The following is a 49,378-nucleotide window of genomic DNA, read 5'->3' as shown; positions in this document are numbered from 1 at the left end:
CCGGCATCACCCCGCACACCACCCACGTCCGCTCCGGCGAAGCCGAACTCAGCCGCATCACCGGCGCCCAGCCCCCCTCCGGTGTACCTGTCACCGTCAGCGCACCGGTCACGGAGCGCCCCAAGCGCGGCGGCGCCCCGTTCCGCGGCCGGGGCACCCGCCCGGGTCGGCCCGGCCGCGCCGGTAGCGAGTCCCGCCGGTCCGCCGAGGCCCGCCAGACCGCCGAGGCCCGGAAGGCCGCACGGGTCCGTCGCGCCGCTTAGGACTCGACTGAGGGACCCCGGGCGGGGTCCCTCACCGGGTACTGGTCAGGGCAGATCACGACCTGCGCGGTCCATCTCCTCGCCGAGGGCCGGGCGCACGGGCCCCAGGCCTGTGCGGCTTGTGACAGCTCGTTGTAGCGGCTGGCCGGCTCCTGACCGGAGAGAGCCTGGATCGCACTCATGGCCGTGTCCCTAGCCGCCCGCCGGGCCTGCGCGCCGAGCTCGTGCAGCCCTTCGTTCTCCACCGCGAACTTCACGTAGGCGACGGTGCTCGCTGGCGGCATCGCCTTCGCCTCCCCGGCGGCGGCGGCGGCGGTCGGCTCGTGCTCGGACCTGAGCATCAACAGCCGGAACATCGAAGGCGATGGCAAGGGCCCGGTCACGTGGGACCTGACCGGTTCCCTGTCAGGGGGCGGCGGTCAGCGCCGTGGCCGCTCTTGTGCCGCTCCTCGTTGAAACCTGGTGGTCGGCCTCCTGGGCTGCCGCGCTTGGCGCGGTTGGCGGCCTGCTCGCAGGCTCCGTCATCCGCCGGGCCTGGCGCACGGCCCGACAGAAAGTCCTCACCTCGCCGGCAGCTGAAGCCCCGCGAAACTTCGACACGTATTCGACAGGGCCACCCGCAGAAACCCGGTGACAGCCGGACAGCGCTGGACCACCCTCATGATCATCGGAGGGCGGTCCGGCGCTTACGTGTCTGCTACCCCTCGCTCGCTATGGTCCCTTTGATCAGCAAAAAGACCCTCCGGGGTGGAGGGTCTGTCGGTCGTGCGGGCTGTGCGCCCCCGGCAGGACTCGAACCTGCGGCCAAGCGCTTAGAAGAGAGTGAGCCTGTTCAGGGTGCTCGTGGCCCTGGCCTGCTGCTTGGGGCCTGGCAGGGACGTTGTAGAAACTTCGTCACCGTCCACCCACCGGAAAGCCTGGCTCCGCTTCTCTCGCCGTCATGGCGACCCGCTTCGCACCCTTGCCCCCTGCCCCACCAGTGGATCCCGGTGCCGAGCGTCAGTTCGATAAAGCGCATTTCTGCAGAGCAGGGTGCAGATCATATGAAATCCACTAGAGTGGGCGGATCCTGTGCGTTGCAAGCTGGCTTTGGGGGATTCCTTGACTTCTAGCGCCACGCGGCTTACCTGTTTTGCGCTTCTTTCGGCACTGGAGGAAGATCTGCGCGCTTCCATCGTGGGCGCATGTGAAGAAAAGGATAACGCGAAGGCGATATTGGGCGAAGAACGCTTCGATCGCGTTCAAATCCGACTCGTTAGGGATCTGGGGACGCAAAATCCACCCAGTATGACGGCCGTAGTGCCGTACCTCGACTTTGCTGATGCCTATGAGGTCCTGTCGGGAATAAAGGGGCGCTTGCCTGAGGGGATGCAAGATTCTCTCCGGCTATTCGCTCCTAACGTAGGAAAACTTACGCAAGTAAGGAACCGGGTGGCGCACACCCGGCCTATGGAAGTTGATGATCTTGCCGTCGTTCACGACGTGTCCAGGAGCATCCATGCGTCTGCTGCCACACATTGGACGAGGGTAGGCGAGACTCTCGGGAAACTAGAAGAGGATCCGGCATATGTCCTCGGTCTCACTATCAACCTCGTTTCCGACCCAGACAATGCGCCTCAACATAACCTGCCGGCTCCTGAGTTCGATGAGACTGGATTCTTCGGTCGTCGAGGAGAATTGGATCGAATTAAGAAAGCCATCAAGGGGGCGTACCCTGTGGTTTCGATCCTTGGTGACGGTGGGATTGGGAAGACGTCAATCGCACTGAAGGCTGCGTACGAACTGCTAGACGACCCGAACAACCCCTTTGATGCGTTCGTGTGGGTTACCGCGAAGGCCACCATTCTGACCGTCAACGAAATCCAGCGGATCAGTGGGGCGATCGAAAATTCCCTCGGACTATTCGCCTCGGCGGCTGAACAATTGGGCGGCGTGAGTGCTAAGAAGTCTGCGGATCCGGTATCGGAGGTCCTATCGTACCTTGAGCATTTCAAGGTCCTGTTGATCCTTGACAATATGGAGACTGTCCTAGATCAGCGACTTCGTGATTTCCTGCTCGACCTGCCCATGGGGAGTAAGGTAATAATCACAAGTCGTATTGGTTTGGGGATCGAAAACCCGGTATCCCTGGCACCACTTTCTAACGAGGACTCGACCCGGCTTCTTCGGAAACTCGCACGCGTAAGGAATGTCGAAGCCTTGCAGGGGCTGCAGCCGCCAGTTGTTTCCAAGATGGTGCAGGCGATGAAGGGGCACCCGGCATACATTCGCTGGTTTGTAGCTGGAGTGCAGGCCGGGAAGCGCCCGGAGGAACTTCTGCACGAGAATGACCTGCTTCTCGACTTCTGTATGTCCAACGTTTATGGGCACCTCACGGAGCACGGCCGGGCGGTTCTTCGGTCGATGCAAGTGCTTCCTGGTCGGCGAAGTCAAGCAGAGTTGGCGTTCCTTAATGGGTATACGGCAGGCGAAATTCAGTCGAGCCTGCTGGAATTGATCACAACAAACTTCGTTCAGATGCAAGGCGCCTCCATGGATCAGGCATCCGAAACGACGTATCAACTAACGGATTTTGGAAAGCAGTATCTGGATAAACGGCATGCCGTCAAGTCTATAGAAAGGGAAATGTTCGAGGGGCGAAGTCGTGAACTTACGGAATTGGGTGTGAGGCTGCAGGCGGAAAGTACGGCCTCCCCGTATGACCCCAAGACGCTAGACATTCATGGACCTGGAGATTTCAGTACAGCTAGACTTCTCCGAGACGCCCTGAGGAGCTATGAACGTGGAGAATTTGACTCTGCGCTCGTCACGTGCCGTGAGGCTCAGAGACTGTCACCCGGATATCATGAATCGTGGAGGGTTGAGGCGTACATTCAAACTGCTCGACGCGACACGACGGCTGCCCGCGCAGCATACGAGCGGGCCCATGAATTGGCTCCTGATTCGGCAACCCTGAACTATCTCTACGGGACTTTCCTGGTTGATGAGGCTGTGGACCTTTCATTGGGGCTTCAGCTGCTCCAAAGGGCTGCTGTGCTTGCGGAAGTTCCACCCGTGGTGGTTAATCAGATCACTTGGGCTCATATTCAATTGGGGGATTATGAGTCGGCGATGTCGAGTGTTTCACATGCGATCACTCTGAGGCCTGATTCTTACGACGGGTCTGTGGCTCTGACGATGGGCTCTCGGGCGGCTGTCTACGCTACTCGGAACAGAATCGATTGTCTGCAGTTTGAGGCGGCTGTTGAGCTCATTGAAGCAGCTGTAGAATTGGTTGAGTCTGCACGTGTGGAAATGCTTGCGGAGGAGACGGGTGATAGGATTATTCAATTGCTCGACATTGGTGAAGGGTTGATCCGGAAGCTGGACGAGGAGTTTCTCTTGACGAGTCTTGAGAATCTCTGCGCGCGCCTGAAGGATCGCCTTCGCTCGATATCTCCACATCTGATTAATCGGCGAATTGGGACCGTTGCCAACATGCGTCAAGACAAACTCTTCGGTTTCATTCGTTCATGGGGGCAGGATTATTTCTTTCATCTGAGCGACCTGCTCCTTGACGTTGAATGGCCGAACCTTGGGGCTGGAGCATGCGTGGCTTTCGCTCCCGATGAGCAAGATTTGCGAGGGCCGCGTGCTGCCAATCTCCGGTGGTTGGGGTAGGGCGCCATACCTACTCGGCGTGTGCAGGCCGGAAGGTCAGCTGAGGGAAGTCTGAGCCTCGGGCCTTTGCGCGCCCTCACGCGCGGGGACTGGATGACAGAATGTGATCCGCGGCACTTCATGAAGGCTTGTGGGTGCCTGCCGCGTTGGGCGATGGTTCCCCATAACCGGCGCGGGGCCTAGGGAGACAGCCGTGTTCAGGATGCCCGATAGAACGGCGGACCTCTTCGGCGACCAAGCCATCCGCGAAGAGTTCGAGCAAGCGCTGAGGGCCGCTGGTCGGTTTCACCAGCATCAGCTCATGTACATCAGCGACGGACCATTCTCAGGTGCTGTGCAGGTGACGGTTGACGCGCTCGAGGTCCTCGACCTCGATGCTGTTCCCCACGGCGTCCGCCGGACGGTGGCCGGCGTAAGGACCCTTGCACAGCAACTCCAACTCACCGGCTATGCCATGGGACACGCGCGTGACGTCGGAGACCAGGCCAACGACGACTGGCCCGATCTGCTGGGATTCGTGACGCAGCAGTGTGCCGGTTGGTCGGAGCAGGTGGACCACGACGGTCCGAAGAAGTGCCTGACACGGATCGTGGAACGATGCGGACCGCTTGTGGATCCGAACCAGTCGCAGGAGAACCGACGCGACGCGTATGCCGCTCTTCGGCATTTCGCGTCGCTGTTCTCGGGAGCGGCCGGATTTCGGCGTGAGTGGCTGCTCCGTGCGAAGGGCGTCTTCTGAAGGCGCTGTAACGGGCGGGCGCGCAAGGCTTGTGCGACGTCGGGGGCACCAGGCTGCTGCTGCCCGCCTTGCGTCATGCCGGCCTCCCCACTGTCCGCATCGGGGGAAGGTGGCAGTCGGTGCGGCAATTCGGTGGTTGCGCGTCAAGTGGGTCAATATCCTCCCCACATGACTGGTACGGATGTAGAAGACGGCTACCTTCGCGCGACCCTCAGGCTCCTCGAGCTGGCAAGGCAGTACGAGGAGCCCACCCAGTCCCGATCCGACGCCTGGCTCGTCCAACCTGGCAGCGCCCTGGCTGGCGACGACGCGAGAACCGACCCGTACCACGTGTCCCACAGCGCCTGGCAGGCGCTGACCGTCGCGGTTGATCACCTTCACTGCTTGCGTCGCTCGCTGGTGGAGAAGGTGGGTAAACGGGAGATAGCCCTCACCTTGCACACGCACGGCCAGGCATCGCTGCTTCGAGGTGCCTTCGAGAACAGCGCGCGCACTGTGTGGATATTGAGCCCTTCCAGCCGCCTGGAGCGGGTAGAACGCAGGCTCGCCTTGCAGGCCGCGGACCACAAGGCATCGGACCGCACAATGCAGCTCCTGGGGCAGACGCCAGCCAGGTCTTTCGATGCCCGGATGCAGCAGCTGGCGCTGCTCGCCCAAGGGGCGGGCCTGAACCTTAGCGAGGGCGAGATCCGCAAGCGACTTATCCGCGGTGCGCTTCCGACCCACATGGTTCGGGCAGCGGGGGCCAGTACGCCACTGGGCTCAGATCAGGCGCAGGTCGTCTGGAGTGCATGCAGCTCACTCGCACACGGGGACCTCCACGGCTCGTTAAGCATGCTCGAACGAGAAGAAGTCAGCGATGACGGCAAAACGAAGCTGCTACGGCTCTCCACCAACGCGAAGGTCACGTACTGGGTGACCGACCGTTCCGTGACGATGCTGCACGAGGCGTTTCGCTACTTCGATCTGCGTCGCAGAAGCCACCTGGGGCCGTGATTGGCGGCTGGACAACTTCGGCAGATACTTGCTGGCATCGCAGAGTTCTCCGGGATTCCCCGCCCGGGAAGTCCCTACCCAGGGAGGAAGCCGGGCTTGGCTCGCCCGAGCTCCTGCAGCTTGTTCAGGTAGTCGAGGGCAGCGGGCTCTTGGCTGTATCGATCGCGCATGACTGCGGCCAGTTCGCGACTGGTCATGATGAGCGACGGGACCGATTGGCGGTCGCCTTGGAGGGCCCGTTCCCCGTGAATGAGGGCCTGTTCGAGGTCGCCCTCGCGGGCCGCGGTGACGCCGAGAGTGACCCGGGCCTCCGCGTTTCGCATGGGGGAGCGCTCCGTGCCGTCGAAGTCAGTGCCAGCGCGCAGGACTTCGTCCGCCAGGGTGCGGGCGAGCTTGTCCTCTCCGACCAGGCGGTAGCAATCCATCGCGTAGAAGTCGAACTTTGCCGGGTCGACGACGAAGTGGTTGTCGAGATTCTCCGGGTGGGGGAGGCCTTCAAGGAGGCGCCGGCCTCTGTCGAGAGCGACCTCGACCTGGCGGCGGTCGCCCAGTCGCGCCCAAGCCTTTGCTTCCTGGGCAGCGAGCTGCACGGCGACGCTGTGGTTGGCTGCCGTCTCGGCACCGGCTTGTGCAGCAGCGACCACGCCGCGGTAGTCGCCGGTCGTCAGTGCGAACCAAGCCCGCATCTCGTGCGCCCAACCCGCGATCTCTGCATGGTCCGACTCTGTGGCTAAAGAGAGTGCAGCCCGCCGGGTGGACTCTGCCGCGTGGCGGTCGCCGGAGTCGTACTCGACGCAGCCGACCAGGAGGGCGAGCCAGCCGGAGAGGGCGAGCACCTCACGGTGCTGGGCGAGGGTGAGGCTCTTCGAATGGAGGTCGACGACACGGCGCAGCCACTGCCGGCCCTCGATGAGCAGCTGCTCGCTCGGCATGAACGGGTACTCGGAGCAGAGCCGGTCCGTCGTGATCCGCAGCGCATCGAGGGTGGCGCCGTCGACGTCGGAGCGGTTCAGGCGACTGACGATCTCTAGCGTCTCCATGCCACTTGCGGCGAGAATTTCGCGTTCACCGTCTCGCCGACCGGGAGCGGGGAAGAGTGCGTGCGTGACCGTGCCGAATGTTGCCGCGATGATCGGTCGGTAGAACTCGCTGGGGAGAGAGCCGGACTCCCAGCGCTTCCACTGACGGATCATGCTCTCGTCCGCAGGCAGCTCAGTCGGAGCGTGGGCCCGCAGCGCTCGGACAGCGTCACGCTGTGACCAGTCGCGTGCAGCTCGCTCGGCTGTGATGCGCCGTGCCCATGCGGGCCTGTCGTCGCTCATTCGCCCTCCTTCGGGTGCCGTGCTGCGAGTCTGCTCCGTGAGGCGGGGGGACAGGCAAGAGGACAGTTCGGGGACAGCTCGGTGTCCCCTTGCCTCGGCCGGTGCCCCCTCCTCTGTCACTTATCTCAGTGTGGCCCGTCCGTGCATGGTGTCCCCAGTTCAAGCACCACCGGAAGCGGCTCGCTCTTCGAGCTCCGCCACTCGCTCGGTCAACGCCTGAATCTGGGAGCGGATTTCCTTGATGTCGTCGACAACATCCGGCTTAGCGCCGGCGCCGTCGTCCTCGTTCGCGGCGACGAAGTACCCGCGGTTGCCCGCGGAAAAGATGCGCCCCTCGGCCACGAGGACGCGTAGAGCCTTGTTGAGGGTCTCCCCGGCGATACCGAACTCTTCCGCGAGTCGTCGGCTGGGCGGCAGTTTGCCGTCCCGGTACCGGCCGTCGTCGATGCGTCTGCGCAGCTCATCGGCGGCCTGCACTGACTTGGGCCTGGGGTCGTTCGCGGCGAGGCTCATGCCTCCGAGCGTATCGACCTAGGGCGCTCTGCAACGCACTGCCGCAAAACTCTTGTGATCTAGAGCGCACTAGTGCAACCTAGTTCTAGCGCGGTCGTCTCCGGCCAAAGAGAACCCGGCCGCGGCATCGAGTCCTGTCCCGATCAAGCGCAGGAGCACTGATGAAGTCATTCATTGCTGGTCATGTGGCCTTATCGGCCCATGACTTCGCCGAGTTGTCGCTCGGCTTAGACGTTGAGCTGTTCGCAGGCTCACCCGGTGAAACGCGCCCGGAACGGCGCGTTCGGCTGGCGGTCGCTCGGGAAGCTCTCGCCGAACTTGTCGAAGCGGGGGAGTCGGACGAGCTCACGGCGGGCGTTGCCGCGCTGGCGCAGTCGCTGCTGCGCGGCCGTCAGGCGCGGTGTGTGAAGGCGGTGGCCTGATGAGTGGACTGATCGCCGGTACGCGCAATGGGCATCTGACGGGCCGGACGCCTGGCGCCTGGGAGCTTGGATTCGAGCTGGCTCCGGATCCGGGGCTCGCGGCCGCGCTGTGCAAGGGCATCGAGCCTGAGCTGTTCTTCCCCGAGCGTGGCGACCGGCCTACGGCGGCCCTGGCGCGGGAGATCTGCGCACAGTGCCCGGTGGTGGAAGCCTGCCTGACCGATGCCCTCGCGAGCGAGGGCAGTGCCGGTCACGCCAACCGCTTCGGGATCCGCGGCGGCAAGAGCCCGGAGGAGCGACACGCGATCTACCTGGGCACTCGATGGCCGGCTCTGGTCGATGACGCGAGCGAGTCGGCCCCGGCCCTACGGCAGATCAAGCCGAAGCGGGAGCCCGCCAAGTGCGGTACTCGAGGCGGCTATCAGCGACACCTGCGACAGAACGAGGAGCCGTGCGACCCGTGCCGGTTCGCCAACACTGAAGCTGATCGTCGTCTGCGCTCCACTGGTTCGACCAAGGGGGCGGCGGCATGACGCGCCACGAGGTGCCGGCACTGGCAGAGCTGGAGAAAGGTTCTGCTCGGCGCGGTCGCCGCGACGGCGGCCGCAGTCGGTGTACTGGGACTGGCATCGTCGTTCGAGGCGGTATCGGCGGCAGGCGCGCGCTGGGGCTTCGCCACACCGTGGATGCTGCCGGTCGGCATCGACATCGCTATCCCGGTGTTCACCGCGGCCAACCTGTTGCTGATCCGGGTCAACATGCCCTTGGTGTGGGTGCGGTTCGTTCCGTGGGTGCTGACGCTGGTGACGTGCTGGCTGAACGTCGCGGCCGGGCACTCACTGTCCGCGAAGGTCGCGCACGGCACGATGCCGCTGCTGTGGGTCACGCTCTCCGAGATCGCAGCGCATGTGTATGCGGTCCGGATCGGTGCGGCGACCGGTCGTCGGATGGAGAAGATCCGGCGCTCGCGCTGGCTGCTCGCCTTCCCCTCCACCTTCGCGCTGTGGCGCCGGATGACGCTGTGGGAGATCACCTCGTACACGGACGCGCTGACCCGCGAGCGTGAACGTCAACTCGCCCGCGCGGACCTGCGCGACCGACATGGCCGACGGTGGCGCTCCGAGACGTCGCGACGCACCCGCGTCTTGCTCAAGCTCGGTGAGCTCGCCCCCGCCGACGCCCCGGCCGAGGAGCTTGCGGCAGAGCCGGTGAGCCTGGAGAAGCCGCAGGCCGCACCGAACAACCCCCCGGCCGCGCCCAAGCCGGTCAAGTCCGAGTCCAAGTCGCGCGTGAAGCACGTCGCGGCGGCCCGCACGGCGGCTGCGCACACCGCGCGCGGCAGCGATCCCGAAGAGCAGGGCGAGGCCCGCGCGTGGGTCTCGGAACGGCTGCGCGCGGGTCATGAGGTCGCGTGGCGCGAGCTGGCCAAGGAGTCGGGGCGCGGGGAGACCTGGTGCCGGGCGCGGATCCGCGAGGCCAAGGACTTGCTCACTGCCGGAGCAGCGCACGCCGCGCCTGCGGATCGGCAGGGCCTGCACCTGGTGCCCGTCGGGAGCGAGTGAGCCTCACTGGCACCCGTTGCCGCATCCCGACCTCGCTCGGCATGTGCGTGATCCGCGCCGACCCCGAAGAACAGCGCGCCGCTTGCCCCGTGCAGCCTCCGCTCAGTGGGGCCCGGACGGTCGGCCGTCCAAAGCGCCGTCCGGGCCCCTTCCAACTCCACACGAGGAGCAGACCTACCGTGTCTGACATTCACGTCAATGACCAGTCGGGAGAGCCTGAGCGCGAGGGCGCTGAGGTCTTCGACATCACCACCAAACGCGCCGCCGTCCCGGCACCCGCGCCGCCCGTCGAGGCGGAGCCCGCGCCGCCTGCCTCGCCTGTCGAGGGTGAGGAGTTGGAGGAGGGTGAGGCTCCGGTCGTGCGGCTGGTGGACTCACCCACGCTGCCCTCGCCGGGGGTGACGACCTACAAGCGCCGGCCGATCGTGCCGAGTTGGCTGACGTCGAAGCCGGGGTTCGTTGCCACGGTGCAGCGGGCGACGGGCAATGCCCTGTACGCCACCGCCTATCACGGCATTCGCACCCCCTGGTACGCGTTGCAGCTCGGGATGCTCGCGCCGCGCGGCACGGCCCGCCTGGTGCGCGAGACGAGCCAGTGGGTGTGGGACGCCGAAGGAGCCCCGCTGCGCGCGTACGAGGTGCGGCAGGAGAACACGGCCGAATACCTCAAGCTGTCCCGCCAGCGTGACGGACGCGTGCGGCTGCGGGTCCTGATGGCCACGGTCGGCATCGTCTTCGGCGCAGCGGTCGCGCTGACCCTCTATGTGATGGCGCCGGGCTGGCTGGCGGTGTTCGCGTCGGCCGCCGTGCTCGTGGCAGGGTTCCGGGGTGCTCCGCAGGATCAGCCGGTGATCGGCCCGGCGGTGCTCAAGACCGAGCTGCAAAAGCTCACCGGCCCGATCGTGCTCCGCGCCTTGGACAACATCGGCAACGCGAAGTTGTCGGCCGCCATTAAGAAGGGCGGCGACATGAACGGCATGCGGTTTACCAGCGAGATCACCCGCGACGGCCCCGGATACCGCGCCGATGTGGACCTTCCCTGGGGTGTCACCCCGGAAGACATCATGGAAGAGCGCAAGCCGCTCGCCTCCGGCCTGCGCCGCAAGGTCGGCTGCGTGTGGCCCGCGCCGGACCCGACCGAACACGAGGGCAGGCTGATCCTTTGGGTGGGCGACAAGCCCATGAACGAGACCACCAAGCCCGCATGGCCGCTGCTCAAGAGCGGCATCGTGGACCTTTTCAAGCCCGTGGTGTTCGGCAATGACCAGCGCATGGGCGACGTGTCCGTGACGCTCATGTTCGCCTCTGTGGTGGTCGGCTCGATCCCACGGATGGGCAAGACGTTCCTGATGCGGCTGTTTCTGCTCATCGCCGCCCTGGACCCGCGCGCTGCGCTGTACGCGTTCGACTTCAAGGGCACCGGAGACTTCGGCTCCTTGCAGCCGGTCTGCCACCGCTACCGGTCCGGGGATGACGACGACGACATCCTCTACGTCCTCGAATCGCTGCGTGAGCTGCGCGAAGAGATGAGGCGGCGGGCGAAGGTCATCCGGTCCCTGCCGACCTCGCGCTGCCCGGAGTCGAAGGTCACCCCGGAGCTGTCCAGTGACAAGAGCCTGGGGCTGCATCCGATCGTGGCGGGGTTCGACGAGTGCCAGATCCCGTTCGAGCACGAGAAGTACGGGGCGGAAATCGAAGACATTTGCACTGACCTGGGCAAGCGTGGTCCGGCGCTTGGGATCGTGACCCTGTTCGGCACGCAGCGCCCGGACGCGAAGTCGCTGCCCACCGGCATCTCTTCGAACGCCATCCTGCGGTTCTGCCTGAAGGTCATGGGCCAGCCCGCCAACGACATGGTGCTGGGCACCTCGATGTACAAGGCCGGATTCCGGGCCACGATGTTCTCCCGCTCCGACAAGGGCATCTGCTGGATGTCCGGCGAGGGCGACGACCCGCGCATCGTCGCTTCCGCGTTCGTGGACGCGGTCGGCTCCGAGCAGGTGGTGGCCAGGGCCCGGGTGATGCGCGAGGAGTACGGCAACGTCACCGGCCACGCCATCGGCCAGCAGCCCGAGAGCGGTGAAGCGACGTTCGACCTGCTCGCCGACATCCTGCGCGTCGTGCCCGCCGATGAGGACAAGGTGTGGAACGAGAAGGTCGCCGCCCGCCTTGCCACCCTGCGGCCGGACATCTACGGCGGCTGGAAGGCCGAGACTGTCGCGAAGAACCTGCGGCCGCACGGCGTCACCGTCCAGGACGTGTGGGGCAGCACGAGTGCCGGCAAGGGCACCACGCGGCGCGGTATCGCCCGCGCCGACATCACCAAAGCTCTCACTGAGCGTGATGGCAAGCGGCCCGGGAGCTGACTCGGAGCGGTGCTAGACCTAGCAGTCGCCGCTGCTAGGTCTAGCACCCCCGCTAGCACCCAAAACTGGCTCTGATCAGCAGCCTCGCATCTAGCGCCCCACCTGCGAGAACACCGGAAATCCCGCCTGGAAGGCACCCCATGACCCTTCTCCTCCTTGCTGGAGCCTGCCTACTCATCGTCACTCTGTGTTATGTGAGTCTGTGTGCGGCCAGCCCGTTCGGCAACTGCCGCAAGTGCCGCGGCTTCGGCTACCAGCTCACCACCGACCGCAAGGGACGACCCAAGCGCGGCAAGCACTGCCGACGCTGCGACGGCATCGGCAAGCGCATACGCGTGGGCCGGCACCTGTTCAACCTCTCGTCCGAGATCTACCGCAAAGGCACTGCCAACCACCCCACCGCGAAGGGATAACCGCCGTGGCCATCACCGTCTCGCTCGTGGCCCTGTTCGGGCTGGTCCTGTTCTTCCTGCTCCGCTCCAAGACTCTCGGTTTCGGCTCCGCCTTCATCGCCATGATGTTCGGCTTCTATCTCGCCTCCACCGGCGCCTCTGAGCCCATGAACGAACTCACCACCGCTGTCGTCAACGCCATCGGCAAGCTCTAGGAGGCTGGTCGTGAACGAACCGATCGTCGCCCGCCACTGGCTCGCCATCGCCACCCCGAAGGCAGCGCCCGCCATCGCCACCTCGACTGTGCTCACCCTCGGCAGGATTTGGAACGCGAATGGCGCCGAACACTCCGTCGGCAACGCCGGCTTGATGGTCGTCCTCGCTACCGGAGCCGCAGTGGCCGGCGGCTTTGCTGCCGCCGGACGGGCCGGAGACTGCGTCATCGCGGGAACCGCATTTGCCGCCTCCGGTGGCCTCGCCCTCGCAGGTGTCGCCGGATACGCCGACGGGGTGTCCCTGCCGCTACTGCTGTGGGCGCTCGCGACCGCGGTCGCGTACGGGCTCGCCGCCCGCTACTGGCGCACCGACCGCCGCGACACCCTCACCTACGAACGCCGCACCATCGAGCGGCGCGAGGAGCACAGCCACATCGAGCGCGTGGAGACGATCCGCGGCCGGACTCAGATCGAGGTAGCCCGCGAAGGCACGGCCTACGCCGAAGCCCTCGCACAGGCCCTCATCCACCGCGAAGCCCTCCGCGGATTCGACCCCACCGGGCTCACCCGTGCCGGATTGCCCGAACTCCCTGCCATCGAGACCCCCAAGGAGCACTGAGCCATGTTCGAGATCCGAATCATCTGCGCCGAACCCGAAGCCGACCAGATCACCAAAGCCCTGTCCCAGACGTTCACCACGGGCAGCCCGCGGCAGCACCCCACCCGCGACGGCCACAAGGTCCGCCTCTACATCACCGCGCAGCACCGAACTGAGGCCAGGCCGTGGCCCACACCGGAAGTCGCCTACGCCACGGCGCCGAGCATCATCAGCGAGATCGGCTGGACCGCCGAGCGCGCCCGGGAGGCCCTCTGGCCGATCGGCCCGGCGGAGGTCAAGGAGTTCTGGCTCCGCAAGGCTGCAGTCCTGGACCGCATCGCCCTGGCCGACGAAGCCGAAGGCGTTGGCTCCGAGGCATCCGACGTCGCGACCGAGGCCGCGCTCCGTCTGCTGGACGTCGACCGCGCTGTCAACGACGCGTGGGGCGGCTACAGCGACGGTGCGTATCCGCCGGACAACCCGGAGAGCAGCCGCGAGCCCCGCGGCTACGTCCGCCGGGAGTACGCCCTCTGGGCCAAGCACCAGTAGGCACGCCCGTGGGCGGGTGTCTCCGGCCAAGGAAACCCACCCGCCCACGGTCTCCGTGTCCCGATCAAAGAAACAGGAGACCATCAGAATGCCCCAGTACGAACCGGGCGGACAGCTCAGGGCTGCGCTTGACGCCGCGGCCCGCGGCTGGCACGTCTTCCCGCTCATCCCTGGAAGCAAGCGCCCTGCCGTCCGCGCTTGGCAGGACCGCGCCACCACCGACGCCGAACGCATCGCCCGATGCTGGCATGCCGGACCGTTCAACGTCGGTCTGGCCACCGGTCCTTCCCGGCTTGTCGTAGTCGACCTCGACACCCCCAAAGGTCCGGACGACGTCCCGCCGGCGGACTGGGCACTGCCGGGCATCGCGGAGGGAACCGACGTGCTCGCGGTCGTGTCCGAGCGCCTTGAGCAGCCGTATCCCGACGGAACCTTCACCGTCCGCACCGGACGGGGCGGCACCCATCTGTACTTCCGCGCGCCCATCGGCCGGGAGCTGCGAAACACGGGCGGCAAGCTGGGATGGAAGGTCGATACCCGCGCGTCCGGCGGATACGTCGTTGCCGCCGGCAGCGTCGTCGACGGCCGCTCCTATGCCACCCTCCGCGACACTGACCCCGTAGCTCTGCCCAGCTGGCTCGCCGACGCCCTGACCACCAGGCCCGCTCCGCCACCGGTCCGCATCCCCTCATCGGTCCCCAGCCGCCGTGCCGTCGGACTGGTGAAGACCGTGCTGGACGCAGGCGAGGGCGAACGGAACAACCGCCTCTACTGGGCTGCCCTTCGTGCATACGAGACCGGAGCGGAAGCCGCTGACGGGATTGCCGCAGCGCTCGTCGACGCCGCGGTCAGCGTCGGCCTCGCGGAAAGCGAAGCCCGCGCCACCGTGGCCTCTGCCGAGCGCCGGATTCGGGGCGGCGGCCGATGACCAGCAGCGACAAGGCGAAAGAGCTGCTGGCACAGAACGGCGTCGACCCGGATTCGCGGGACGGCGGCAAGGGGCCGTCGCAGGCGTCCCAATTGGTCGCCCTCGCCCGGCAGCGCTTCGACGTCTTCATGTCCGACGACGGCCGCCCCTATGCCGTCACGAAAGGTGGGCCGAACATTGCCCTTCCGCTGCGGGGGAAGGCCGGACTGCGCTCTCAGCTTGCCCGGATCTACACCGACGCCACTGGCGGCAACGTCCCTTCACAATCGGCCCTCGCTGACGCCATGACTGTGCTCGAAGGCGTTGCCGCAGTCGCCGACCCGTGCACCCCGCAACTGCGCACCGCCCGCCACGAGGACCACATCGTCGTCGACCTCGCCACCCCCGACGGCCGCTGCGTCCTCATCGGCCCGGACGGCTGGGAGCGAAGCCCTCGCTCCCCGGTCCTCTTCCGCCGCTCCGGAGCTATGAAGGCACTGCCGGCCCCAGTACGGGACGGCGACGGACTGGCCAAGCTGCGCGCTCTGATGAACACCAGTGACGAGGGATTCCATCTCCTCGCTGCATGGCTGGTCGCTTCCTTCATTCCGGATCTGCCGCACCCGATCCTGACCTTCCGCGGAGAGCAGGGAACCGGCAAGTCCAAGGGTGCCGCCATGGTCATCGGCATCGTCGACCCTTCCGGGGCGCCGAAACGCACCGCACCGCGAGACGTGAAGTCGTGGGCGACGCAGGCATTCAACTCATGGGCGCTCTGCATCGACAACGTTTCGTACATCCCGGACTGGTTCTCCGACGCGCTGTGCCGCGCGGTCACCGGTGACGGCATCGTCGACCGCGCCCTCTACACAGACGATGACGTCGTCGTGCTCGAATTCCGGCGGGTGCTGGCCATGACCACCATCGATGCCGGCGCCCTCGCGGGCGACCTCGCGGAACGACTACTCACCATCGAGCTGCACACTATCCCCGACCGGAACCGCCGCGAGGAAGCCGAACTGGACCGCTCCTATCGCGACGCCCACGCCGGAATCCTCGCCTCGCTCTTCGACCTGCTCGCGAAGGTTCTGCAGGTACTTCCCCAAGTCCAGCTCACCCACCGCCCGCGCATGGCCGACTTCGCCCGCGTCCTGGCTGCAGTCGACCACGTCACCGGCTGGGACACCCAAGGCAGCTACCGGGCCACCGCCGCCGACGCAGTCGCCGACGTCCTCGAAGGCGAGCCGTTCGCGCGAGCCGTCGTCGACCTCGTCCGCGCCGCAGGCCCCGCCGGGGTCTGCATGACCGCAGCCGACATCCTCGGAAAGATCGCCACCCCGGAGAAACTGCCGCGGAAATGGCCCAAGGACGCCACCCGCGCAGGCGGACAACTCAAGCGCCTCGCACCGGCGTTACGCGCGATCGGCTTCGACGTAGACGACACCCAGAGGGAAGCGGAGGGTAACCGTTCGCGGCTCTACCGCATCACGTCAGTAGAGAGTCATCGCATTTCAGCACCCGGAGCGCCCGCAGCACCCGGGACCATTGCTGACCTGTATGAACGCTCGGGTGCTGGAGCGGGCGCCAGCGCCCGGACCGTGTCCGACAGCACCCGCGAGCACACCAATCCGGGTGCTGCGGGCGCTGCACCGGGTGCTGTGAAGCTGCCAGCACCCGGAAACCGCACGCACTCTGAGCAGGCCGAACTTGCCATTCCGGGTGCTGCGGGTGCTCCGGGCGCTGGAATGCAGCTTCTCTCCAGTGAGGCCCAGTCGGTGACGAACTGTGTCATCTGCCAGACCCCGCTCGATGCAGTTGATGCCGCCGCGGGCGCGACCACGCATCCCTGCTGCGACCCGATGGAGGGGGACCACAAGTGAAGACTTCCGCCATCGGCACACGGGCGATGCTGACCCTCCTCGAGGTGTGTGAAGAGCTCCAGGTCTCCCGTTCGACCTTCTATGACTGGCGCCAGAAAGGCCGCGCGCCGCGCTGCATCAAGCTCCCGAACGGAGACCTCCGTGTTCGTCGCAGCGATCTGAACCACTGGCTCGACGACCGAGAGGACCGCGGCTGATGGACAGCACGTACAGCGTCAAGATCTGGAAGATCGGAACACGCAAGCAAGCCCGCGGCACCACCTACACGGTCCGCTGGACGCTGGACGGCAGAGAATGGCGAGCGCCGTTCACAACGCACGCTCTCGCTGATGCCTTCCGTTCGGAACTGGTGAGCGCCACGCGACGTGGCGAGGCATTCAGCCTGGCGACCGGGCGCCCCGTCTCGCACCAGACGGGCGCGAGCGGCGTGAACTGGTATGACTTCGCGGTCCGGTTCGTCGACGCCAAATGGCTTCGCACCTCGGGCAACAACAGAAAGAACGTAGCGAAGGCGTTCATGACGATGACCATCACGCTGCTTCGCACGCAGCCGAGCGGCTTCAAGGCCATCGAGGTTCGTACGGCTCTGCGTGAATGGGCCTTCAACACCCGGCGGAGGGGCGAAGCTCCTGCCGAAGTGACAGCCATCCTGGCTTGGGTTGAGCGCAACACGTTGACGATGGCGGCCTGGGAGGACCCTCAGAAGGTTGACGAGGTCCTGAACGCGATCGGGACGAAGCTGGACGGTAAGCCGGCGGCGGCATCCTCGGTCAAGCGCAACCGCCGGATACTGAACGTCGCTATGGAGTACGCGGTGCATCACAAGATCCTGCGCGCCAATCCGCTGCCGAAGGGGAGGGGTACAGCCCCCAAGACATCGTCGGCGGTGGACAAGCGCAGCCTGCTCAATCCGTCCCAGGCTGCAGGATTGCTTGGTTGGATCCGGCGGCGCCCACGCGGTGGCCCTCGCCTGCACGCGTTCTTCGCGACCCTCTACTACGCAGGGTCGCGGCCGGAAGAAGTGGTGGCGATGTACGTGCGAGACGTGACCCTGCCGGACGAGGGGGACGAGGACCAGTGGGGAGAATTGGCGTTCCACACAGCACGCCCCGAGGTGGGTAAGCAATGGACCGACACCGGCGAGATCCATGAGAAGCGCGGGCTCAAAGGCCGCGCCGAAGACGACACCCGCAACGTGCCATGCCGTCCTGCGCTGACCCTAATTCTTCGTGAGCACATCAAGGCCGAGGAGCTGAAGCCCAGCGATCTGCTCTTCCCGGGGGAGGGGGGCGACATGCTTGCCGGCTCCGTCTTCCGCCGTGCCTGGCGTACGGCCCGCGAGAAGGTCCTCAGCGACGATGAGGCCGCCTCGCCCCTCGGCAAGCGGGTGTACGACCTGCGGCACACCTGCCTGACAACCTGGCTCAACAACGGAGTCCCGCCGGCGCAGGTCGCTGAATGGGCAGGCAACAGCGTGCCCGTCCTGCTGGCCACGTACGCACGCTGCATCTCGGGACAGCTCAAGGATCTCCAAAAGCGCATCGAGGCGACCGAGCTCCCCGTGGTGGACGACGACGCGTGATCGGCGACCCGGAAAACGCCACCGCGTATCCACCGTGGCCACCCGCAGAAACCCGGTGACAGCCGGACAGCGCCGGACCGATCCCGACCGCCTCGGGGGAGGTCCGGCGCTTACGCGTCCGCTACCCTCCGCCCGCTATGGTGCCTCTGACCAGCAAAAAGACCCTCCGGGGTGGAGGGTCTGTCGGTCGTGCGGGCTGTGCGCCCCCGGCAGGACTCGAACCTGCGGCCAAGCGCTTAGAAGGCGCCTGCTCTATCCACTGAGCTACGGGGGCCGAATGGTGGCCTCGGTGGCCTGGAGCCCCGGGTCGGGTGGTTCCGTGACCTTGCCGGACACAAGGATAGGGCTCCGATCGCCTTGACCCGGTTGCTTCACCTGCGTGGCACGATGTGGAGGTTCGGTGAAGCGAACCGATAATCGCAGGCAGGTGCGATTCCCGCACCGCTTTTAACGTCTCACGTCACGGGTGTTGTGCACTCGTTATGCCTGCGCCCCACTCATCCCGTCTGTCCCGTCTGTCCGATCGGCGCGCAGAGAGCCCCATACGCTTCAAAAAACCGCCAAAGTTGGGCATTCTTCGCATGTGGTGACCTTGGATGTACGGCCTCAGCTGATCGACGCACTCTCCGCCCTCCGCGACCGTGTCGCCGCCGTGCGTCTCCCCCTCCCTCTCCCCGGCGCTCCGCGTGCCCGGCAGACGCGCACCGAGCTGCTCGCACAGCTCGACGACTATCTCGTGCCCCGGCTCAAGGAGCCCGAAGCGCCGCTCCTCGCGGTCGTCGGCGGGTCCACCGGGGCCGGGAAGTCGACCCTCGTCAACTCCCTTGTGGGGCGGCGGGTCAGCGAGGCGGGCGTGCTGCGGCCCACCACGCGTACGCCCGTGCTCGTATGCCACCCCGACGATCACCACTGGTTCGCCGGGATGCGCGTGCTGCCCCAGCTCACCCGCGTATGGCTGCCGCCGCAGGACGAGACCGAAGGACCCGACGACGGCGCGCGCGAGGCCCAGGAGGAGAACTCGCTGCGGATCGAGACCGCCGCGACGCTGCCCCGGGGGCTCGCGCTGCTCGACGCCCCCGACATCGACTCGCTCGTCGTGGAGAACCGGCTGCTGGCCGCCGAGTTGATCTGCGCTGCCGATGTCTGGGTGATGGTCACCACCGCCTCGCGGTACGCCGACGCCGTGCCGTGGCATCTGCTGCGTACCGCGAAGGAGTACAACGCCACGCTGGTGACGGTGCTCGACCGGGTGCCGCACCAGGTCATCACGGACGTGTCGCGGCAGTACGCGGCGCTGCTTACGAAGGCCGGCCTCGGCGAGGTGCCGCGGTTCACCATCCCGGAGCTGCCCGAGTCGGCGGGCGGCGGCAACGGACTGCTGCCCACCACCGCCGTCAGCCCGCTCTTCAGCTGGCTCGCCCACCGGGCGCAGGACCCCGCGGCCAGACAGCAGACCGTGGGGCGTACCGCGGCGGGCGTGATCGACTCGCTCAATGCGCGGATGCCCGCGCTCGCGGGCGCGGTGGCCGCCCAGTACACGGCGGCCGTACGGCTCACCGGCGCGGTCGAGGAGGCGTACGAGAAAGAGGGCGAACGGGTGCGCCAGCGGCTCCGGGCCGGTGCCGTGCTCGCCGGGGACGCGCGGACTCGCTGGCGCAGCTTTCCGCGCGACAGTTCCGCGGGCGAACTGCTGGACTCCCTGGTCGCCAGTCTCTCGGCGCTGCTCCAGTGCGCCGTCGCCGCCGCCGAAGAGCATGTCCAGGAGGCTTGGCGGCGCGAGCCGGCCGCGGGAGCGCTCACTGTCCAGGGGCGCCGGGACCTGGAGTCGGGAGAGCGGATCGGCATCGCCGTACGCCGCTGGCGGCGGGTCCTGGAGGAGCTGGCCGAGGAAGAGGTACGCAGGCTGGAGCGGACCGCCGTGTCCGACCCCGAGACGGTGGCCGCGCTCCTCGCGGCCACACTGCTCGGCGGGCGCCGGGCCCGCAGCGCGGGGGAGCGGCTCGCCGAGCGGATCGGGGCCCAGGGCGCGCTGCGGCTGCGCGACAAGGGCGGCGAGCTGGTGAAGACGTACATCGACGACGTACTGCACAGCGAACGAGACCGCCGCCTCGCGCCCCTCGACGCACTCGATTTGACCCCTGAACCGCAGGCCGAGCTGATCGCCGCGCTGTCCGTACTGCAGAAGGAGAGGTGACCGCGGTGACCGCCATCACTGACGACGAGAACGAGGCCGCCGACCGCTGGGACGACGGGCTGATCGCCCGGCGGGCCGGCGGCCGGGACGAGGAGCCCGAGAGCGAACCGGACGAGGACCTCCTGGCCGAGACGCATGTGCCGATCGGTGGTGCCTATACCGGGCCGTTGCGGGTCCGGCTGGATGCGCTGCGCGAACTGATCGGCCTGTCGCGGACCCGACTGGACGGCAGGACCCTCGCGGAGGCGGGACGGGTCCTGGACGAGGCGGCCGCCCGGCAGCGACTCTCCTCGCGGCACACCGTCGTCGCCATCGCGGGCGCTACGGGGAGCGGGAAATCGACGCTGTTCAACGCGCTCGCCGAGGTGCCGATCTCGGAGACGGGGCTGCGCAGGCCCACCACATCCGCGCCCATCGCCTGCACCTGGTCGGAGGGCTCGGCCGGTCTCCTCGACCGGCTCGCCATCCCGCCGCGGTTGCGGCGCAGACCGCTCGCCGGCGGCGACGAGGAGCTGTACGGGCTCGTCCTCGTCGATCTGCCCGACCACGACTCGGCCATGGTCAGACACCGGGAGCAGGTGGACCGGGTGCTGGCACTGGTGGACGCGGTGATCTGGGTCGTCGACCCGGAGAAGTACGCGGACGCCGCGCTGCACGAGCGGTATCTGCGGCCGCTAGCCGGGCACGCGGAGATCACCTTCGTGGTGCTCAACCAGGTGGACCGGCTGCCGGGCGAGGCCGCCGACCAGGTGCTCGACGATCTGCGTCGGCTCCTCGACGAGGACGGCATCGCGCTCGGCGAACACGGCGAGCCCGGCGCCACCGTGCTCGCGCTCTCGGCGCTCACCGGCAGCGGTGTCGGTGAACTGCGCGAGCTGATCGGGAAGTTCGTGCAGGAGAAGAACGCCGCCGCTCGCCGGCTGTCCGCGGATGTGGACGCGGCCGCCGCGAAGCTCCGTACGGTGTACATCGCCGACGGGCGCACCGGTCTCGGTGAGCGCTCGCGCCAGGACTTCGCCGCACGGCTGGCGGAGGCGGTCGGCGCGAAGGCGGCGGGCGAGACCGCGGAGCGCGAGTGGCGCAGGAACGCGAGCCGGGCGTGCGGGACGCCGTGGCTGCGGCTGTGGCGCTGGTACGAGCGCACCCGTATGCGGGGGAGTGGCTTGCTGGAGGCCGCGGCCCCGGTGGAGGACGAGCTCACGGCACGGCAGCGGGTCGAGCAGGCGGTGCGTACGGTCGCGGACGAGGCGGCACAGGGGCTGCCGGGGCCGTGGGGGCAGGCGGTGCGTGAGGCTGCGCTTCGCGGGGCCGAGGGGCTGCCCGAGGCGCTGGACGAACTGGCAGTGCGCGAGGCGCGGGCGATGAGCGGTCGGCCGCCGCGTGCCGCGTGGTGGCCGGTGGGGGTGCTGGCGCAGGTGGCGATGACCCTGCTTCAGGTCTACGGAGGGCTGTGGCTGGTGGGCCAGATCATCGGCGTACTGGAGCCGGGCCTTGTGCCGCCGGCGCTGGTGATGCTCGCGGGGATCGTGGGCGGGCCGCTGGTGGAGTGGGCGTGCGCGGCGGCGGCCCGGGGACCGGCGCGCCGGTACGGGCACGAGGCGGAGCGACGGCTGCAGGAGGCGGCCGCGGGGTGCGGGCGGGCGAAGGTGCTCGATCCGGTCGTGACGGAACTCATGCGGTACGAGGAGGTACGGGAGCGGTACGCGACCGTCTCGGGGCCGGGGGTGACGAAGTTGTCCACACTGCTGCGGTAGTCCACAGGCGTCGGCGGGATGTTCCTGTCCGGTCCAGCATGGAGATCGGTCGGCGAGAAGACCGGTCAGTGCAACAACCGGACGGGGAGGTGGCCGCGGTGAACGACACCATGGTGACGGTGGTGGGCAATGTCGCCACGAATGTGGAGTACCGGGAATCGGCGTCGGGAGGGGTGGCGCGATTCCGCATTGCGGTGACGCCGAGACGGTGGGAGCGGCAGAGCGGGAGCTGGTCGGACGGACACACCAGCTTCTACACGGTCTTCGCCTGGCGGACGCTCGCCGTGAATCTCGCCGGATCCGTGTCTGTCGGTGAACCTCTTCTCGTCCATGGACGGTTGAAGGTGCGGGAGGAAGCGCGGGACGGGAAGCGGAGGACGTTCGTGGACATCGAGGCGGTGGCGGTGGGACACGACCTGACGCGGGGGACGTCTGCATTCCGGCGAGTGGCAAAGGCGGAGCCGAATCTGACGGAACGTCCGCAGGGGGCGCAGACGCCGGCACCCGTGTCCTGACCTGGAGTTGTGGAGATTTGTCGAGTCAGAAACGGTGAAACGGCGGTGATGGGCGGCCGGGTGGCGGGCGGGTAGCGGGCGGCGATAACGATTCCGAGTCGGAATGGTTGTCTGACGGTATGACGGGGGACTGGGGTGCGCGGCGTCTCTAGGATTTCCGCGTACTCACGGGGCACTTGAGTCTGCAGGCGAGGCACTCCCCCCACGCGCCACACGCGAAAAAGGCCTCGTCCGGAGGGGAATTCTGTGTTTGCTGTGTTCTCTGCGTCATCTGTACGCAGGCGGGGCGCCGCTCGTCGTCTTACTGTCGCGGCATTGATGTCGGGCCTCATCGCGACGGGCTCCATGGCCGGCGCGGGTGCGGCCGCCGCCGACGACGGCGGCGTTCAGCACCAGGGGGGCGCGGTCGCCACTCTTGACGGGTTGAAGACTTACGACCGGGCCGTGCTCCACACGAACGGCAAGAATCACGAGATCCCCGCCGGGGTGTTCGAGATGACCGTCGACGGCGGCGGGCGGCTGAAGACGTACTGCATCGACATCCACAACCCGACCCAGGAGCAGGCGAAGTACCTGGAGACTCCCTGGAACCAGACGTCGCTCGGCGGCAACAAGAACGCGGGCAGGATCCGCTGGATCCTGCAGCACTCCTACCCGCAGATCGACGACCTGGCGGCGCTGGCCAAGGACGCGGGCACCGGGCCGCTCTCCGAGAGGACCGCGGCGGCCGGCACTCAGGTCGCCATCTGGCGCTACTCGGACGACGCGGACGTCGACGCCCTGGACCCGCAGGCGGAGAAGCTTGCGGACTGGCTCGAGAAGGCGGCCACGGACGTCGCGGAGCCCAAGGCCTCGTTCAGCTTGGAGCCGAGTGCAGTTTCCGGCCTGGCGGGCGGCCGGCTCGGCCCCGTCACGGTCCGCACCGACGCCGACCGGGTCACCGTGAACCCGCCGGCCGACGCCGCCGCCAGCGGCATCAAGGTCACCGACGCGGCCGGCAAGCCCGTCACCTCCGCTGTCAACGGCGCCCAGCTGTACTTCGACGTCCCGGCCGGCGCCGCCGACGCATCGGCGACGCTGACCGCCCAGGCCACCACCTCCGTGCCGGTGGGCCGGGCGTTCGCCGGAGCGACCAAGAGCCAGACCCAGATCCTGGCCGGCTCCAGCGAGACCACGGTCTCCGCGGACGCCACCGCCACCTGGGCGAAGGCGGGCGCGATACCGGCGCTCTCCGCGAAGAAGAACTGCGCCAAGAGCGGCGTTGACATCACCGCCACCAACAAGGGCGACGCTCCGTTCACCTTCGAGCTGATGGGCTTCAAGCACTCCATCCCGGCCGGCGCATCCAGGACCGTCACCCTGCCGGTCGCCGAGGACCAGGCGTACGACTTCACCATCACCGGGCCCGACGGCTTCAAGAAGAACTTCAAGGGCGTACTGGACTGCAAGACCACCGGCACCGCGGCCCCGGAGACGGACACCGCCTCGTCCCAGCTCAGCCCCGCCTCGGCCGGCGGCGCTTCCGCGGGCCTCGAGGGCGACCTTGCCGAGACCGGAAGCTCCAGCGCCACCCCGATGATCGCGGGCATCGCGATCGCGCTGGTCGTCGTCGGCGGCGGCGCGGTCTTCTTCCTCCGCAAGAAGAAGACGGCGGGCACCGAGGAGTGAGCACGTATACGCGCAACGTGACGCTGCGCTGATGACGGCCCCGGTATGCCCGCGCGTACCGGGGCCGTTGCCGTCGGCGATGTGATCGCCACAGCAATGATGAGCGCGAGCGCCACCACCACGACGAGCGCCACTTCGAGCCCCACCGCAGCCGCGTTGATCATGCTGACGATGCGCGTGGAGGCCACTGCGAGCAACGTCTGGATGAGCAGCACCACGAGCGTGATCAGGCGGGCTGTACCCTCGTCCGGCTCGATGTCGGCGAGCGGCATGAATGCCTGGCTCGCAAGCGCATTGTCGACCGCCGCCACGCCGATCGCCAGGTAACAGAAGGTCAGCCGACCGAACCCTCAGCCGATCTTCGGGCAGGCCAGCCGCGAGGCCCATTTGGTAGGAGGAGCCGCTGAGCGGGATGCGGGCCGCGAACTGCGCGACCACCAACGCCACCAGGGTCTGCCCTACCAGGGCCGTCGACCACCCCACACCCAGGCGGGTTTTACAGCCAGTGTCGTATCCTCACTGACTGTGACACTTTTTTTCGTGTACGGCACGAAATGTGAGGTGTGCGCACCCACGAGATCGATCTGCGCGGAGCCCGGGCCGGGCCGTCTGTGGGCCGTGCGAGGCGGATCGGTGCTGCCCACCGACGACCATCAATGACAGATCAACTGCAGGAATGAAAACGGAAGACCCAGGTCAGGGACCCCTGGCATTACTGGTTTCGTTCCCGGGGTGGCGGTCAGGCAAGATGGGGTGTATCTGCCCACCCACTTCTTGCCGGACGGTTTCTCTTGGCTGAGTACATCTACACGATGCGCAAGACGCGCAAGGCGCACGGCGACAAGGTCATCCTCGATGACGTGACGCTGAGCTTCCTGCCCGGTGCGAAGATCGGTGTGGTCGGCCCCAACGGCGCCGGTAAGTCCACCGTGCTGAAGATCATGGCCGGCCTTGAGCAGCCGTCCAACGGTGACGCGTTCCTGTCGCCCGGCTACACCGTCGGCATGCTCCTCCAGGAGCCCCCGCTCGACGAGTCCAAGACCGTGCTGGAGAACGTCCAGGACGGCGCCGCCGAGATCATGGGCAAGCTCAAGCGCTTCAACGAGGTCGCCGAGCTGATGGCGACCGACTACTCCGACGCGCTGATGGAGGAGATGGGCAAGCTCCAGGAGGACCTGGACCACGCCAACGCCTGGGACCTCGACGCCCAGCTCGAGCAGGCCATGGACGCGCTGGGCTGCCCGCCCGGCGACTGGGCGGTCACCAACCTCTCCGGTGGCGAGAAGCGCCGCGTCGCGCTCTGCAAGCTGCTGCTCGAGTCCCCCGACCTGCTCCTCCTCGACGAGCCCACGAACCACCTCGACGCCGAGTCCGTGCAGTGGCTGGAGCAGCACCTCGCCAAGTACGCCGGCACCGTCGTCGCCGTCACCCACGACCGGTACTTCCTCGACAATGTCGCGGGCTGGATCCTGGAGCTCGACCGCGGCCGCGCCATCGGCTACGAGGGCAACTACTCCACCTACCTCGAGAGCAAGCAGTCCCGTCTCAAGGTCGAGGGCCAGAAGGACGCCAAGCGCGCCAAGCGGCTCAAGGAAGAGCTCGAGTGGGTCCGCTCCAACGCGAAGGGGCGGCAGGCCAAGTCCAAGGCCCGCCTCGCCCGTTACGAGGAGATGGCCGCCGAGGCCGACAAGATGCGGAAGCTGGACTTCGAGGAGATCCAGATCCCGCCGGGCCCGCGTCTGGGCTCCGTCGTCGTCGAGGTCGACAAGCTCTCCAAGGCCTTCGGCGACAAGGTCCTCATCGACGACCTCAGCTTCACGCTGCCGCGTAACGGCATCGTCGGTGTCATCGGCCCGAACGGCGCCGGCAAGACCACGCTGTTCAAGATGATCCAGGGCCTCGAGGCCCCCGACTCCGGCGAGATCAAGGTCGGCGAGACCGTCAAGATCTCCTACGTCGACCAGAGCCGCGCCAACATCGACCCCAAGAAGACGCTGTGGGCCGTCGTCTCCGACGAGCTCGATTACATCAACGTCGGCCAGGTCGAGATGCCGTCGCGTGCCTATGTGTCGGCGTTCGGCTTCAAGGGCCCGGACCAGCAGAAGCCGGCCGGCGTCCTCTCCGGCGGTGAGCGCAACCGCCTCAACCTGGCGCTGACCCTGAAGCAGGGCGGCAACCTGCTGCTCCTTGACGAGCCGACCAACGACCTCGACGTCGAGACGCTCTCCTCGCTGGAGAACGCCCTGCTCGAGTTCCCCGGTGCGGCCGTGGTCGTCTCCCACGACCGCTGGTTCCTCGACCGTGTCGCCACGCACATCCTGGCGTACGAGGGCGAGTCCAAGTGGTTCTGGTTCGAGGGCAACTTCGAGTCGTACGAGAAGAACAAGGTCGAGCGCCTCGGTGCGGACGCGGCCCGTCCGCACCGTGCCACCTATAAGAAGCTGACCCGGGGCTGAGTCGCACATGGCCCGGTACATCTACCGCTGTCCCCTTCGCTGGTCGGACATGGATGCCTTCGGGCATGTCAACAACGCTGTCTTCCTGCGGTATCTGGAAGAGGCGCGGATCGACTTCATGTTCCGGCTGGCGCCGGGGGACGGTTCCCCGTCGTTCTCCGGCGGGTCCGTCGTGGCCCGGCACGAGATCGACTACAAGCGGCCGCTGATCCACCGGCACGAGCCGGTGGTCATCGAGCTGTGGGTGACGAAGATCAGCGCGGCGTCGCTGACCATCGCGTACGAGGTCAAGGACGCCGAGGGCCCCTCGTCGCAGGTCTATGTGCGGGCCTCGACCATCGTCGTGCCCTACGACCTCGGCGCCGAGCGCCCGCGCCGGATCAGCGCGGAGGAGAAGTCCCTCCTCCAGAAGTACCTGGACGACGCCGACGAGGGTGCTATCGCAGCATGACCGTGCCCGTGCGGAGTCTGCACTTCGCCGATGCGAGGGAGGCGGAGGATCTCGCCGCCTTCCTCGCCCGGCTGATCCACTACGACCGCGCCGCCGCGGTCAGGCTCCAGGCCTGGGCCGGCGCGCTTGCCGTTTTCGGGCGTCCGCCCTCCTTCGAGGTGCTCGCGATCCGTACGGCACGGCTCGGCGACCCCGCCGAGCTGGATGCAACCGTCTCCGCGGGCGAACTGCTGGAGTGCATCGGCGCTGAGGACGGCGCGGAGTTCACCGTGCCCGCCGCCGTCACCGGTCCGCCATGGGCCGGTGTGCTGCCGCCGCGCGGCGGCTGGCGCGAGATCTCCGGACTCCCCGAAGTGAATACGATGCGCGGCGCGGTCGCCGCCGCCGTCGCCGAATTCCGCACCCGTGACGAGCAGTTGCCCGCCGAGCGCCGCACCCGAGCCGAGCGCGACCGGATCGGGCGCGAGATCTGGGCGCGCACTGTTGCCGGCACCGGACTGCCGTTGCGTGCTGTGCACGCCGCCCAGTCGCTCGGCTTTCTGCGACCCGGGGTCCCGGTCGCGCTGCTGTCCGCGGGCGGCTGGCTCAGACTGCGAACGCCCTTCGGGTCGATCGCCGTACGCACGTCCGGTATCGGCGGACTGAGCGTGACCCCCACCAGGCTCGGTTGACCCACGCCCGGAAGCGGTGAGCGTACATCTTCCGCTCCGCGCTTGGCGGGCCGGAGCGCGGTGTTCGGCCCGCGGTGTTCGTCCCGCGGTGTTCGATCCGAGGTGTTCAGTCTGCGGTGTTCAGTCTGCGGCGTTCACCATCGTCGCCGCGGCATAGGTGAGGTAGTTCCACAGCTGCTGCTCGTGCTCCTCCGAGAGTCCGAGCTCGTCGAGAGCCGTGCGCATGTGCTTCAGCCAGGCGTCGTGCGCGGCCCGGTCGACGGTGAACGGCGCGTGCCGCATCCGCAGCCGGGGATGGCCGCGGTGCTCGCTGTAGGTGCGCGGACCGCCCCAGTACTGCATCAGGAAGAGAACAAGCCGTTCCTCGGCCGGTCCCAGATCCTGCTCCGGGTACATCGGCCGCAGCACCGGGTCCTCGGCAACGCCCTGGTAGAAGCGGTGGACGAGCCGCCGGAAAGTCTCCTCGCCGCCGACCTGCTCGTAGAAGGTCTGCTCCTGAACGGTGCCGCGCGGAATCTCGTTCACGTGAATAAGCCTCGCAATGTGTCTCTGGTCAGCCCCGAGGGGTGTCGGCCGGGGGTCCGGGGGTAGCCCCCGGGGAGTGCAGCACCCGTCCATCGTCTCAGACGCACCGGCGGAGGACTCCAGCCCTAGGACCACCCCCGATCGGGTGCTCGCCCAGGGGGCGGTGGCGCAGGAGAGTGGAGGCATGGCTGTGCACCTGGACCGGTTCGCCGAGCCCGCCGCCGAGGCGCGGCGGTTGTTGGTGCGGGAGATCGTGGCGGGCGGCGGGCTGACCGACCCGGCCTGGCGGGCGGCGTTCGAAGAGGTGCCGCGGCATCTGTTCGTGCCGTACTACTACGGGAGCCGGGCGGGCGCGTACGAACGCCTGTGGTGCGAGGACCCGGACCCCGTGCGGCGGGAGCGCTGGCTGCGGGGTGCGTACGCGGACGGGCCGCTCGCCACCCGGGTGCGCGACGGTGAGCTGCTCTCCTCCAGCAGCCAGCCCTCATTGATGGCCCGGATGCTCGAGGAGCTCGATGTCGAGGACGGGAACGCCGTACTCGAGATCGGCGCGGGCACCGGCTACAACGCCGCGCTGCTGTCGCACCGGCTCGGCGACGACCTGGTGACCACTGTCGACCTGGACCCGGAGATCACCGAATCGGCGCGGTCGCATCTCGCGGCCGCCGGCCACCACCCCACCGTCGCCACCGGCGACGGTGCGCGCGGCTGCCCGGGGCGCGCCCCCTTCGACCGCATCATCGCGACCTGCACGCTGCCGTCGGTGCCGTTCGACTGGCTGCCGCAGTGCAGCCCGGGGGCGCGGATCCTGGCTCCGCTCTCCACCGGGCTGATCGCGCTGCGGGTGCGTGACGACAGCGGCGGCAGAAGTGCGGAGGGCCACTTTCTGCGCACATCGGCGTACTTCGTGCCGCTGCGCGGTGGCGAGCTGCCGCGGGAGGGACATATCGGCGGGCTGCCGAGGCGCGCGATCGAGAACGACCTCTTCCGCTTCCTGCTGACCCTGACCGCGGGCAGCCTCGATCCGCACGAGGCCCTCTCGCTGTGGGAGCGCGAGCGGCGCCCACAGCGGGACCGGTTCGGGGTCACTGTCAGTGGGGACCACCAGTGGGCCTGGCTGGACGACCCCGAAGGGCCGTACGCCTGGCCGCTCGGACGCCCGACCGGCTGGCCCGCCGCGGCGGGCCGCCAAGGCACGCCCTAGCTAGCCGCGCCGGATGGTGATGGTCGTCCAGGCGCCGACATGGACCTGGTCGCCGTCGTTCAACGGGATGGGCACATAGGGCTGGATCGGGTCCTCGGCGCCGTTGAGCGTGGTGCCGTTGGTGGAGTTCTGGTCGACAACGGCCCAGGAGCCGTCGGGCTGCTGGACCAGCACCGCGTGCTGGTGCGAGACGCCCGGGTCCTCCGGCGGTACGGACAGATCGATGTCGGGGGACTCGCCCGTGGAGTGCCGGCGGCGGCCGATGGTGATCTGGTTCCCGGTGAGCGGCAGATGCTGCTCGGGCGAGTACGCGGGCAGATTGAGGCCGGTGGCCTCGGGGCCGCTGCGCTGCATCATCGCCAGGAAGTACTCACGGTCGGGCGAAATGACGGCGGTCCAGCCCGCAGGGGTCTGGTACTGGGGCGGCTGCTGCTGGCCGGGCTGCTGGCCCTGAGGTCGGCCCTGCTCCTGGGCGTACTGCTGCGGCATCGGCTGCTGCTGGAAGGGATCCCCCGGCTGCCGGAACGAATCCGGCTGCTGCGGCGCCTGCGGACTCTGCGGTGCCTGGGGCTGCGAGGGCGGGGACAGCATCCAGTCGTCGCCACCGCCCGTCTGCTGGGGCTGCGGCGGGGCGGGCGGAGCAGGCTGCTGGTACGCGGGCGGCGCCGGCGGGCCGGGCTGCCCCTGCGGGTTGGGGAACGGATTCTGCGGGAAGGACGGCGGGGCCGGGGGACCCGGCTGCTGCTGGTACGGCTGCTGCTGGGCCGGCGGTTCGTTCGTCAGCGGCTCGGCCGGCCGGTTCATCTGCGAGGGCCGCGAGCTCTGGTAGTCGTACGGATCATGCTGCGGCGGCTGATGCTGCTGCGGCGGCTGATGCGGCTGAAGGTGCGGCGGCGGGGGCGGGGGCGGCAGCGGTGCCGACGCCTGCGCGGGCTGGGACTGGAAGCCCGGCGGGAGGTTCATCCCGGGGGGCTGCTGGGACGGAGCCACCGGGGTGTACGACGTCGCCGTGTGCGTGAGGAAGTTGTACCGGCACTCCTCGCAGAACGGGGCCATGGCCTCGCGCGGGGTGCGGCACTGCGGGCAGAGCTCGGCCTGGGCGGTGGCGTTCGGATCGCCGGGGCCCGGGTAGCCGTAGGCCGGCGGCGGGGGAGGCGGCGGCGGAACGGCACCCGCGGGAGCGCCAGGACCGGCCATGCGGTGGCCACAGACCTCGCACCAGTCGTCGGAACCCGACTGGTGTCCGTTCGGGCAGGTCGGCATGTCGGCGCTTCCCCCTCTCCTTGTTCGGCCCGAGGGCCGTTCACATCACTGTTTCTGCTGCTACTTCTTCACACGAACCGTCTTGGTGGAGCGCGTTTCGAGGGTCATCTCGTCGGCTTCCGCGACCTTCGCCTTCAGTCGCACAGTACCTGTCGCCGCATCGACGACGTCCACCACCTTCGAAAGGAGTTTCGCAGTGTCCTCGTTCCCCGAGTCCGCCGCGAGCTGTACCGCACGGCCCAGTTTGGCGGTCGCGCCGTCGAAGTCGCCCGACTTGCGGGCATCCAGCCCCTGTTGGATGACTTGTGCCAGTTCGGCCTGCCCCGTGTAGTGCGCGACCTGGGGGTTGATCGAGGTGGACGCCACCATGTCGTCCGTCCACACCGCCTTGACGAGCCCTTGCGAAAGCACCTCGGGAGCGCCGCCGTCCGCCGCCGGAATGATCAGCGAGACCCGGGCCGCCAGCATCTCCTGACCGATGCCCGCCTCCGGCACCTGGACGCACACGTGGTAGTCGCGGGACTCGTCACCCCAGGAGCCGGTCGGATAGTCCCCGGCCCGCGGCCCCGCCTCCGTACGCCGCCCGGTCAGCTCCTCGACCGTCGGCGCCACCTGCTTGACGAACTTGATCTCCACACCGACGGGCGTCCACAGCCGCAGCGCCACATCCGCGACCTCCTTGCCCATCGCGTTCTCCATCATGCTGGTGAAGTCCGCGGCCAGCCCGGCCGGGTCGGCGACGATATCGGCCGTGCCGAGCAGTGCCGAGGCGATGCCGGTGACCTCCTTGACCTCCCAGTCCGTGCCGACTCCGCGTGCGTCGCAGGTGAAGCGGCCCGCGTTGGAGTCCAGGGCGGCCCGCAGATCCTCCGGGGACTCGTGCTCGTTGCGCCCGTCGGTGAGCAGGATGCCGTGCCGGATCGGGACGTCGGAAGAGGCCAGCAGCCGGTCGGTCAGCCGCAGCCAGGTGCCGATCGCGGTGCCGCCGCCCGCGCTGAGCCGACGCAGGGCCTCCTTGGCCTGGCCGCGGGTCTGCGCATCGGCGACCGCGAGCCGGCCGCCTCCGGGATAGACCTCGCTCGCCACATGCGTACCGGCGACCACCGCGAAGGCGACACCGTCGCGCAGGGTGTCGATGGCGGCGGCCGTGGCATCACGCGCATTGCGCATCTTGGTCGGCGGATAGTCCATGGAGCCGGAACAGTCGACCATGATCACCACAGCGGCGCTCGTTGCCTGCCCCGGTATGTACGAGGGGGAGGACGACGCTCCCGCCAGCGGCGCACCGCCGCTGGTGCCGCCTCCGGTGGAGGTGACCGTGACGATCGCGTTGACCTCGCGGCCGCCCTCCGGCAGAAATTCGTTCTGGTACACCTCGACGGAGAACTGCGGCACCTGGGATTTGGAGAAATTGGCCATCTGATCGGCTCCTTGAGGCTCCACTGGGGCGGCGAGAAAAGGACACGGGTGTCCCGCGGGCGACGGCTCGCCGGACATATCGGGGCTCAAGCCTTGTTGTAGGCCGATCCTGCCCCTTGGTGCGGCACGGCGAACGGCAGGACGGCCACTGTTACGTTGTCGTGGCCGCCGCCGTCGAGCGCATGACCGACCAGTACCTGCGCGCTGTGCAGCGGCCGGTCCGCGGCACCCACCGGGATGGCCCGGGCCATCTCCTCGGCGCCTTCCGCGTAGTTCCACAGGCCGTCCGTACAGACCACGACCACACCGGGCCGGTCGGGCTTGAAGGAGGCGGTGTGCGGCTCGAGTTCGTACGCATCGGCTCCCAGCCAGCCCGTGATGGCGTGGGCGCGCTCGTCGGCGTACGCCTCCGCCTCGCTCATCAGGCCGGCCGACACCATCTGGGCGGCCCAGGAGTCGTCCTCGGTGAGCCGGGCGGGCGGGCCGCTGCGGTCGTCGGGCACCCAGTAGGCGCGGCTGTCGCCGACCCAGCCGATGACCAGCAGACCGGCGGCGGCCACCGCGCCGACGATCGTGCACGCGGGTGCGTTCTGATGGCGGTGCGGATCGTGCTCCATGGCCTCGGCCTGACCGGGGTCCACGGCAAGGGAGTTGACCGCCTCGGAGGCGGCGATGATCGCCTCGTGCATGGCCTGCTGGGGGTGCGTGCCGCGCGGCAGCGACTCCAGCAGCAGCTCGTTGGCGGCGCTCGCGGCGGCCTCCGAGGCCTCGTCGGGGCGGGTCGCCGAGGAGACCCCGTCGCAGACGATCGCGACGACGGCGGGTGAGCCGTCCGGCAGAGCCGTGCAGGAGACCGCGAACGAGTCCTCGTTGCGGTGGTGGCGCAGCCCGCGGTCGCTGACGGCGGCGACCGAGCCCAGCTCCTGCTCCATGTGATCGCGCTCGCGGGGCTGCGCGTGGCCGCAGTTCTCGCAGTAGCCGTCGGTGTCGACATGGCCGGCGCGGCAGGCCACACAGAGCTTGGTGCCGGGCGCGGAACGAGCGCCGGGCGCGGAAGGGGTGGCGGGGTCCACGGCGCGCGGGTCGGCGGTCACGGCGGTGCCCGCATCGGGCGCGGCCAGCTCGAAGTCGCCGCTCGATGAGGCACTGGCGTCGGCGGACGCCTCATGGCCGGGCGGATCGTCGTACCGCACGGCCGATGCGGACAGCTGACCGCCGCCCGAGTCCGTACCCGCCAGATCGTCCGGCAGATGTACCGGCGCGGGCGTGCCCGAGGTGTCCGTCCCGGTGGCCGCCGGCCACTCGACGGGAGTGCCGATGGCGACGGTGGGATGGTCGTCCCGGGGCGCGGGCGCGGCCGACAGGTCGTACCCGCACGCACCGCAGAACAGGTCACCCGTCTCCAGCGGTTCCTCGCAGCTGGGGCATGTCGCCCCGGTGGCCAGCTGATGCTGCTTCTGCGACGACATCAATCACACCCACGTCCGGGGGCGGAAACGGTTCGCCCGCTCCACCAGGTCTATCCGCTCCTCGCCGCGCTGGGCGAGCCGGGCGAGCACCCGGTAGGAGCGTTCCAGCCCGAAGCGCAGGCCGCGCTCGTCCAGTTCGCTGCCGAGTAGCAAGGTCGCTGCGCTCTGTATGTTCGGTGCGGTCGGTACGGACGGCCGGGCTCCGGGACTTCCGGAGAGTACCCAGTCGAGAGCCGTCCCGAGTACTTCTGTGGACAACTGCTCACGGCGCACCGCGTCCAGACCGAAGTCCTTCAGGGCGTCCACCTGCGCCGCGGCCGCCGTCAGGTCGTCGATCAGGGGGTCGTTCGCGGCGCGTCGCCGCAACCTTGCCCGTACGGCCGCGACCCGCGCCGCCGTGTAGTGGATCGACGCCTCGGGTACCGACTCCAGGGTCCGTACGGCTCCGGCCCGGTCGCCCGCCGCGATCTGCACCCGGGCCAGGCCGAACGCGGCGCTGACATAGCTCGGGTCGGTCGTCCACACGAGGCGGTAGTACTCCGCGGCGTTGTCCAGCTGGCCGAGCACCTCGGCGCAGACGCCCAGCGCCAGCTTGGGCGCGGGCTCGCCGGGGAACGCGTCGTAGATCGCGTCGAAGGACAGCGCCGCGACCTCGTTCTCACCGGTCACCAGCGAGGTGAGACCGCGGTACCAGACGACGCGCCAGTCGTCGGGATGCTGGCTCTCCAGTGTCGCCAGCGCCCTGGTGGCGGAGTCCAGTTCGCGCATCTCAAGGCGGGCGCGCAGCTCGCGCAGCCGGGTCTCGGGAGAACTGGCGGCCGCGGAGTGCAGCGCGGCGATCAGCTCGGCGGGCGCGGAGGCCATGAGGCCGGCGAGGAAACCGGCGTTGGGGTCGTTCGGGTCGACGCGCGGCACCGGCAGCGCGAGCGAGGTCGCCCGGGTGTCGAGCACCGCGAGATGCGGTGCGAGGGACAGGCCGGCGGGCGGCGAGCCGAGGCCCTCCGCACGTGGCGCGGGGATCGCGGCGGCCGGTGGCGCGTAGGGGTTGGCGACTCCGGCGCCCGGGACTCCGGCGCTTCCGGCGCCCCAGGGGTGGGCCGCCGGAGCGGCCCCCACCGCGGCCGAACCGTTCCCGGCCGCCGTCGCGCGCCCGCGGCCCGAAGGCTGCACCACCCGCGCGCCCAGCTGCGACACGTCTCCCGTCAGCTCCGCGAACAACTGCGTGTCCGTGACCCGCAGTTCTGGGCCGAACAGCGTGGACAGCGCAGGCCGCGGGCGACCCGTCTGAATCGCCACGACCTCCCGGAGCACGCCCGTCAGCTGCTCCGCCATCTCCTGCGCCGAGGCGAACCGCCGCGCCGGATCCGGGTCCGTCGCGCGCACCAGCAGCCGGTAGAAGGACTCGTACGTCCGGAAGACCTGGATGTTCTCCGGGTCGGGCAGGGAGTCCACGAACACATTGGTGTAGCCCTGGAAGTCGAAGGTCAGCACGGCCAGCGTCCGCGCGACCGTGTACAGGTCCGAGGCCACCGACGGGCCGACCTCGGCGACCTCCGGCGCCTGGTAGCCGACCGTGCCGTAGATCGCGGACTCGTCGTCGTCCATCCTGCGGACCGCGCCCATGTCGATGAGCTTGAGCTGATCCTGCTGCTGGATGGCGTTGTCGACCTTGAAGTCGCAGTACAGCAGGTTTCTGCTGTGCAGATGCCCGAGCGCCTCCAGCGCCTCGATGCCGTACGCGCACGCCTGCTCGACCGGCAGCGGGTCGCGTTTGCCGTCCGCGCCGCGCCGGTCGTTGGCGATCTCCTTCAGCGACTTTCCGCCGACGTACTCCATGACGATGTAGCCGTCGAGAGAGCCGGTCCGCTGATCGAGGTGCTCGACGAAGTTGTAGATCCGGACGATGTTGGAGTGCTCGATCTCCGCGAGGAAGCGGCGCTCCGAGATCGCCGCCGCCATCGCGTCCTGGTCGCCCGTGTCCAGCAGACCCTTCAGCACCACCCAGCGGTCGGACACGGCACGGTCCACCGCCAGATAGACCCAGCCCAGGCCGCCGTGGGCGAGACAGCCCATGACTTCGTACTGCCCGTGCACGATGTCGCCCTCGCTCAGCTTCGGAACGAAGGAGTACGGGTGCCCGCACTTGGTGCAGAAACCTTCCGTACGGCCGGCGCGCTCACCGCGCGAACGTCCCACCGCAGCCCCGCAGTCGGAGCGCGAGCAGAACCGCTTCCGCTCCGGAACCTCCGGGTTCTCCATCACCGCCGAGCGCGGATCGGGGCGCGGCACATCCGGTACGGAGACCAGGCCGGCCCCCAGGCGGTTGCGGCCGGACGCGCCGGAGCTGGTGCCGGAGCTGCGCACCGAGACCGAACGGGACGAGGTGCTGCTGCCGGAGAGCGAACGCGACAGCCGGCCGGAGACGGAACGCCGCGAGGTCGACGAGCGCGACGAGGCCCGCGAGGAGCGTGAACTGCTCCGTGCGGAACTGCTGCCCCGGCCGCCGCCCGTGATGCCGGTGGGCTGCGAGACGACCATGCCGGTGGGCGAGACGACGGGCGCAAGACCGCAGGTGTCGCAGTACAGCTCACCGCTGCCCATGTCCTCGTAGGAGCCCTCACAACCGGGGCGCTGACAGTGCTTGTCCTCGCTCACGAATCCCCCCTGCGGTCAGTGGGCCCGGACGGTCCGGACTGTTTCGGGACCAGTACTTCCGCGGCGGCCTGCTGATAGCGCAGCACCGCCTGCTCGGCGACCCGCAGATCGCACGGCGCGCTCCACAGCATCCGGCGGGCCGCGTCGTACCGCTCGATCAGCAGCGGATCCTCCGCCATCCCGTGCCTGGCCACCTTCGCCTTGTACGCGTCCAGTCGGCCGCGCAGCTCGGCGCGGACCGCGAGCGGCGCCGTAACCGCGGTCAACGACTCGCGGGCGCACAGCAGTTCGTCCTCGGCCTCGCGCTCCAGGGACTCCAGCAGCGGCGAGAGCCGGTGCCACTGGGAGTACCTGCGGTACTCGGCGGCGGTGGCGAGCCGCTCCTGCAGTACGGTCGGCGGGCCGCTGACCGCGGGCACCTCGGATGCCGCGATCTTCGCCAGCACCTCGCCGCGCGCCGAACGCGCCTCGGTCAGCGTCCGGTCGGCGCGCGAGAGCACATCGCGCAGCCGGAGCAGCCGCGCCTCCGAGTCCTGCCGGACCTGGAGCACCGCCTCGATCTCCCGGCGGATGTCCTCCAGGGCCCGTGCCGCCCGGTCGTAGCGGTCGGTGTCGGGCCGGCCGCCGCCCGGGGCCGAACTGCCGGGCGCGGACCGCCAGAAGGCCAGCGGGTCGGAGATGACCTGGGCGCGCAGTGTGGACAGTTCGTGGGTGATCGACTCCAGCTCGTCGCCGGCCGGGTGCTCCCCGGGCCGTACGCCGACGGAGTGCGCGAGCGAGCGGGTGCGCTGCAGCTCGGCGGAGAGCAGGTCTATCCGGGCGGGCAGCGCGGACCACACCGAGTCGGCCGTCACCACCATGTCCAGCGAACTCGCGTACAGCTCGTTCATCCGGGCCACCAGCTCCTCGAGCGTGAACTGCTCGGAGAGCTTGGCGGGTCCGGTGATCGAGGGAGCCGGGTGAGCGGCGGAGCTGGCGATCGTGACGCTGCGGCCGCGCAGCCGGTCGGTCAGCTCCACCAGGTCCTCGCGACTGGGCCAGCGCCGCCTGGCGCGCAGCTCACGGGTGTCGTTCAGGGCGGCGGTGTACGCGTCGAAGTACCCCCACAGCAGCGTTATCGCCTGCTCGGTGGAGGCCCAGCGGTCCTTGGTGACGCCCGTCAGCCCGGCACCTTCGAGGAGCCTGCGGCCCGCGTGGTCCTGCAGGGCGAGGAGCGACGTCTCGATCGCCTCGTGCTCCGCGCCGAGCCGCGCCAGCGCACGGTCCACCTCGTCCCGGTCCATCACCGGCCCGGTGGGTCCCGCGACGCCCATCGATCACCTCTCCGCTCTTCCTGCCAGGACTAGTCGTTCGTAGGTCAGCCGGTGCGGTACTTGGGCGCCGGCGGCCCGGTTATCCCGGGCAGATCGGCCACCAGCCACTTGTTGTACGCCTCCGTCCAGGGGCCCTTGCGGTAGTCGTCGAGCACCTTGTTGACCCGGCGCACCAGGTCGTCGTTGCCGAGCTTGGTGGCGACGCCGTAGAACTCGGTGGTGAAGGGCTTGCCGCCCTTGAGCTCGACCGCAGGGTCCTGCGCCGCCTGGCCGGCCGCGAGGGCGGCGTCCGTCACGACCGCGTCGACGAGGCCCATCTGGAGCCGGACCAGGCAGTCGAGCTGGTTGGGCACGGTGAACCGGTCCTCGTCCTGCGGCTGCCCGTCGTGCGCGTCCTTGAACGTCGCTCCGAAGGAGCTCTTCTCCAGGGCCTCGTACGCCGTCGAGCCCTCCGCCGAGCAGATCTTCTTCCCGGCGAGCGACGTGTTGTAGCCGGTGATGGACGAGCCCTTGGGCGCGAGCACCTGCTGGCCGGTCTGGAAGTACGCGGTGGAGAACGCGACCTGCTTGATCCTGGCGCAGTTGATCGTCATCGTACGGACGACGATGTCCACCGTGCCGTTGTTCAGCGCGGGTATGCGCTGGTTGGTCGGTATGGCGCGGAAGATGACGGCGTCCGGCCTGCCGAGGAGGTCCCGGGCGATGGCCCGGGCGAGATCGATGTCGAAGCCCTCGAGGCCGCCGCTGGCGGGATTGCGATAACCCCAGCGGTAGCTGTTCTGGTCGACGCCGACGATCAGCTTGCCCCGCTGCACGATCTTGTCGATGTTCGGCCCGTCGGCGGCCGACGACGGCAGCGAGGCCTCGGGCGTCTCGCAGTCGTCGGCCTTGGCGGGCCGGGCCGAGGCCACGCCCTGACCGGCCAGCGCCGCACCGGCGTTGTCCGCGGCGCCGTGGGACAGCGGCAGCAGTGTGGCTGCGGCGGTCAGGGCGCAGGCCGCGGCCATCCCCGCGACGCCGCCCCAGCCACGGAACCGGGTCCTCATGTCCGTCATCGCGCCTCCTCTCACCGGTACTCCGAAAGCCTGCGGTTGATGCCGAGAATCGCTCCCGCCGCGCCCAGCACAGCCAGCGCCGCGGCGCCGACCGGCAGCCCGGACAGTGCCCCGCGCCCCGACTCCGCGGACGCCGTGAACTCGCTCTGCTCATGGTCGATCGCCTGACGCAGCGCCGCGTCCACCCTGTCGAAGGACTGGCCCGTGGAGCTCTTCGCCCCGATGGTCTGCTGCAGGGCTCCTTCGTAGTCGCCGTCGTTGTCGGTGCTGCGCGCCTTCTGATGGCGGGTGCGCCACTCGGCCACGGCCGTGGTGGCGTCCGCGACGGGGCCGCGGCCCTCGGGGTCGTCGGCGAGGTCCTTCGCCCACTTGAGCGTGAGACTGACGGCGTCCATGCGGTTCTTGTAGGTGAACTCGTACTGGTCGTTCTTGCCGTCCGGGGTGAGGACCGCGCCTCGTGCCACCAGTGTCAGGTTCTCGTTGGCACGGGCCTGCAGCGCGTGCACCCGGGAGGTGTTGAGAGTCTTCAGGGAATCCTGTCCGCGCTCCATGGCGGCCTGCAGCTCGGTGCGGGCCACTGTGTGCCCCACGATCAGCCAGAGGATGACAATCGTCGAGGCCGCTGTGGCGGCCAGCAGCCCATGGTTGAACATGCGGTTCGTACGCCGGTAGTTGCGCCGCTGGGCCCAGACGAGCGCGGCCAGCGCCAGCACGCCGAGACCGAGCGAGGCGAACGGCCAGTCGCGCGCGTCGCCGGTGTCCTGGCCGAGTCGCGCCGTCTCCGCCTTGTAGAGCTTGTCGGCGGCGGGCAGCAGCTCGGTCGACATCTTCAGGTTCGCGTACCGCAGATAGGCGCCGCCGAGCGGCAGGCCCTGCCGGTTGTTGGCGCGGGCGCGCTCGATCAGGCCTGTGTAGCGCGGCAGCTGCTCATTGAGCGTCGCTATCTCGCGGCCCGATTCGGTCGAACTGTCGGTATTCGCCGCGGCGTTGATGAGCAGACGGGACGCGGCCGTGATGTCCCTTTCGTACCGCTCGTGGATGACGCGCGGTTCTTCGGCACCCGCGAGGAAGCCGCTGGCCGCCGCGGCGTCGGCGTCGGCCAGCGAGCGGTGGATGGACGCGGCGTCCGCGCTCAGCGGCTGGCTGCGGCTCACCACATCGTCGGCCGCGGCCGCCCGGTCGGAGATCTCGAACGCGGTCACCGCGCCGAACGCCACCACCAGCGCGGCCAGCACGGCCCCGATGATCTGCAGCCGGCCGGGCTCGGTCGTCGCAGCCGTACGCAGCCGCTCCTTGCCCTCGGCCCATGCGCCGCGGTGGGCGGGTGGCTGGGCCGGCGGCTGTGCGGGCGCATACGCCGCAGCCGCTTGGGGCGCGGTGCGCGCAGTCGGCGGGTATGTCACGTGACCTCCCCCTCGGTCGCTGACGTCGGCCCGCCCCCCGGCGGGTGGGGGACGACTCCCGGTCAGCAGTATGGCCGCAGTGACTGACATTCACAGCACGATTGACTGGATCTTGTTGCAGTCGCAGCAATTCAGGATCCTGCCAGGCCGTTCTCCCCACCACTCTCCCCACCATGAATACGCTTCAGCGCCTTGATCGGTTCCCGTTGCACGGATGCCGGACGCCGCGCCCGGGGGGCCTAGGCGGAGGCCGGATACAGCGGAGGCTGGGCCATGAACCGGGGCCTCGTGCCGTGGTGCGGCTGCGCGGCGTGCACCAGGAAGGGATGGCAGAGAAAGACGTCGCCGGGCCGGCCCGTCGCGTACGCCGTCTCGCGGTGCGCGGACGCCGCGTCGATCGCCGGGCCGATCTCCATGATCGAGACGCCTTCCTCACCGTACGGAGCGAGCAGCGCCGGGATGTCGTGGTGCGAACCGATCCGGATCCGGGTCGGCGCGTCCCTCTCGCCGACCTCGCTGAACAGGAACAGCATCAGCAACGCCCGCCCCTTGGAACGGTGGTTGGCGTAGTACGTGCTCGCTCCCTCCGGCTGGTAGCTGCCCTCGATGTGCCAGCCGGCGTCGTCGGGCTCCTCCTCGTGCGGGAAGCGCAATGGGAACGACCCCAGTGAGTACCGCGGCTCCCACCGCCCGGGACCGACCAGCCGGTCGAACGCGTCAAGCAGCACAGGGGTGTTCACGGCCTGTATGAACGGCTCCTGCGCCATGCCCCACACCCAGTGCACCGGCCGGGTCCAGGTCGCCGGATCGTCCGGATCGCACCCCGTCTCGGCCCACAGCAGGTCAGTGCACTCCCGCGCCACGGACGCCGGGAAGGCTCCTTCGAGCTTCACGAACCCGTCGGCCTCGAACCGTTCACGCAATGCGTCGCCCATGCCCCCGATCCTGATACCGGGCACATGGGCGACGCATCCCGTTTTTCCCGCCGTCCCGTTTTCCTGCGGTCCTGCTGTCCTCCCCTGTCCCGCTATGCGCTATGCGTAGTGCGCGCGCAGTCGGGCGCGGGTCTCCGGCGACGCCCCGATGTGGTCGAGCCCCAGCAGCGCGGCGCCCAGCACCGGCGGGGCCGTCACCACCTCGATGACCGCCTTCGGCGCCTTGGCCGCGAGCAGCTTGCCGATGTGCTCGTCCAGCTCCGGGTGCCGCGCCGCGAGGACGCTGCCGCCCAGCAGCACCGGCGCCTCCTCGTCGAGCAGATCGAGCCGGGCGAGTGCCACCGTGGACATGGCGACGACCTCCTCCGCGAGCCGGTGCACCAGCGAGCGGGCGACCGGATCGCCCTCGGCGCTGGTGGCGAAGAGGACCGGGGTCAGCTCATGCTTGCGCGCCGAGGGGATGTGCTCCAGATGCAGCGCCTCGATCAGCGCGTACATGGAGTCCAGTCCGAAGTGCGCGGGCAGCGTACGGGCCAGGGCCGTCGGCTCGCCGCGGCCGTCCTCCGCCCGCGCCGCGAACCACAGCGCCTCCTCCGCGAGCCCCGAACCCCCGCCCCAGTCCCCCGAGATCTTGCCGATCGCGGGGAAGCGGGCGGTACGGCCGTCCGGCAGCATGCCGACGCAGTTGATGCCCGCGCCGCACACCACCGCGACACCCCGCGGCTCGTCGACGCCCGCGCGCAGTATGGCGAAGGTGTCGTTGCGCACCTCAGTCGTACGGCCCCACTCGCGGGCGTGCAGAGCGGCCGTCAGCTCCCGTTCCTCCACCGGCAGATCGGCATTGGCGAGACAGGCCGACACATGCTCGACGCCGTCGATGGCAGCGCCGTGGGCGCGTGCCTTCGCCAGCGCCTCGCCGACAGTCGTGCCGAGCACATCGAGCGCCGCCCCGACGCCGACCTTCGGCGGCTGGAAGCCGGGCCCGCGGGACGACACAAGGACCGAGCCGTCGTCGCCGACGAAGGCGATGTCGGTCTTGCTGTTGCCCGCGTCGATGGCGAGGACTGCGGCGTTCACGCCCACGCGAGGTGCTCCTGGTTGTGCGCGATCAGCTTGTCGGTGAGCGCTTCGGCGTACTCGTACTGGCCGATCAGCGGATGCGACAGCATGGCCTTGAAGACGCGGTCGCGGCCGCCGCGCAGGGCGGCCTCCAGCGCCAGGTCCTCGTACGCCGTCACCTGGGCGATCAACCCCGCGTACAACGGGTCGACTTCGGGCACGGGCAGCGGTGTCACGCCCTGCGAGCCGACGGCGGCCTGTACTTCGATCACGGCGTCGTCCGGCAGGAAGGACAGCGTGCCCTTGTTGAGGGTGTTCACCACCTGGTACGGGCTGCCGCCTGCGCCCAGCAGCGAGGCCGCCAGGTCCACGGCCGCCTCCGAGTAGAAGGCGCCGCCGCGCCTGGAGAGCAGCTCCGGCTTCTCGTCGAGCGCCGGGTCGCCGTACATCTCGAGCAGCTGCTTCTCCATCTCCGCGACCTCGGCGGCCCGCGAAGGCTTCGTCCTCAGCTCTCGTACGACCTCGTCGTGCGCGTAGAAGTAGCGCAGGTAGTACGAGGGGACGACACCGAGCCGGTCGAGCACCGCACGCGGCAGATGCAGATCGTCGGCGATCGCGTCACCGTGTCCGGCCAGCAGCTTCGGCAGTACGTCCTCGCCCTCGGGGCCGCCGAGCCGCACACCCGTCTCCCACGTCAGGTGGTTGAGGCCCACATGGTTCAAGTGGATGTCGGCCGGGGCGACTTCGAGGAGCCCCGCGAACTTGCGCTGGAAGCCGATGGCGACATTGCACAGACCGACGGCCTTGTGGCCGGCCTGCAGCAGCGCCCTGGTCACGATGCCCACCGGGTTGGTGAAGTCGATGATCCAGGCGTTCGGATTGGTACGGCGCACCCGCTCGGCGATGTCGAGGACGACCGGGACGGTACGCAGCGCCTTGGCGAGGCCGCCCGCACCCGTCGTCTCCTGTCCGACGCAGCCGCACTCCAGCGGCCAGGTCTCGTCCTGGTTCCGCGCCGCCTGCCCGCCGACGCGCAGCTGCAGCAGCACCGCGTCGGCGTCGGCGACACCCGCGTCCAGGTCCGAGGTGGTGACGATCTTCCCGTCGTGTCCCTGCCTGGCGAAGATCCGCCGCGCCAGACCGCCGACCAGCTCGAGCCGGTCGGCCGCCGGGTCGACGAGGACCAGTTCACTGATCGGGAGGGTGTCCCTCAGCCGGGCGAAGCCGTCGATCAACTCTGGGGTATAGGTGGATCCGCCACCCACGACTGCGAGCTTCATCAGTTCTTAGCCCTTCACTCCGGTCAGCGTGACGCCCTCGACGAACGCCTTCTGGGCGAAGAAGAAGACGAGGATCACGGGGGCCATGACCAGTACGGTCGCGGCCATGGTCAGATTCCAGTCGGTGTGGTGCGCGCCCTTGAAGGACTCCAGGCCGTACGACAGGGTCCACGCGGCCGGGTTCTCCGAGGCGTAGATCTGCGGGCCGAAGTAGTCGTTCCAGGCGTAGAAGAACTGGAAGAGCGCGACGGCGGCGATGCCCGGTTTGGCCATCGGCAGCACCACCTTGATCAGCGTGCGGAACTCACCGCAGCCGTCGACCTTCGCCGAGTCGAGATACTCGTTCGGGATGGTCAACAGGAACTGGCGCAGCAGGAAGATCGAGAACGCGTCGCCGAACGCCATCGGGATGATCAGCGGCCAGAGCGTCCCGGAGAAGTCGAACTGCTTCGCCCAGAACAGATACATCGGAATGATGGTCACCTGCTGCGGCAGCATCATCATCGAGATGACCAGCATCAGCGACAGCTGGCGGCCGCGGAAGCGGAACTTGGCCAGGGCGTACGCCACCGGGACCGAGGAGACGACCGTGAGGACGGTGCCAACGCCCGCGTACAGCAGGGTGTTCTTCCACCAGGTCAGAAACCCCGGGGTGTTCCAGACGTCCGCGTAGTTGCTCCACTCCCAGTTCTGCGGCCACAGATCGCGGGTGAGCGCCTGCTGGTCGCTCATCACCGACGTCAGGAAGAGGAAGACGAACGGCAGCACGAAGAAGAGCGCGGCCGCGATCCCCAGCGAGTGCACCGCGACCCACTGGAGCAGGGCCTTGCGGCGCGCGGAGCGGGCGGCGGGGGACCGGGAGATCGCCTCGGAAGCCGTGGGGGCGGTCAGGACTTGGGTCATGACGGTCAATCACCTGCCTGGATGAGGCCGCCACGGCGGCGCATCAGCAGCGCGGTGAAGGCCATGGCGAGGGCGAAGAGCACAAGCGCGATCACACACGCGGAGCCGTAGTCGAAGCGCTGGAAGCCGAGGTCGTAGACGAGCTGGGGGAGGGTCAGCGTGGACTTGTCGGGGTAGCCGGGTTCGAACTGCTGGCCCGAGCCGCCGATGACGCCGGAGGCGACCTTTCCCGCGACGAGGGGCTGTGTGTAGTACTGCATGGTCTGGATCACGCCGGTGACCACGGCGAACATCACGATGGGCATGATGTTCGGCAGGGTCACGAAGCGGAACCGCTGCCGGGCCGAGGCCCCGTCCAGCTCCGCCGCCTCGTACTGCTCCTTCGGTACGTCGAGCAGCGCGGCCATGAAGATCACCATCAGGTCGCCGATGCCCCACAGGGCGAGCGAGGTGAGGGCGGGCTTCGACCAGGTGGGGTCGGTGAACCAGCCGGGGGTCGGCAGCCCGATCGAGTCGAGGACCGAATTGACCGGCCCCGTACCCGGGTTGAGGAGGAAGACGAAGGCGAGCGTCGCCGCGACCGGTGGGGCCAGGTAGGGCAGATAGAACAGCGTGCGGAAGAGCCCGGCCCCGGTCCTGATCCTGGTGATCAGCAGTCCGATGCCGAGACCGAACACGACCCGGCAGGTGACCATGACCACGACGAGCCAGAGGGTGTTCTGCATGGCCGGCCAGAACAGCCGGTAGTCGCTGAAGACGTACGACCAGTTTTCCAGGCCGTTGAAGGAGGGCGGGCGGATGCCGTCGTACTTCGTGAAGGAGAAGTAGACGGTGGAGATCAGCGGGTAGGCGAAGAAGACGCTGAAGCCGATCAGCCAGGGCGACATGAAGGCCGCTGTCCGAAGCGCCGACCGGCGGCGCTTCGAACGCAGGGTGTGTCTGCTGGTGCTCCTGCCCGTGCCCCTGTCCGTGCCCGTCCCTGTGCGCACATTTGTGCTTGTGCTCATGGGAGGCTACTTCGCCTTCGCGATGTCCGTGTCGATCTGCTTGGCGGTCTTCTCCAGACCGGCCTTGAGATCCTTCACGGACCCCTTCTCGTACTGGTAGCCGAAGTCCTGGAACGTCACCTGGTACGCACCGCCGTCGGCCTGCGCCGGGGTGGTGTTCGACTTCGGGTGCTGTGCGATCTCGATGAAGGTCCTGAACCCGGGCTCGATCTTCAGCTTCGGCGACTTGAGCGCCTCCAGCGTGGACGGCACGTTGTGGATCGCGTTGGAGAAGGCCACGACCGCGTCGGTGTCCGTGGTCATGTACTTCAGCAGCTCCCATGCCGCGTTCTGCTTCTGGCTGGTGGCCGCGATGCCCATGACGGTGCCGGAGAGGTAGCCCTTGCCGTAGTCGGCGACCTGGTCGTCGGCGACGGGCAGCGGCGCCGTGCCGATCTCGAACTTGGCGCCCGCCTCCTTGGCCATACCGAGCCGCCACTCGCCGTCGAGCTGCATGGCGACCTGGCCGGTGTGGAAGGGGTGCTTGGCGCCCCACTCGTCACCGAAGGTGTTGCGGTACTTCTCCAGCTTCTGGAAGCCGCCGAGCTTGTCGATCAGGCCCTTCTGGAAGGTGAGCATCTTCGAGAAGGCCGGGTCCTTGGCGACGTTGGACTTGCCGTCGGCGTCGAAGTACGTCGGTCCCCACTGGGAGACGTAGTGCATCGGGGTGGTCTCGTAGCCGTGGTAGGTCGGCATGACGCCGACCTGCGAGTAGCTGTCGCCCTTGGGCCTGGTCAGCTTCTCGGCGTCCTTCTCGAACTCGCTCCACGTCTTCGGCGGGGCGGTGATCCCGGCGGCCTTGAAGGCGTCCTTGTTGTAGTACAGCCCGTACGCGTCGTTGAGCAGCGGCAGTGTGCACTGGTTGCCGTCGAACTGCGTGTAGTCGAGCAGCGTCTTCGGGAAGACCTTCGCCGGGTCGATCTTCGACTGGTCCAGGAACGGCTTGAGGTCGACGAAGGAGCCGGAGGTGCAGAACTTGCCGACGCTGTCGGTGGTGAACGAGGACACCACGTCGGGTGCTTTGGAGCCGCCGGCCCGCAGCGCCTGCTGGATCTTGGCGTCGGTGATGTTGGCGGTGACCTTCACCTTGATGTTCGGGTGGGCCTTCTCGAACCGGGCGACGTTGTCCTGGATCGCCTTCACCTCGCCGGGCGCGCTCCAGCCGTGCCAGAAGTTGATCGTGACGTCCTTGTTGGGGTCGTCGGTCGCCGCGTTCTCGTTCGACCCCGTACAGGCCGAGGCCAACAGGGATATCGCGGCGGTCGCGGCGAGCGCGGCGGCCGTCTTCCGGGTGCGTGTGGGCATGGCGGTGTCTCCCTGTGGCGGGTGGAGGGGCCTGGGGTCGAACGGGGGAGGTGCGCTGGTTGGGAGGTGCGCTGGTTTTCAGCGGGAGGTGTCGAAGACTTCGTCCCGCGTGGTGGCCAGGGCGCTCTCCAGCGCCCCGCGCAGGACCGGGTGTTCCCGTACGGAACCGAGTACGAGACGGGGCCGGGAAGCGGCCAGTTCGGTGAGCTCTGCCTGTACGCGTGCGCGCAGAGGCTCCCCGCCTGCGGCGATCACCTCGCCGGACAGGACGACGAGTTCGGGGTCGAGTACGGCGACCATGGAGGCGAGACCGGTGGCGAGACCGGTCGCGTAGGCGTCGAGGAGCTGCCGGTACGGCCCCGATTCGGCACCGGCGGCCCGGGAGACCAGCTCGGTGGCGACCTCGGCGTGCGGACCGTGCGCGACGCCGTCCACACCGAGCTCGCGCGCCAGCCGGGGCAGCGCCTGCGCACCGGCCAGTTCCTGGAAGCCACCGCTGTTCGCCTTGGTCACCTGCCGCACCAGAGGGGTGCCGGGCACCGGCAGGAACCCGACCTCACCGGCACCACCGGTGAAGCCGCGGTGCAGTCGGCCGCCGATGACGAGGGCGGCGCCGAGGCCCTCCTCGTTCCACAGCAGCACAAAGTTCTGAAGACCGTGCGCGGCGCCCAGGCGCTGCTCGGCGACCGCGACGAGGTTGACGTCGTTCTCGTACTCGACGGGCATCGGCAGCACCGCGGCCAGTTCGTCGAGGAGGGTGGGGGAGTGCCAGCCGGGCAGATGGGATGCGTACCGCAGCCGCCCGGTGGACGGGTCGAAGGCGCCGGGTGTGCCGATGACCAGCCGGTGTACATCGGAGCGGGTGAGCCCGGCGGCCTTCACCGCCCCGTCGAGCGCCTCGGTGACCTGGCGTACGACGCTCTCGGCTCGTCGCCCCGGGGTCGGCAGCTCGAACTCTCCGACGGTGGCGCCGGTGATGTCGGCGACGGCGGCGCGGATCCGGTGCGGGGTCACATCGAGCCCGCCGGCGAAGGCGGCCCGCGCGTTGACGGCGTACAGCTGGGCGTTGGGCCCGGGCCGGCCTTCGGTGGTCCCGGTGGCGACGACGAGCCCGGCGGACTCGAGCCGCGCCAGCAGTTGGGATGCGGTGGGCTTGGAGAGGCCGGTAAGTTTCCCTATCTTCGTACGTGACAGGGGCCCGTGCTCGAGCAGCAGGTCGAGTGCGGCCCGATCGTTCATGGCGCGGAGTACGCGCGGTGTACCGGGTGTGGTTCCGGGAGTGGTTCCGGCCACGACGGATGCACCTGCCTTTCGACTGCGGACTTCCCCGCCGCACTGTTAGGAAAGTTTCCTAACCAGTGAGAGGAAAAGTAAGCCGCACGTCAGCCGGGCGTCAATGGCCAGCGCCTCCGAGGCAACCAAAGCGTTACCTGCGGAGGCGTCGAGCGTGTGCAGTCTGCGGCGGGTCTGCGGCAGGTCTGCGGCAGGTCTGCGGCGGGTCTGCGGCGGGTCTGCGGCGGGTCTGCGGCAGGTCTGCGGCGGGTCTGCGGCGGGTCTGCGGCGGGTCTGCGGCGGTGTCAGCGCCCGTCGGTGAGCACCTGCGCGGTGGGTGCCCAGTATCCGTTCAGTCCACCGGCGGTGATCCGGACCATGGGCCTGCCGTTCACGACGGCCCTGCGGTCGAACGGGGCGTTGGACTCCTTGGCGAACTTCACGGTCTTGGTGGAGCCGGTGGTCCCGTTCGCGCCGAACTTGACGCAAGTGATCTCCACGCCTGCGGGGAAGGTCGCGTTGCGCTGCGGGCGGTAGGTCGTGGAGACGTACTCACCGCGCAGGAAGACCTTCGGGAACGCCTCGCCGATCCACCAGCCAGCGTACGAACCGGCGTTGATCCGGTAGTAGATGCCGCGGCCCATGATGCGGCGGCGTACGTTGACCGGAGCCTGGGTGGCCTTGGCGAAGGTCACCTTCTTCGTTGCCAGCTGCCTGTCGGCCTTCGAGGCGGACCAGCCGAAGCTGCCCGCCGCGCCGAGGGTGTCGAGCGCGTACAGGGTGTGCGTGCCGGCGGCGATGGCCGCGACTGACCCCGAGCGCAGGCCGTACGCCGGGAAGTCGTCGATCAGCTGGTCGTGCCGGTTGGCGATGGTGGGGCTGCCGGTCTGCCAATGCAGCTGCCGCAGAAGGTTGATGTGGTGCTGGTGGTACGTCGGCGCCGGAATGCGGTGAGTGCCGCAGTAGTACGAGTACCAGCGGGCGTTGCGCAGCCGGGGGAAGTGATCACGGATCGTGGTGAGCGAACCGTCGTACAACTGCTCCGCCAGCGGATTGCCGGTCGCCTGGAAGTAGTCCCAGAGCCCGAACATGGCGAAGATCATGCCGTTGTAGGTGTAGTCCGAGGTGCCCGGGGCGTTGATCGGGTACTCCTGGATCCACAGGTACCCGTTCTTGTCCCTGTTCACCGCCCACGGCTTGGCGTCGTCGGCGCGCAGCATCGAGGCGAAGGCACCGTCGGCGGCCGCCCGGTATGTTGTGCGCTCCTCCTCGGTGATCCCGTGGAGCTGGGAGAGCTGAATGAAGAGACTGATCGCCTCACCCTGCGCCATGCCGGAGTACCAGGGCGCCTTGTAGACGACGCCGCTGTGCGTCGGGTGCGCGAAGTTGAAGGGGTACGGGAAGTACCAGGCGCCGCGAGCCTCCACCCGCTTCTCGATCAGACGGTCCGCCTGCGCCTTGGCGCGCTTGAGGAACAGAGCCCTGCGGGCGGGGTCCTTGTCGATGCGGTAGCCGGTGAGACAGCCCAGACCGAACTGGATCTGGGTGACGGGCTGGTCGTATCCGGCCGCGGTCCTGTTGGGCCGGTACTGGATGA

Annotated in this window: 43 protein-coding genes, 1 tRNA gene and 1 pseudogene (1 of these 45 cut by a window edge); 25 read left to right on the top strand and 20 right to left on the bottom strand. The window is 68.6% G+C overall.

Going from position 1 to position 49,378, the window contains the following annotated elements; genetic code table 11:
* Window positions 1-263 (top strand): annotated as a pseudogene (locus ACFYXH_RS08185) (RNA helicase); the annotation flags it as partial.
* Here the strand turns inward: ACFYXH_RS08185 and ACFYXH_RS08180 are convergent.
* A complete protein-coding gene (locus ACFYXH_RS08180; RefSeq protein WP_389561274.1) occupies window positions 260-619 on the bottom strand; it encodes a hypothetical protein in 360 nt (119 codons plus the stop codon). The pseudogene ACFYXH_RS08185 and the gene ACFYXH_RS08180 overlap by 4 nt on opposite strands.
* Window positions 620-1,364: 745 nt before the next feature.
* Here ACFYXH_RS08180 and ACFYXH_RS08175 point away from each other — a divergent pair.
* The 3 genes from ACFYXH_RS08175 (at window position 1,365) to ACFYXH_RS08165 (ending at window position 5,658) form a co-directional block, all read left to right on the top strand.
* Window positions 1,365-3,923 carry an NB-ARC domain-containing protein gene (locus tag ACFYXH_RS08175; RefSeq protein ID WP_389561273.1) on the top strand — a complete coding sequence of 853 codons (2,559 nt, stop codon included), beginning with the start codon at window positions 1,365-1,367 and terminating at the stop codon, window positions 3,921-3,923.
* A gap of 193 nt (window positions 3,924-4,116) precedes the next feature.
* Window positions 4,117-4,662 (top strand): hypothetical protein, encoded by a 546-nt coding sequence (locus ACFYXH_RS08170; protein WP_389561272.1) that lies wholly within the window; start codon window positions 4,117-4,119, stop codon window positions 4,660-4,662.
* A 168-nt stretch (window positions 4,663-4,830) separates the two neighbouring features.
* Complete coding sequence (locus ACFYXH_RS08165; RefSeq protein WP_389561271.1) at window positions 4,831-5,658, top strand: hypothetical protein; 828 nt, start codon at window positions 4,831-4,833, stop codon at window positions 5,656-5,658.
* A gap of 74 nt (window positions 5,659-5,732) precedes the next feature.
* Here the strand turns inward: ACFYXH_RS08165 and ACFYXH_RS08160 are convergent, their stop codons facing one another.
* A complete protein-coding gene (locus ACFYXH_RS08160) occupies window positions 5,733-6,980 on the bottom strand; it encodes an XRE family transcriptional regulator (protein WP_389561270.1) in 1,248 nt (415 codons plus the stop codon).
* Between the two features lie 159 nt (window positions 6,981-7,139).
* On the bottom strand, window positions 7,140-7,493 hold the full coding sequence (locus tag ACFYXH_RS08155; RefSeq protein ID WP_389561269.1) for a winged helix-turn-helix domain-containing protein: 354 nt from the start codon (window positions 7,491-7,493) through the stop codon (window positions 7,140-7,142).
* A gap of 161 nt (window positions 7,494-7,654) precedes the next feature.
* Between ACFYXH_RS08155 and ACFYXH_RS08150 the strand changes: the two genes are divergently transcribed.
* From ACFYXH_RS08150 to ACFYXH_RS08095, 12 genes are all read left to right on the top strand, one after another.
* Window positions 7,655-7,915 (top strand): hypothetical protein, encoded by a 261-nt coding sequence (locus tag ACFYXH_RS08150; RefSeq protein WP_389561268.1) that lies wholly within the window; start codon window positions 7,655-7,657, stop codon window positions 7,913-7,915.
* Window positions 7,915-8,448: a WhiB family transcriptional regulator gene (locus ACFYXH_RS08145; protein WP_389561267.1), complete on the top strand. Its 534-nt coding sequence runs from the start codon at window positions 7,915-7,917 to the stop codon at window positions 8,446-8,448. The genes ACFYXH_RS08150 and ACFYXH_RS08145 overlap by 1 nt, the downstream gene beginning before the upstream one ends.
* Window positions 8,449-8,490: 42 nt before the next feature.
* Entirely contained in the window at window positions 8,491-9,477 is a 987-nt protein-coding gene (locus ACFYXH_RS08140; RefSeq protein ID WP_389561309.1) for a DUF2637 domain-containing protein, read from the top strand.
* Window positions 9,478-9,656: 179 nt separating this feature from the next.
* Complete coding sequence (locus tag ACFYXH_RS08135) at window positions 9,657-11,843, top strand: cell division protein FtsK (protein ID WP_389561266.1); 2,187 nt, start codon at window positions 9,657-9,659, stop codon at window positions 11,841-11,843.
* A 140-nt stretch (window positions 11,844-11,983) separates the two neighbouring features.
* Window positions 11,984-12,256, top strand: coding sequence for a hypothetical protein (locus tag ACFYXH_RS08130; protein ID WP_389561265.1), 273 nt, complete (start codon window positions 11,984-11,986; stop codon window positions 12,254-12,256).
* A 5-nt stretch (window positions 12,257-12,261) separates the two neighbouring features.
* The gene (locus ACFYXH_RS08125) at window positions 12,262-12,450 is read left to right on the top strand and encodes a hypothetical protein (RefSeq protein WP_389561264.1); all 189 of its coding nucleotides are present in this window, start codon (window positions 12,262-12,264) and stop codon (window positions 12,448-12,450) included.
* A 10-nt stretch (window positions 12,451-12,460) separates the two neighbouring features.
* Window positions 12,461-13,069, top strand: a complete 609-nt coding sequence (locus tag ACFYXH_RS08120) for a hypothetical protein (RefSeq protein WP_389561263.1) — start codon at window positions 12,461-12,463, stop codon at window positions 13,067-13,069.
* Between the two features lie 3 nt (window positions 13,070-13,072).
* Window positions 13,073-13,597, top strand: a complete 525-nt coding sequence (locus tag ACFYXH_RS08115; protein ID WP_389561262.1) for a hypothetical protein — start codon at window positions 13,073-13,075, stop codon at window positions 13,595-13,597.
* Window positions 13,598-13,685: 88 nt separating this feature from the next.
* The gene (locus ACFYXH_RS08110) at window positions 13,686-14,525 is read left to right on the top strand and encodes a bifunctional DNA primase/polymerase (protein ID WP_389561261.1); all 840 of its coding nucleotides are present in this window, start codon (window positions 13,686-13,688) and stop codon (window positions 14,523-14,525) included.
* Window positions 14,522-16,384 (top strand): ATP-binding protein, encoded by a 1,863-nt coding sequence (locus ACFYXH_RS08105; RefSeq protein WP_389561260.1) that lies wholly within the window; start codon window positions 14,522-14,524, stop codon window positions 16,382-16,384. The genes ACFYXH_RS08110 and ACFYXH_RS08105 overlap by 4 nt, the downstream gene beginning before the upstream one ends.
* Window positions 16,385-16,410: 26 nt before the next feature.
* Entirely contained in the window at window positions 16,411-16,581 is a 171-nt protein-coding gene (locus tag ACFYXH_RS08100; protein ID WP_389561308.1) for a helix-turn-helix transcriptional regulator, read from the top strand.
* Window positions 16,581-17,966, top strand: a complete 1,386-nt coding sequence (locus tag ACFYXH_RS08095; protein WP_389561259.1) for a tyrosine-type recombinase/integrase — start codon at window positions 16,581-16,583, stop codon at window positions 17,964-17,966. The genes ACFYXH_RS08100 and ACFYXH_RS08095 overlap by 1 nt, the downstream gene beginning before the upstream one ends.
* Window positions 17,967-18,167: 201 nt before the next feature.
* Here the strand turns inward: ACFYXH_RS08095 and ACFYXH_RS08090 are convergent.
* Window positions 18,168-18,240 (bottom strand) — tRNA-Arg (locus tag ACFYXH_RS08090).
* A 318-nt stretch (window positions 18,241-18,558) separates the two neighbouring features.
* On the opposite strand from ACFYXH_RS08090, the gene ACFYXH_RS08085 reads away from it, so the two are divergent.
* The 8 genes from ACFYXH_RS08085 (at window position 18,559) to ACFYXH_RS08050 (ending at window position 27,675) form a co-directional block, all read left to right on the top strand.
* Window positions 18,559-20,160 (top strand): dynamin family protein, encoded by a 1,602-nt coding sequence (locus ACFYXH_RS08085; RefSeq protein WP_389561307.1) that lies wholly within the window; start codon window positions 18,559-18,561, stop codon window positions 20,158-20,160.
* A gap of 5 nt (window positions 20,161-20,165) precedes the next feature.
* Window positions 20,166-21,914, top strand: coding sequence for a GTP-binding protein (locus tag ACFYXH_RS08080; protein WP_389561258.1), 1,749 nt, complete (start codon window positions 20,166-20,168; stop codon window positions 21,912-21,914).
* Window positions 21,915-22,012: 98 nt separating this feature from the next.
* The gene (locus ACFYXH_RS08075) at window positions 22,013-22,429 is read left to right on the top strand and encodes a single-stranded DNA-binding protein (RefSeq protein ID WP_389561257.1); all 417 of its coding nucleotides are present in this window, start codon (window positions 22,013-22,015) and stop codon (window positions 22,427-22,429) included.
* 318 nt (window positions 22,430-22,747) lie between these two features.
* Entirely contained in the window at window positions 22,748-24,097 is a 1,350-nt protein-coding gene (locus ACFYXH_RS08070; RefSeq protein ID WP_389561256.1) for an LAETG motif-containing sortase-dependent surface protein, read from the top strand.
* Window positions 24,098-24,142: 45 nt separating this feature from the next.
* Window positions 24,143-24,424: a hypothetical protein gene (locus tag ACFYXH_RS08065; RefSeq protein ID WP_389561255.1), complete on the top strand. Its 282-nt coding sequence runs from the start codon at window positions 24,143-24,145 to the stop codon at window positions 24,422-24,424.
* Window positions 24,425-24,888: 464 nt separating this feature from the next.
* A complete protein-coding gene (ettA, locus tag ACFYXH_RS08060; RefSeq protein ID WP_389561254.1) occupies window positions 24,889-26,553 on the top strand; it encodes an energy-dependent translational throttle protein EttA in 1,665 nt (554 codons plus the stop codon).
* Between the two features lie 7 nt (window positions 26,554-26,560).
* Complete coding sequence (locus tag ACFYXH_RS08055) at window positions 26,561-27,004, top strand: acyl-CoA thioesterase (protein ID WP_389561253.1); 444 nt, start codon at window positions 26,561-26,563, stop codon at window positions 27,002-27,004.
* Complete coding sequence (locus ACFYXH_RS08050; RefSeq protein ID WP_389561252.1) at window positions 27,001-27,675, top strand: hypothetical protein; 675 nt, start codon at window positions 27,001-27,003, stop codon at window positions 27,673-27,675. Before ACFYXH_RS08055 ends, ACFYXH_RS08050 begins: the two co-directional genes overlap by 4 nt.
* 120 nt (window positions 27,676-27,795) lie before the next feature.
* Here the strand turns inward: ACFYXH_RS08050 and ACFYXH_RS08045 are convergent, their stop codons facing one another.
* Window positions 27,796-28,200, bottom strand: coding sequence for a globin (locus ACFYXH_RS08045; protein ID WP_389561251.1), 405 nt, complete (start codon window positions 28,198-28,200; stop codon window positions 27,796-27,798).
* A gap of 184 nt (window positions 28,201-28,384) precedes the next feature.
* Between ACFYXH_RS08045 and ACFYXH_RS08040 the strand changes: the two genes are divergently transcribed.
* Window positions 28,385-29,404: a methyltransferase domain-containing protein gene (locus ACFYXH_RS08040; protein ID WP_389561250.1), complete on the top strand. Its 1,020-nt coding sequence runs from the start codon at window positions 28,385-28,387 to the stop codon at window positions 29,402-29,404.
* On the opposite strand, the gene ACFYXH_RS08035 is transcribed toward ACFYXH_RS08040, so the two are convergent.
* The 15 genes from ACFYXH_RS08035 to ACFYXH_RS07965 form a co-directional block, all read right to left on the bottom strand.
* Window positions 29,405-30,667, bottom strand: coding sequence for an FHA domain-containing protein (locus tag ACFYXH_RS08035; RefSeq protein ID WP_389561249.1), 1,263 nt, complete (start codon window positions 30,665-30,667; stop codon window positions 29,405-29,407).
* 60 nt (window positions 30,668-30,727) lie between these two features.
* Window positions 30,728-32,086 carry a VWA domain-containing protein gene (locus ACFYXH_RS08030; RefSeq protein ID WP_389561248.1) on the bottom strand — a complete coding sequence of 453 codons (1,359 nt, stop codon included), beginning with the start codon at window positions 32,084-32,086 and terminating at the stop codon, window positions 30,728-30,730.
* A gap of 86 nt (window positions 32,087-32,172) precedes the next feature.
* Window positions 32,173-33,555 carry a PP2C family serine/threonine-protein phosphatase gene (locus ACFYXH_RS08025; protein WP_389561247.1) on the bottom strand — a complete coding sequence of 461 codons (1,383 nt, stop codon included), beginning with the start codon at window positions 33,553-33,555 and terminating at the stop codon, window positions 32,173-32,175.
* A 3-nt stretch (window positions 33,556-33,558) separates the two neighbouring features.
* The gene (locus tag ACFYXH_RS08020) at window positions 33,559-36,156 is read right to left on the bottom strand and encodes a tetratricopeptide repeat protein (RefSeq protein ID WP_389561306.1); all 2,598 of its coding nucleotides are present in this window, start codon (window positions 36,154-36,156) and stop codon (window positions 33,559-33,561) included.
* A gap of 50 nt (window positions 36,157-36,206) precedes the next feature.
* A complete protein-coding gene (locus ACFYXH_RS08015; protein WP_389561305.1) occupies window positions 36,207-37,493 on the bottom strand; it encodes a hypothetical protein in 1,287 nt (428 codons plus the stop codon).
* Window positions 37,494-37,567: 74 nt separating this feature from the next.
* The gene (locus ACFYXH_RS08010; protein WP_389561246.1) at window positions 37,568-38,578 is read right to left on the bottom strand and encodes a glutamate ABC transporter substrate-binding protein; all 1,011 of its coding nucleotides are present in this window, start codon (window positions 38,576-38,578) and stop codon (window positions 37,568-37,570) included.
* Between the two features lie 11 nt (window positions 38,579-38,589).
* The gene (locus ACFYXH_RS08005) at window positions 38,590-39,981 is read right to left on the bottom strand and encodes a hypothetical protein (RefSeq protein WP_389561245.1); all 1,392 of its coding nucleotides are present in this window, start codon (window positions 39,979-39,981) and stop codon (window positions 38,590-38,592) included.
* Window positions 39,982-40,220: 239 nt separating this feature from the next.
* Window positions 40,221-40,916 (bottom strand): phytanoyl-CoA dioxygenase family protein, encoded by a 696-nt coding sequence (locus ACFYXH_RS08000; protein WP_389561244.1) that lies wholly within the window; start codon window positions 40,914-40,916, stop codon window positions 40,221-40,223.
* A 99-nt stretch (window positions 40,917-41,015) separates the two neighbouring features.
* Window positions 41,016-41,999, bottom strand: coding sequence for an N-acetylglucosamine kinase (locus tag ACFYXH_RS07995; RefSeq protein ID WP_389561243.1), 984 nt, complete (start codon window positions 41,997-41,999; stop codon window positions 41,016-41,018).
* Window positions 41,990-43,255 (bottom strand): 6-phospho-beta-glucosidase, encoded by a 1,266-nt coding sequence (locus ACFYXH_RS07990; protein ID WP_389561242.1) that lies wholly within the window; start codon window positions 43,253-43,255, stop codon window positions 41,990-41,992. Before ACFYXH_RS07990 ends, ACFYXH_RS07995 begins: the two co-directional genes overlap by 10 nt.
* Window positions 43,256-43,261: 6 nt before the next feature.
* Window positions 43,262-44,158, bottom strand: a complete 897-nt coding sequence (locus ACFYXH_RS07985) for a carbohydrate ABC transporter permease (protein ID WP_389561241.1) — start codon at window positions 44,156-44,158, stop codon at window positions 43,262-43,264.
* A gap of 5 nt (window positions 44,159-44,163) precedes the next feature.
* On the bottom strand, window positions 44,164-45,045 hold the full coding sequence (locus ACFYXH_RS07980; protein ID WP_389561304.1) for a carbohydrate ABC transporter permease: 882 nt from the start codon (window positions 45,043-45,045) through the stop codon (window positions 44,164-44,166).
* Between the two features lie 126 nt (window positions 45,046-45,171).
* Window positions 45,172-46,509 (bottom strand): ABC transporter substrate-binding protein, encoded by a 1,338-nt coding sequence (locus ACFYXH_RS07975; RefSeq protein WP_389561240.1) that lies wholly within the window; start codon window positions 46,507-46,509, stop codon window positions 45,172-45,174.
* Window positions 46,510-46,587: 78 nt separating this feature from the next.
* Window positions 46,588-47,748, bottom strand: a complete 1,161-nt coding sequence (locus ACFYXH_RS07970; RefSeq protein WP_389561239.1) for an ROK family protein — start codon at window positions 47,746-47,748, stop codon at window positions 46,588-46,590.
* 338 nt (window positions 47,749-48,086) lie between these two features.
* Window positions 48,087-49,378, bottom strand: the 3' portion of a protein-coding gene (locus ACFYXH_RS07965) for a D-glucuronyl C5-epimerase family protein (RefSeq protein WP_389561238.1). 496 nt of this gene lie beyond the right edge of the window; the window shows 1,292 of its 1,788 coding nt (coding positions 497-1,788); the start codon falls outside the window, past its right edge; it ends in the stop codon at window positions 48,087-48,089.

The sequence above is a fragment of the Streptomyces sp. NPDC002730 genome (assembly GCF_042888805.1).
Classification (GTDB): domain Bacteria; phylum Actinomycetota; class Actinomycetes; order Streptomycetales; family Streptomycetaceae; genus Streptomyces.
This window is presented reverse-complemented; position numbering and strand designations above follow the sequence as displayed.

Coding starts and splice junctions, on each gene's coding strand:
- ACFYXH_RS08180 (WP_389561274.1), bottom strand. CDS start 619: ATGTTCCGGCTGTTGATGCTCAGGTCCGAGCACGAGCCGACCGCCGCC.
- ACFYXH_RS08165 (WP_389561271.1), top strand. CDS start 4,831: ATGACTGGTACGGATGTAGAAGACGGCTACCTTCGCGCGACCCTCAGG.
- ACFYXH_RS08160 (WP_389561270.1), bottom strand. CDS start 6,980: ATGAGCGACGACAGGCCCGCATGGGCACGGCGCATCACAGCCGAGCGA.
- ACFYXH_RS08155 (WP_389561269.1), bottom strand. CDS start 7,493: ATGAGCCTCGCCGCGAACGACCCCAGGCCCAAGTCAGTGCAGGCCGCC.
- ACFYXH_RS08150 (WP_389561268.1), top strand. CDS start 7,655: ATGAAGTCATTCATTGCTGGTCATGTGGCCTTATCGGCCCATGACTTC.
- ACFYXH_RS08145 (WP_389561267.1), top strand. CDS start 7,915: ATGAGTGGACTGATCGCCGGTACGCGCAATGGGCATCTGACGGGCCGG.
- ACFYXH_RS08130 (WP_389561265.1), top strand. CDS start 11,984: ATGACCCTTCTCCTCCTTGCTGGAGCCTGCCTACTCATCGTCACTCTG.
- ACFYXH_RS08115 (WP_389561262.1), top strand. CDS start 13,073: ATGTTCGAGATCCGAATCATCTGCGCCGAACCCGAAGCCGACCAGATC.
- ACFYXH_RS08110 (WP_389561261.1), top strand. CDS start 13,686: ATGCCCCAGTACGAACCGGGCGGACAGCTCAGGGCTGCGCTTGACGCC.
- ACFYXH_RS08105 (WP_389561260.1), top strand. CDS start 14,522: ATGACCAGCAGCGACAAGGCGAAAGAGCTGCTGGCACAGAACGGCGTC.
- ACFYXH_RS08100 (WP_389561308.1), top strand. CDS start 16,411: ATGCTGACCCTCCTCGAGGTGTGTGAAGAGCTCCAGGTCTCCCGTTCG.
- ACFYXH_RS08095 (WP_389561259.1), top strand. CDS start 16,581: ATGGACAGCACGTACAGCGTCAAGATCTGGAAGATCGGAACACGCAAG.
- ACFYXH_RS08070 (WP_389561256.1), top strand. CDS start 22,748: ATGTCGGGCCTCATCGCGACGGGCTCCATGGCCGGCGCGGGTGCGGCC.
- ACFYXH_RS08065 (WP_389561255.1), top strand. CDS start 24,143: ATGCCCGCGCGTACCGGGGCCGTTGCCGTCGGCGATGTGATCGCCACA.
- ACFYXH_RS08055 (WP_389561253.1), top strand. CDS start 26,561: ATGGCCCGGTACATCTACCGCTGTCCCCTTCGCTGGTCGGACATGGAT.
- ACFYXH_RS08050 (WP_389561252.1), top strand. CDS start 27,001: ATGACCGTGCCCGTGCGGAGTCTGCACTTCGCCGATGCGAGGGAGGCG.
- ACFYXH_RS08040 (WP_389561250.1), top strand. CDS start 28,385: ATGGCTGTGCACCTGGACCGGTTCGCCGAGCCCGCCGCCGAGGCGCGG.
- ACFYXH_RS08035 (WP_389561249.1), bottom strand. CDS start 30,667: ATGCCGACCTGCCCGAACGGACACCAGTCGGGTTCCGACGACTGGTGC.
- ACFYXH_RS08030 (WP_389561248.1), bottom strand. CDS start 32,086: ATGGCCAATTTCTCCAAATCCCAGGTGCCGCAGTTCTCCGTCGAGGTG.
- ACFYXH_RS08025 (WP_389561247.1), bottom strand. CDS start 33,555: ATGTCGTCGCAGAAGCAGCATCAGCTGGCCACCGGGGCGACATGCCCC.
- ACFYXH_RS08020 (WP_389561306.1), bottom strand. CDS start 36,156: ATGGGCAGCGGTGAGCTGTACTGCGACACCTGCGGTCTTGCGCCCGTC.
- ACFYXH_RS08015 (WP_389561305.1), bottom strand. CDS start 37,493: ATGGACCGGGACGAGGTGGACCGTGCGCTGGCGCGGCTCGGCGCGGAG.
- ACFYXH_RS08010 (WP_389561246.1), bottom strand. CDS start 38,578: ATGACGGACATGAGGACCCGGTTCCGTGGCTGGGGCGGCGTCGCGGGG.
- ACFYXH_RS08000 (WP_389561244.1), bottom strand. CDS start 40,916: ATGGGCGACGCATTGCGTGAACGGTTCGAGGCCGACGGGTTCGTGAAG.
- ACFYXH_RS07990 (WP_389561242.1), bottom strand. CDS start 43,255: ATGAAGCTCGCAGTCGTGGGTGGCGGATCCACCTATACCCCAGAGTTG.
- ACFYXH_RS07985 (WP_389561241.1), bottom strand. CDS start 44,158: ATGACCCAAGTCCTGACCGCCCCCACGGCTTCCGAGGCGATCTCCCGG.
- ACFYXH_RS07980 (WP_389561304.1), bottom strand. CDS start 45,045: ATGTCGCCCTGGCTGATCGGCTTCAGCGTCTTCTTCGCCTACCCGCTG.
- ACFYXH_RS07975 (WP_389561240.1), bottom strand. CDS start 46,509: ATGCCCACACGCACCCGGAAGACGGCCGCCGCGCTCGCCGCGACCGCC.
- ACFYXH_RS07970 (WP_389561239.1), bottom strand. CDS start 47,748: ATGAACGATCGGGCCGCACTCGACCTGCTGCTCGAGCACGGGCCCCTG.